The organism is Streptomyces sp. SID486, assembly GCF_009865385.1.
Taxonomy (GTDB): Bacteria; Actinomycetota; Actinomycetes; order Streptomycetales; family Streptomycetaceae; genus Streptomyces.
Genome location: NZ_WWJT01000748.1, coordinates 1 through 57,671 on the forward strand (window position 1 = coordinate 1; position 57,671 = coordinate 57,671).

Below are 57,671 nucleotides of genomic sequence, written 5' to 3' on the forward strand. Positions count from 1 at the left end.
GCCTCCGAGGGAACTCCCGCGCGTTGCGCGGGCGGACTCCTCGCGTTGCGAGGAGTTGGGCTCTGCGCTGCGCTCCGAGCCATGTTTCCTTCCGTCAGGAGTTTTGCTTGATCCGGAGATTGGGCTGGTGCCTTCCGGCTCGCCGCTTGCGCTCTGAGCCGGTGGCTCCCTCGTCGCTACGCTCCTTGAGGGAGCTTTGGGGTCCGTCCGCTGCGCTCCCGGACCCGGCCCGCGTTCGCGGGCGGCTGGCTACGGGGTAGAGAGTTGAGCTGGTTCGCCGCCTGTTTCCTTTGTATCGGAACTTTTGGTGAATCCGGGTTAGGGGTGGGTGCCCGGTTGCGTTGGAGGTTGCGGTGGGCGGGCCGTGGTGTGTCCGGTTGGGATGAGGTGATGTCAGTCAGAGGCGGCTACAAAGGTGTTGGGGTTCTCTTCGTGTGGGCGCCGAGGTGTGTCAGTCGTGCTGCCACCAGGTCACCGCCAGGCCGGCCAGAAGGGCGCCGATGTGACGGGCTGCTCCGGTGACGAGTGCCACGGAGACGAGGCGCCACCACGGGGCCGGGGTGAGTGTCACGTCAGCCTGGTGCGGGGTGGCCGAGGAGGTGCGGTTCTTCTTCAACACGGTAGAGGTCCTTCTCTCAGTCAGTCGTGGCGGCGCCCTGTGCGCGGGGTGGGTTGATGCAGCGCGGCGGCTCGCCGGGTGGTGTGTGCTGCTGTGTTGATCGTGGCAGTCGGGTGGTAGGCGCTGCATCCTCAACTGGGGCCCGGTTGGCGGGAGAACGATGTAATTTCCACCCCGTGTACACCTGGGAGAGCATCAGCGGGCCCGGCTCCATCGACGACCTCGTCGCGGATGCCCATGCGGCCGGCTATCCGGACGTGACCGTACGGCGGATCCACGACTGGATCGCCAAGGGGCTGCTGGACCAGCCGCGGCTGCGTACCCGGCGGCAGGGTTCGGACAAGGCCGAGCACAGCGCCACCCAGCGTCGGCTGCTGCTGCTCCTGCTGGACAAGCGGCAGCAGGTACAGCATCTGAGTGCGCTGGCGCAGGTTCCGTTGGCGATGTGGCTGTGGTGGAACGGCTACGTGCCCACCCGGCAGGCGCAGCGGGCGTGGGCGACGTGGGTGGGGCGCGGCCGGCGCAACCAGGAGGTGGCCCGCGAGGGCGCTCTCGGCCTGCTGGAGCAGGTCGGGCATCAGCTGGCCACGCCGACCGCGCGGGCCCGGTTCGTGCGGATCATCACCGAGCTGGGCAACGGCAAGGCCCTGACGGTGCGCGGGCGGGCAGAATTGCTGGACGCCGTGCGGGACGTCATGGAACCGGACACCGTGTTCGCCGCCAGCAGCCTCGTCCGCGCGCTCGGGCCCGCGCAGACACCGATGACCGTCGAGACGGTCGTGGACCACGTCGAGGCCCTCAGCATCGCGCTGAGCCGCACCCTGGACGGGAAGGTCGACACCACGCTGCTGGCCAACCTCTTCCGCGAGCCCACCATCCAGGAGCAGTTCGACCAGGCCGGACGGCAGCTACTGCTCGTCCTCGGCATGCACCTGATCCGGCCCCGCAACCGGCCGGGCTCACGGCAGTAGCCATCCATGACCTTGCGTCGGTGACGAGCCAGATCACCGACGAGGCGCGGCCCTCGACGAGGCGGGCATGGCATCTGCGGGAGCCGGACGACTACGAGCTCCTCGGCCTCGGCTGCCTCAGCACCCCCGCGGCCGCAGTGGCTGGAGCTGTATGACGGAGAGGAAACTTGCCGCTCGGGAGGCAGACGCACCGGCAAGTCTTCCCACGCAGGAACACGGCAGCCTCTCAGAGGAGCTGCGCCATGATCGGCCGCCTGAACGGGCCCGAATCACAGGACGGCGCGCCGCAGTCTCCCCGCCCGCGGAGCAGAGTAGGACCCGACCAATAGGCCCCTTTTCCAGCGTGAATAGGAGATAGAGGCGGTCGGCTGTAATATCTCTACGAAGCGCATTCCGCGAAAACTGAACAGGAGAAGGAGAGTCACATGGCCGACCTCGATGAAGAATCCAACGAGGCGGCCGAGACCCAGGTCCCCGATCCCGTCAAGGAACCGGACGTTGAGCCGGACCAGATGGCGGCCCACGCCCACGGCAAGACTTCGTGGCGTGAGGAGGCGTACATGACGCTGGGGATCGTCTACTACGGCGGTCACATCGCCCTCTGGGCGTGGCTGCAGGTGCAGGAGCAGCTCTTTCCGCTGGTCCACCCCTACATGTAGACCGCGGAGCCCGACCTCACGGTCAGTGGAGTCGGGCTCCGCGACGGTCGCGGCATGCTCCAGGAGGCTTGGAAAAGTCCACATCCACAAGGCTCCCGGGTGAAGATTCAACCGGACCGTGTCCGAAGACTTTGGTTGCAGCCAGATTCTTCGGACACGGTCATTCTAGCGCGCTACGGAAGTGAACTAATCACGCCGTAGCGCGTTTTTTCAATCTGACGGTTCTGTCGAAAATCTAAAAAGTGGATTCGCCACACCGTACCAAAGTTGCCGGGATGGCGTTTTCACCATCCAGCACATTTGTCGTTTCGGCCCATCCGGTCAGATTGCCCGTCCTACGAATCTGCGATCCCGGCAGAACGCGAGGACTGTGAATCGGTGAACGAGATTCGCCGGACGTCCCCGCGGGACCGGCCCGGGCCCGCGAAGGCGAAAGTCCTGCTCGAGCATCTGGGCGGCGCCGCGCCCAACCCGCAGGCAACCGCGCAGTGGCGGCGATCGCGGTCGCCCTCGACCACACCGACCGCCACAGCGCTGTACGACCCGAAGGACCCGTTCGACGAAGCGGTCGCCGCGGTCTACGTCCAGGCCTCCGGCGGACTCGGCGACCTGTCCGCGCCGGTGCTGTCCCTGACGGCCGGCGACACCGAACGGCCCGGCCTGCTCAGCTACATCAAGGCCTGCGGTTCATCCGGATCGAGGCGTTCGACACCGACGCCGCGGTCACCGCCACCGCACTCCTGAGGTTCGGGCACTCCTGGGCCGCCGTCCACGCCATCCACGCCGCCCGCCCCTCCCCCACCCACCCCAGCGGACGATTCCTGCTCACCCTCACCCCCAAGGCCTACGCGGGCACCGGCGTCCAAGCCGTCCACCCCGACCAGTAGCCGACAGCCACCCCGCCGGCAGACCGGCACGATCGTCGCGTCGGCCCGGGTCTGGTCGGGCCGCGCCCTGACAACCACGAAGACCCGGTGCTGCTCTCGCCGGGAGCAGCACCGCTCGCACAGGGCGGCTGCGTCGTCCGGACGGCCATCCCTCCGTCGGCCGGGGGCGGTTACAGCACGTGGGCGTCGATGTCCCCTGCGGTGATCAGGGCGTTGCGCAGTTCTTTTGTGGGCTGGGCGAGTTGTGGGTCCGGTGGTCTCTGGCCCATCGCGGCCAGGAGAGTGCGGGCGTGCTGGCGGACGGTGGCGTCCCGCCATGGGTCGGTGCTGGGGTGGGCGACGAGCAGGGCGGTGAGTTGCGCGGCTGCGGGCTTGTCCGGGTGATGGGCGGATCGCTCGGCGATGTGGTCCATATCGCGCAGGGCAGGCGTGTGGCGGGCGGAGGCAAGAGTGAGGTCGAGCCAGACCGTGTCGTTGATGCTGGCCTGGGCGAAGGTGCCCGCTCCCGCCAGGGCGCCTTCGGGAAGGTCCGCTGCCAGGGCGGCCCGCCACAGCTCCACGACGGCGGCGGCCGGGGCAGCGGCGGCGCGGGCAGCGCGGTGGGCGAGGAGTTCCAGCAGCCGGGACACCGCGGCCGCTCCGCCGTCCGCAGCGGCGAGCTCGGTGAGGAGCGCGGTCGGGTCGCCAAGGAAGTGCGGATCGTCCAGGAGGGCCAGTGCCACTTGGAAGGCGGCTTCTCGCGGGGTGCTGGTGCGCAGCCGGGTCAGGAGTTCGGCGCGGTCAAGTTCGACGAGCAGCGGAAAGTGGGAGAGGCCCCAGCGCAGCCAGGCGGAGGCGGCGGAGGGGGTGCCGTCGGCCGGCAGGTGCAGCAGGACGCTGCGACGGTCCAGGAGCCAATCTCGGGCCCGCTGGTGTAGCAGCGGCAGGTAGGGGCCGAGGGCGGCGGCGGTCCGGAGTTGGGTGCCGGTGGCTTCGGTGATGGTTGCCAGCTGCTTGAGGAGTCTGGTGGGCAGGCCGTCACCGGGAGCGCCGTGCTGGTGTTGTGCGTGTTCGAGGAGGCAGTGCAGTGCGCGGGCGGCGGGGTCGGTGCCGACGAAATCGGCGGGGATCGTGCCGGGTGGGGTGTCGTCGGGCGGACTGGCGGGTGGGCTGGTCAGAGGTGCGGTCAGGGCGTAGAGGTGGTCCAGGACGGCCGGGAGGCTGTCGCCGAGGTCGGTGCCGGTTCCCAACGCGAAGAGCACCAACAGGAGCATCGCCTGTTCGGCCAGATGCGCCGTGGACGGCTGGTCGTCGTCCGGGTCGGTCGCGGGAGGCTCGTTCGCGGTTGGGTCGGTGTCGCGGTGTACGGCGAAGGCCGTCGTTGCGGCCTCGGCCAGTGCGTTGCCGGGGAACGTGTCGCGCTTGGCGACCTGTTCAGAGGCGAGGTACAGGTAGAAGGCGCGCAGGCGGGGCTGGGTGAGGCGGGCGGTGATCTCGGCCGGTGCCGTGGTCCAGGCAACCGGATCATTCTGGATCAGGGCGCGCAGCACCTTTAGGTAGCGCCAGTCGCCAGCGTCGGGTGCGGCGGCCAGCGCGTCGGCGGCCGCGGCGGGGCCGTGTTCGGCGGCAATGGCCGCCGCCTGGGTCTCGTCGACCGCTGGCGGCAGACTGCTCATGATCTGGACGAACGGTTCGGCGGTGCGCGGGTCTGCCGGACCGGACGGCTTGGCGCGGCGCAGCAAGGACAGCACCGGCTCCCAGGCGGTGAGGACCGGTGCGGGCAGCACGGGCGACCAGTCCCACACCCGCACCCAGGCCCGCGGTGGCGGGCCGGACGAGGAAGGGTCGTAGTCGGCGAGTTCCTTCGGGCCGGGCACGGGGCCGCAGGCGTCGGCCAGCTGCGCGTGCAGGTGCGCGGCCGCCTCGGGCGGGCAGTGGCGGTGCAGGTAGTCGACGAGCCGGGCGCCTTCCGGCGTCGGGCGGTGGGCCAGCAGCGCGGGAAGCAGCTCGGTGGCCTTCTCCCACCAGGTGTCGGCCTCCTGGGAACCTGCGGTGGCGTCGGGCGGAAGCTGCTGGAGGTGGGCGGCCAGCAGCCGGTCGCGCAGCTGTGGGTCTGCCTTCCCCACCTGCCGCACCAGTGCCGCGGTGCGCTCCACCAGGGGCACCCCGGCGCGGGCGTCGGCCGCTGCCACGTCGAGGACCGCCCGCGCCAGCACCGGGCCGAAGAAGGCCTCCGGGTGGTCCAGCGCGACCTCGTCCAGATCCCGGCGGAAGACGGCGGTGTGCCGGACGGCCGGGTGCGTGCGCTGCACATCGGCCTGCAACAAAACGGCGAGCACGGTCCGGATCAACGGCAGGCACGGATGCGCCGGGCCTTCCTCAAGGCGGCGGGACGAGGGGTAGGCGGTGCGCCGCAGAGCCAGGAGCAGCTCGGCGGCCTCATAGGTGGGCAGCTGGGCGGCGGTAAGCCGGGGGGTGCGCTCTCGGGTCTCGTCGCCGGGCAGGTCCCCGTCCTCGGTGGCTGTCCGGAACTCCTGGTCGTGCTCGACGCGTACAAAGGCGGCCAGCAGCATCTCCACCGTGCGGATCCAGTCCTCATCGCGCTCCGCCAGCGGGATGTCGCCTGCCCAGTCGGCGGCCAGCCGTAGCAACCAGCCGTCCGCCGCCTTAGGCTCGCGCCCCTCGCGGGTCAGGGCGGACACCACGGTGCGCACCTTCGGGTGCAGGCCGATGCCGGGGCGGGCGGCCAGGCGCAGCAGCGCGCCCGTGGCTTCCGGGCCGGCCGCCGCTATTTGTGCGGCGTGCTCGGCCAGCCACGTCCGTGCCTGCTCGGGGGCGACTTCGGTGAGATGGTCGAGGTAGGGGGTGGCGGGCCAATTACCTTCCGGGCTGGTGGTGTCGGGCAGCAGCCAGACCTCATCCAGCAGGTCCAGCCAGGCCGCGGCCGGGCGGGAGAGGAAGAAGTACCGCATCGCGCGCGGATCCGCCCACGCCTTCAGCCTCTCAGCGTCCTCGACCGTGGGACTTCGCAGGCCGGTCAGTTCCAGAACCTCCGCGGCACGCCCGGGAAGCGGCACGAACACCTCGCGCGCCAGGCGCAGAACCTGCCGGTAGCGGGCGCGGGCCTGGCTGGAAGGGCCGCCGTGCAAGACGTCCGACGTGCCGCCGTAAAGCTCGCCCCAGGCATCCAGAGCACTCTCCTGCGCCGCGCCCAGGCGCTCGCCCATCAGCCGCTCGGCCACGCCCATCGCCCGACGCCGGTGATGCCCGCCCGGCCGCTCGAGTTCGGGGCGCAGTCCCTCTGCTGCCTCACGGATACGGCGCAGGGCCGCTTGCGGGTCACGGGAGCCGCGCTTCTTCCTTCTGCCCTCCCCCGCTGCCGGTTCCTCGTCAGGAGGCTGGTAGGCATCCACAGCCTTCAGCAAGGCGCGGGCCGCGCTCTGCAGGCCGACCGGCTCGCGCCCGTCTTTCCGGGACCCGGGGAGCTTCAGCAGCGCTTCCGCCGCGCCCCTTATGCACGTTTCGGCGATCTCCGCCTGCCGCTCGTAGCGCTCGTCCCCCAGCATCCGGTGCGCGTCCCGCAGCAGCCCCAGCGCCCGGGCCCCGGCCTCGCCCTGCTCCAGCAGTGCTGCGGCCAACGCCTCGTCCACCGGCTTGAGTTCAGCTTCGCGGCTGGGTGGGGCGGCAGTCGCCGGGGTCGCGTCGTCCATGCAGGCCACCGTAGACGACACGGTCTCGCGAACCGGCGGGTAGCACTCGATCACGGGCGTCCAAGGGAGCCCACAGGCGCGCGCCGATCGGCAGGCGCACGCCGCAGGTGCGCTTCGTGGACGCTGCCGGGGCGGAACGTGAGCCAACAGTCCGCACCAGCCTGAGTCTTTACCGACTGCCTGCTGGACCGGCCAGATACTGCTGGACACGACGGCGGGCCGCCGGCAGCGGATTTCCGCCTCCTTGGCCTTGCAAGATCCACGTCCGGGACACGAAGTAGTCGGGCTGGCGGAAGGTGGTAAGCAATCTGCCGTTGGGCTGCAGGCGGTGCTCGGTGAAGCCGTCCAGAGCGCCAGTAGCGACCGGTGTGCGGGCCCACGGATTGTGCAGTACGTGGAAGCCCTCGCTGAAGGTCTCGTGCTCCTCGGGCCCGTAGTCACCGACGACGTAGCCGAAGGGCACGGCCAGGGACGCGTTCGGGTCAGGGTCGTACATGAGGCCGACGCGGGCTATGGCCACGTCTTGCGGGCCGTAGCCCCGTTCGGTTCCCATACGGGCGAACTTCGACACGGTGGCACTGTTGGTGAAGATCACGGCGGCTAGGTGCTCGGCTTCGGGTTGGGCGAACAGGCCGCTTGGGATGGTCTTTTCCTTGTGCCGGTGTTCTGTGACGACCTGGGAGTTCAGCACGAGCGAGCCGTGGCTGTCGCGAGTGGCGACGTCCCGGATCCCGTAGAGGTAGGTCGCCAGGGAGCTGACGGTGTGGATCAGGGAGCTGGGGCTGTGAAAGGACTGCACGGCGAGTACGAAAGGGATGCCGTCGACGTGCGGCTTCTCCCAGTAGGCATGGCCCTTGGCATCGCGGTGTTCGAGTTTGCGGCGCAGGGCTTTGCCGATCTGCATGGTGAACTCCGCTTCCGCCGCCTCCATGTCGTCGGGGATGCGTCGGCGCACTGCTGTGGCGATGTCCACGTCTTCGGCCGTCTCGCCCTGGGGCGGGTTGGTCGTCGTTGCTTCGATGGCGACGGGAGTGTCGCCGCCCACCAGGAAGTCCGGTGCGGGGTGGGTGCGGTCCAGTTCCTTGCCATGTTCGCGCAGGGCAGCATAGAGGGCCAGTTCGAAGACGCGAGCGGAGAAGCCTGCGGTCTGGAACTCACGGACGAAGCTGTGGTCGACGTCGGGATAGCCGGCGAAGGTCTCGTCCATGAGGCGGCGGGCGGCGGCGTAGGCATGGGCTCCGCTGAAGTCGCGGAACTCGCGGCTGGCCTTCTCCGGCGTCATCTTCCGGGCGAGGTCAAACAGGCTTCGCGTCATCATCGGCCTCCAGCGTGCCGGTCAGGTCAGGGTAGGGATGGCAGGTGGCCGTGGGCATCGACCTGTTGGCGGCCCCATCGGGCCAGGACGTTGGCCGGGAAGTACGGAGTTTGGCCAACGTCCGTACGACGTGGGTCACTGCGGCAGGTCTTCCAGCCGGGCGAGCAGGCCGGCGGCGGTGGCGACGGCCGCGATGGCGTCGGCGCGGGTCCAGGTGAAGTGCTCGGTCGTACCGGTGTCGTCGTGCGGGGCTCCGCTGAAGAGGGCGTAGGCGCTCTGGGTGAGCACCGCCCAGCGTTCGTCCTGGTCCCGGTCGCCGGCCCTCTTCTTCATCGCCTGGTCGTGGAGCTTCCTGCTGTTGCAGGTCTCGCGTACGGGATCGAGGGCTGCTCGTGCGAGGGCTACGGCGTGCTCGTAGCGCTGGTCGCGGATCGCGGCCTTGGCCTCGCGGATGCGGCGAGCTGCGGTGGCCCGGGTCTCCACGGTGGTGAGGGGGATGAGGACGTCGACGAAAGCGCCGGCGTCGAGCTGGATGAGGGCGTTGCTCCACGTCGCGTGCGGGATGCGGATGATCTCATCGCTTCGGGCGACGGGCCAGTGCTTCGCTTCGGCCAGGGCGGTCAGGGTGAGGGCGGCGCGCAGGGACAGGTCGGCGCCCGCGCGCGTCTTCTCCAGGCCGCGCAGCTGCCGGTCCGTCACGGTCGTCTCCAGCGTGATCTGATTCTTGTACGGCTTCAGCGCGACGGGTCCCGTGGGGGCGTGGAGGGGGCCGATGTAGCTGGCGGGGTTGGGCATGTCGTGCACCCAGAGGCTGCCGGAGACGAGGAAGGGAGCGTCCACGGTGTAGTTGCCGCGGGCGGTCACCTCGAAGGTCAGGGCGAGACGGTGGACGTCCCAGCCGGGGGTGAAGGTCACGTTGTGCTGCGCCTGGACGTCGACGCTGTAGTCGTTCATGCCGAAGGGAAAGTCGGTCATCATTCCTCGCCTGGTTGAGCCCTTGCCCGATGTTCGCAGGCCAGTCGGCGCAAGGGCAGCGGTTTTCGCGGGCCATGGCGGCGTGAGCCGGCGTTGACGCCGGGACGGGTCCCCGGTCGACGGTCAGCCCGCCAGCAAGGCAGGTGGTGGCTGAACGGCCGGCTGAGTCCCGCCTGCTGAGAGCCGACCCGCACGCGGACCGCGGCCAGGCCCAGCCGGCGTCGCCTGGATGCGGCGGGAGAAGGCTCCCTCGCGCGCTCTGAGCCTCACGTCGTCCCCGCTCGGCGTCGCACGATGACTTAGGCCCAAACGCCCTCATACGCGGGTGAAAGGCGGAAGGCCTACGCGGGCACCGGAGTCCAAGCCGTCCACCCCGACCAGTAGCGCGGCAGCCACCCCGGCGACAGACCGGCACGATCATCGCGTCGGCCGGGCTTGGTCAGCCGTGACCTGACAGCCGCGAAGACCACGCACAGGGCGGCTGCGTCGTCCGGACGGCCATCCTGGTCGAGGTACGTGGTCACGCGCTCGTCGATGCCTCGGCTTACTTGCGGGAGTAGGCAGAGGGCGTGGTGCGGTTACCGGCGACGATGCCGACGACGACCGCACGGTCTGTTGTGGCCCCGTGAGGCCGGTGGGTGGTGGTCCAGGCGACCTCATCGACGCGCAGGTTGCCTTGCGTGTCGTCTTTCGGGGTGAGGTCCAGGACGAGGAGTTGTCCGAACGGGGCGTTGGTGTTGCTGTATTCGGCGGCTTGGGTGAGGTAGCGGCCCTCGAGGTACCGGGGATTGTTGTCGGTGGCGTCCTGTTTGACCTCGGTGAGGTAGCGCAGGGCGCCGAAGTGCGCCATGACGTCGGCCCGGCCCATGCCCACGTCGACGGGTTCGACGAGGACGACGTTGTGCAGGGGCCCTTTCTGGAGCCACTGCTGGAAGTCGCGTTGCAGGTCGGCTTCGACGGGCTTGCGGTCTCCCTCAGGTTTGCGCCGGTAGTCGAAGGGGGCCGGCTCGCCCTTCTTGGTGGAGCCGACCAGGTTGGTGCGGGTCAGGTCAGAGCGGCTTTTGAGGAAGAGGAGAGTCTGCTCGACCAGCACGGAGAAGGTCTGACGGACTTCCCCGGTGAACGCGGGATGGGCGGACAGCTCGGTCACGAGCCGGTCGAGTGTGGGCACGATGAGCGGGTCGGTGGCCTTGAGCCGGGCGACGTCACTGTCGTGAGCGAGGCCCTCCAGTAGGAGGAGCTGCTGGTCATCGACTGTGCTGGCGATGCTCAGGGCTTGGTCTTTGAGCTGGAGGAGCAGGGTGGGGGCGAGGCGTTGCAGGCGGCCAAGGGCTGCTCCGCCGGGGTCGTCGTCATCGCTGCTGTCGTCGGTGGCGTTGGAGGAGGCGGCAGGGCTCGTCTCGCGCTGGGCTGCGGTTTCGATCGCGGTGAGCAGGGCGCTGGCGGTAGCGGTATCGAAGCCGCGGGCGGCGTGCTGGTCTGTTTCCTGGGCGGCGCGGCGCAGTTGTGCCAGGAAGGCCTGCTGGCGCAGGAAGCCGTCTTCGATCGCGGGCTGGACCAGCAGGGCCAGGCCCTGGTCGGTGTCGTCTCCCAGGGGGCAGACGGTGCGGGCAGCGCTGTAGGCGGCGAGGACGGTGTTCAGGGCTTGCCAGGCGTCCATCCAGGCGTCGTCTTGGAGGGCGGTGGCCGCGGCGCGTAGCTGGAGGACGAGGTGGTGCCAGGCGATTTCTGCTGAGCGCCGCGGCTGGAGCCATTCGGGCTGGTGGGAGCGGTGGAGCCAGGCTTGGCGCTGATCCAGGGTCTCGGTGATCTGGTCGGCGGCGTGGTTGATGGCTGCGGCGTCTGCCCGGCCGAAGGCGAGGATGGCGTCGCAGACTGCTGCGTAGGTGAGGGCGTCGTGGCGGGCTTCCTCGGCCTGGGCGGCGGTCTCGAACTGCCGGCGGGCCTGGACGAGGTGGGTGGTGACGGTGCCGATGTCCGGGGAGGACAGGGCGCGGCGCAGCAGGTCGCAGCCGAGTTCGAACATCGCGTCCACGTCGGTGGCTTCGTCGTGGGTGAGCTGCTGCAGCAGGGTGCGTACCGTGTCGGCGATGGTGTCTTCGTCGGCCCAGCGGTCGAGGGTGAGGCCGAGGAGGCGGGGCAGGCGTTCGAGGAAGTCTTCGGGGCCGTCGGTCGGCACGTCCTCGAGCGTCTGCCACAGCTTGAAGGGGGTGACCGCCTCGGCGACGGCGAGGCGTACGGCGCCTTCGAGGCGCGCGGCGGCCAGGAGCGGTGCGGCCTCGATGCGGTCGGGCAGTCCGTCCAGCAGTGCTGCGGTCAGGGGCTTTCCCAGGGCCTTGGCGGCCGCGGGGCTGTGGAGCAGGGCGTCCATGGATGCGGTGAGGTGCAGGACGCTGTGCTGTGCGGCGAGTCCGGTGGGGAAGGCGGTGGCTGCGGGCTGCCATTGGGTGTCGCTGCGGTTGTAGGCGTCGGCGACGGCTTCGGCGAGGTAGGGGGCGAAGGGACCGGCGGCCACGTCGCCGGCCTGGCTGGCGACGGTGTCGGGGGCGAGGCCAAGGGCAGGGAAGGTGATGGGTTGGCCGTCTGCGGCCAGTTCGGTCAGCCGGTCGGCGAGTTGCGGCACGGCAGCCGTCCTTTCCTGCGTGCTCTCAGGTGCGGTATCACCATAGGGAAGCGCCGGGCTCGGCCTGCCGGAGGCTGTCGGCGGGCAGGGCTGCGCGGGCCAGGTCGAAGTCCGCGGTGGTGATGACTACCTGCAGGTCGCTCTCGGCTGCGACGGTGGCCAGCTCCTTGAAGAGCTTATGGGCGTCGGCGGACTGCATCTCCTCGGACTTGGGGCTGTCGATCAGCAGCAGGCCGGGGTGGGTGGATACGCCGTTTGCCCGGCCGACCCGGAGCAGGGCGATGGCCACGGCGATGCGCAGCCGCAGGCGTGCGCCGGCGCTCTGGTCGCTGAACCATTCCTGCTTGCTGCCGAGAGGGAAGATCTTCAGGCGGGCGCTGCGGTCGATGGACACCGACTTGAGGGAGGGGACCCCGAACAGGGTCGCCAGCTCGGCGGTCTCTTCGTTGACCTCTTTGAACAGCGCCTCGGCGGCCGTCTTGCTGTCCTTCTCCAGCAGAGCAGCGGCAGCTCCCAGGACCTTAATGGCCTTGGCCTCGGTTTCGTCCAGGGCCGGTTCCTCGGGCTCGCGGAACACGCTGAGCGCGCCTTCCAGCCGCAGCACGTTCTCCTGGGCGGCGAGGCGAGCGGGCAGGTCGGCGGCGGACTGGGCACGCCGCAGCTGCTGCTGCGCGCCTTCCAGCCGGCGTGTCAGGCCGTCGACGGTGGTCTCGGCCCGTTCCAGGGCCTGCTTGGCTGCCGCTTCGGCGGCCGTGCTCGTTTCCAGCCGCTGGTGTGCCTCGGCGGTGATCTCCTGCGGGTCTTCGTCGTCTCCGGTCACCTCGCGCGCGCACACCGCGCAGGTGTGGGCGTGCCGCTCCTGCTGGCGGCGCGCGTCGTCGATCTGCTGGTCGCAGCGGGGGCAGCTGGTCGGGTTCAGGCCGTGGAAGAGCAGGCGGGCGGTGGCGCTTTCGGTGACGTCGTTGAGGAGCTTGGTGGCCTGCTGGCGTTCGGTGCGCGCCTGGCGGAAGACACGTACGGCCTCGTCCCAGGCGTCCTGCGCGTCGGCGAGTGCCCGGGCGAGCTGGACCGCGTCGTGGGCGAGGTCGGTCAGGGAAGCGTCCGCGCCGTCCCTGGGCAGCAGGCGTGCCAGTGCGTCGCGGGCCTGGGTAAGTTCGGCTTCCAGGCGTGCGCGTTCGGATGCGCGTTCCGCTGCTTCGGCGGCCGCCACCGCGCGGCGTGCCTTGTCCTCGGCGAGGCGCACGTCGTGCACGGTCTTGACGCGGGTGAGGGCGGCGGCCGCGGGCAGGTCCAGGAAGACCTGCAGTAGACGGCCCGGCAGTCCGTTGGAGGTGACCTCGCCCAGCAGTGCCTTGTCGCCGCCGGCCGGGAGGTAGACCGCCCCGAAGTAGGCGGGCCATCCGTGGGTCTGGGTGCTGGTCTCCTTGAAGCTGTTGACCAGGGGCTGCAGATCCATCCGCCTCAGCATCAGGCCGGCGATCTGCTCCGCGTAGCTGTCGGTGCTGGAGGCCCGCAGCAGGGCGGTGATGCCCCGGTCCGGGGCGGGTCCGCGTACGCCGGCCAGTGCGTCCGGGTCGGGGCCGGTCAGGACGACGGCCGCAGTGATCTCCCCGTCGGTGAGGTCCAGGCGGAACGCCATGGGTTCGCCCGCGACGGTCGCGTCCAGGTCGACGTGGTGCATCCAGCTGCGGACACGGCTTTGCATCTCACTGCGCGGCGTGCCGCGCAGGCACCAGGTCAGCAGTTCCAGCACCGACGTCTTGCCGCGGAAGTTCGAGGCGACCAGCGCGGTCAGGCCTTCGGAGAAGGACAGTGTCTTGTCGAAGGGGCCCGGCTCGACGTCGCCGGTGCGCTCGCCGGCCACCCGCAGCCGGTGCACCCTGAGCGACCTCGGGCGTGCCGGGGAGATGACCAGCGGCAGCCCGTATGCGGCGAACACGTCTCGGACGTCGTCGACCTTCACGCCCGTCTTGTCCGCGATGCGCGTCTCCAGCAGCGCCTCTTCCTGCACCGTGGTCATGCTCCCCCCGCTCCCTGTGCCTGCATCTGCTGCCGGAAGGCCGCCAGCCGGCGGCGCGCCTGCCCGCTGATCGATCCGATCCGGCGCCCCCTTGGGGTGTCGGCGTACTCGCGCGTCAGGTACTGCTGCTTCTTCAGCTCGCTGCCGCTCCTCTCCCCCGCGAGCCGCAGAACGTCCTCGACGCGCTGCACGTAGTAGCCGAAATCCGGTTCCTGGCGGATGATCTCCCGGGCGACGTGGCGGCCGTGCTCCAGCAGGAAGTAGTCGTGCTGGCGCACCCGGTTGACCGTTCCCCGCCGCTTGCGGACCAGCAGCCCGGCGCTGCGCAGCACCGCCAGGGCGTCGTCCAGCCACTCGTAGGCGCCGAAGTGGTGGCGGAGCATCGGATAGCGCCGCACCTCCGGCTCCTCGGAGTCCAGAATGCGGCCGGCGAGGTCCAGCAGTGCTTCCTCGGGCTCGTCCTCGTAGGCCGTCAGCAACTCGTTGGCCAGGTAGTCCGGATTACGCAGCCAGAAGTCCAGCTTCTGCAGCTTGACCTGCGTCCGCATCACACCCACCGCCCGCTCCAGGCCGGACACGGCCTTCTCCACCTCGGTGAGCGGCTCGCACACCCCGTCGATCAACAGCAGCAAGCGCACCGCGTCCTGCTCCCGGCTGGTCACCGCGACCCCCGGCCCCTGCCCCGCCCCCTCGTGATCCATCACGTCAGAGTAACCACCCGCACACGAGCCTGACCATGGAGTGACGAGACGAATAGGAGTGCACGCATACAGAAGCCCTGGCCCCGTCAGGCAGGTCGGCGCCACGACCGTCCACGCCCGGAGCACTGCGCGCCCGCCACTGTCCGGCGGGGCCACCACCTCCCCGTGGTGGCGGCCGGGATGCGGGTCTGCGTGGAGACGGAGCAGGCGCTGCGGTCCGTGGCACCAGGCCACACTCGCGGTCATACATGCGCTGACATCCGTGGCGGCCGCCCGCCGGGTACACGGTGCGGGACCGGGACGGCGGATCCCGGCCCCGCACCGTGAGATTCGCGGCCAGCCCTACCCAGACGCCCGGTGGCGAGCAGGCGGGAGCAGACGGCACCACGCCGGGGGCGCGCTACGGGCATGCGAGTTGACCGTCGAGAGAGTGTGGCGGGACCGGCCCGTGGTCGGACCGGTCCCGTCGGTGCAGGCCCGGCGTCAACCGGTCTGCGGTGTCCCTGGGTTGCTTCGGTTTGCGGCCAGTAGCGTGTCAGGGAGGCCCGAGGTCGGGGCGGTGTGGGGGGTGCGGCCCCAGCAGGCCTGCTGGGGCCGCACCCCCCACACCGCCCCGACGCTCGAACGTGGTTGGTATCCAGGTTCCCGTCATAGCCCCGTCGCGGCAAGGCAACGTGGAACGCCGGTGAGCCCGCAGCCGGGGCGGCCTGCCCGTCGAGCTCGGCAAAGGCACTGGTCGGCTACGGGCGGGTGGGCCGGACGCTCTCGTTCCGGCCGTTGAGCAATTGATAGGACGCCTGGAACGCGCGTGAGCCGAGGAACCACGCGGATGTGACGGGGCGTGGCATCCTGCACTGCACCGGGGCGCGGCAGCGTCAACTGCCGTAGGCGCACCGGTTTTTGCGGCCAGTAGCACATCACCCGTGCGGGTCGCCGGCGTCGGAAGCCGTCGGCGGCCCGCCCGTCTGCCAGGGAGGCAGTCCAGCATGTCCACCACCCTCAAGGGCGCCCCCGCGCCCACCCGCGGCCGGCGCCCGTCCCGGGCGCCGGTCACCGCAGCGCAGGCCTTCGGCATCAGCGTCTTCCCCCTCCTTGGCGCAGGTCTGGCCGCTACCGGCATGCCGGTGCGTGACGTGCTCGTCCTCCTCGCCGGGTGCGGGGCGATCGGCGCCGCCGTCTACGCCGTCGGCGGGAGCGGCCGTCTGCTGCTGCAGGCCTTCGCGGCGGCGCTGAACGCCGCCGCTCGCCGGTAGGGGGAGGTTAACGACCATGCGTGCGGTGCGAAGCGCCCCCGCTGGCTCGCCCGGTGCCGCTCTGGGCTCGATGCTGGAGAACCTGCGGCAGCGGGCCCAGCTCACCTTCGCCGAGCTCGCCGAGCGCACCGCCGCGCTCGGCGATCCGGCCCTGGCCGTCTCGGCCGCCACCCTCAAGCGCGCGGCTGGCGGTCACGCCCTGCCGAAGGAAAGCACCGTCGTGGCGTATGTGCGCGGCTGCGGCGCTACCCCGCAGCAGGAGCACAAGGCGCTTCAGTTGTGGAGACGGGCCCGGGCTAAGGACCGCGGCATCTTGCGCCACCTCCACGCTCCCGGGGTGGACAACATCCGCACCCGCCAGGACTTCACCGCCGCACTCGCGGCCGTCTACGAGGGCGCCGGGGCGCCACCGCTGCGCACCGTCCAGGAGCGTGCCGGCACGGTCCCGCAGCCGAATGGGGTCCCCAGCGAGCGTGAGGTGTTCCTGCTCCCCCTCGGGACCCTCTTCCGGATCGTCCACCGGAAAGTCAAGCTCCCCGCCTGGAACCACTGCGAGGCCTTCCTGCGGGGCTGCGGTGTCACCGGCCAGCGCACGCTCGCCCAGTGGCAGAAGGCGTGGCGTCGGGCGTCCACGGGTCCTGTCACTGCGCCTCACGGCGCGCGGCAGCCGGTGCGGGCCAGGGTCGGAAATCTGGAGCAGCTCCGCCGTGTCACTCAGGCGACCCCGACGGGTGGCTCCGCCCTTGACCGCCTGACGCACTACACGTTGACGTTGCCTATGCGCGATTCCCAGCTGGACACCGCCTTCGCGGACCTGTACCGGGAGTTGATGGGTCCCGCGCGGCGTAACGGCCTCGCATCCGACACCGGGGTCGACGCCATCCTCGTGTCCGGCGACGGCTCCGTACAGCTCGTGCAGATCGAGTCCAATGCTGCACCGCCGTCCGGGTCGAACCGGCGTGGGGAGCGGCCCAAGGGGAGGGTCCCCCTTCGCGGGGCGCAGGTGTGGCGGGAACCGCGCAGGATCCACCGGCCTGGTGTGGGCCAAGACGCGTGACTGCAGGACCGGTCACCATCAAGGGGGCCATTGCGCGGCTGGAGTGTCGGGCGGTCGGCCCCAGCCGCGCCGTGCTGTCACGGCGGAGCGTGATCAGCGAGATCCGTGCGCCTGCGGGTGTGGCCCGCAGGCAGTTCGTCCGGCATCGAACCGGAGCCACACTCGGTCGTGTGAGTGGGCCGGGTAGCGCCTACACCAGAACGGCCGGCACGGCGTCCTCGGCCGTCCAGTCCCCCTCGAACAGGGCGGCGATCAGGCGTACGTGGTGGTCGGGGAGCTGGCTGGAGCGGTGCTTGGTGCGGGCCTTGGCCAGCCAGGCGCCGATCCGGACGCTCTCGCCGTCGACGCGGATGCTCTCGCGGGCGGCGGGGACGCGGCCCTCGCGGTGCAGGAAGAGCTCCAGCAGTTGCACGATCTGCTCGAAGGTACGGCGGGTACGGCGGACGGAGGCGAGCGGATTCGCCTCGGGGGTGAGGCCCAGGGCGGTCATCAGCTGCTGCTGGCCATCGGCGAGGGCTTGCCAGGCGGTGAGCTGGCGGGCCAGCCAGGAACCGATCTTCACGCCGCCGAGCTGGGTGTCGCGGGTGAGGGTGGCGGGGTCGGCGCCGTCTGCGAGGTGGGCGCGCAGCAGGTGGTATTTGCGGTGCCAGTCCGCACCGTGCGGCAGGCGCCAGTCGGGGGCGAGGGCGGTGAGGGCCTCCACACGGGCGGGGTCGAGTTCGTGTCTGGTGGCGAGGTGGCGTTGTTCGGCCAGCCAGGCGCCGACCGGGGTGGTCGCGGGAGCGGCGAGGTGACCGTGCACCCGGTGGTAGTCGGCGGCTGCGGCGAGACGGGAGCGCCAGGCGGCGTCGTGCTTGTCCCAGATCATGCCCAGCGCGTCGAGCTCGGCAATCCAGTCGGCGTCGGCATCGGCGTCGAGGCGGCCGGCTTTCGCCGCGTCGCGCATGCTGGTGATGAAGGTGCCGAGCCGGTATCCGGTGGGGTCGGTGTAGTCGGCGGGCACGTCGAGGTGGCCGTACTGGTCGCGGTAGGAACGGGCGGCGGCGAGGCCGAGGCGGCGGGAGCGGGAGACGGCCGGGTCGCGGGGGTCGAAGGAGACGAGGTCCATCGCCTGGGCGATGCGTTCGGGGTGGACGGTGAAGTCGAAGTGCCAGCGCCGGGCGATGACGTCGCTGGTCTCGCGTGGGAGGCGGTTGGCCTTGTCGGGGAGGCGTTCGAGGATGCGGTGGTCGTGGCTGGCCAGCGCGCAGGCGATCGCCCACACCGGCTCATACGCGCTGCCCAGGATGTTCTCGCTGTCGGCGCCCGGCGGGATGTAGACGGGGACGACGAGGCTGGCGGTCTTGCCGGAGATGTCCAGGCGCAGGGCGCGGCCGAGGGCCTGGACGCAGCGGATGACGCTGCGGGTGGGGTCGGCGAAGACGATCGCGTCGACGGAGGGGATGTCGACTCCTTCGGCGATCAGCTTCGAGTTGGCGAGGACCGCGGTGTCGGCGGCAGCGAAGCCGGTGAAGATGCCGGCGCGCTGGGCGGGGGTGTGCTCGCCGTGGGCGAAGAACAGCTCCGGGTCGATCCCGGGTGCAAGGTCGGGGTCCGTCCGGCGCAGCAGGCGCAGGGTGTGCGGGAGTTCGCGGGCGAAGCGGCGGGCGTCGGACACCAGATGGAAGTAGACCAGCACCTTCTTCAGGTTGTGCTCGGTCATGGCGCGCAGGACCGCCAGGTGCAGGGCGGTGGTACGCAGCGCACCGTCGTCATTCGCCTCCCGGGCGGCGGCACCCGTGGGCGTGGTGCCGGGGGCGGGCAAGTTCAGGCGGCGGCGCAGGTCGGTATCGGTCAGGGTGGGCACCACGATGCGGTAGTCCGCAGCCCGGCCGTCCGCCACTGCCCTCGCGAGGGGGTAGTCGACGACCTTCTTGCCGTACACCTGCTCGTTGTCCATCGAATTGGCGAACGCGTCCACGTCCGGCCCGGCCGGGCGCCTTCGGCGCGGGCGGGTGAGGTCGGCGGACTCCGCCAGCTCCGGGGCGGCGAAGATGCGGGGCGTGGCGGTCATGTAGAGGCGGCGGTCCGCGTGGATGCGCTTCGCGTCGTTGACGATCGCCCACTTCTTGTCGGCCCGGCCCGCGATCCGGTGAGCCTCGTCCATGACCGCCAGGTCGAACGGCGGCACCGCGAACCCGGTGTTCTGGGTCTCCTCGATCTTGGTCAGGGAGTCGTAGGTGCAGATCACCGTCAACGCCCGGAGCTGGTCGGGCCCCTCCCCCACCACCGACATCGCCGCCGCCAGCGCGAGCGGGTCACTGGTCGAGCCCACGCGCGCGGCTACCAGGTCATCACGGCCGGCAGCATCCAGGGAGGAGACGATCACCATGTGCTCGCCGTGGCCGTCGCCCCGCCACGCCAGCGCGGTCTGCGCGGCCAGGTCAAGGGTGGGGACGACGAACAGCACCAGCCGGGCGCCGAGTCCGTCCGCGACGCGGATGGACACCAGCGTCTTCCCGGTGCCTGTCGCCGACACGAACAGCGCTCTCGTCCCCGGCCGCCGCAAATGCCGCGCCAGCCGCTGAACCGCGTGCACCTGATCGGGCAACAACGTCTTCCGCCCCGACGAAGGGGACGCAGTACCGGCGACGACACTCATCAGACGGAGGCTTCCTCAACACGTAGCGAGCAGCAGGCAGCCCCACACCCGCACACCGGCGTACCGCACACACGGCAGGCGCGTCGATCGCAGCGGCCGGGCAGGGCATAGACATAGGCGGCAGCCTAGAGCCCGGCACCGACACAAGCGGCCTCACCGCATATCCCGGCCAGGTCCCAACTGACCGGCGAGCCCCTTTATCTGCCGCAAGCGGAGTCTCGGCACGGCGCTGACACGGGAGGCATGCCAGGCGCAGTGGCGGCAGCGACCGCGTCGTTCTGGTTGGGGCGGAGCGTCAGCTCAGAAAGGGCCATGGGCGTGGGCGGCTTCCAGGGACTCGGCGGTCAGGGGGCGGGGACGCGGTGGTAGGCGAGGTGGTCGAGGATGTGCTGGTGGGCTTCCCAGCCGTCTGGGAATTTGGCGGGGACACCGAGGTGGACGGGGTCGTTGGAGGGGTGGCGGTCCAGGAGGTCGGTGATGCCGGCGCGGGCGACCATGATGCAGGCGTGCCGGTGACGTGAGGCGAGCACGCACAGGCGGCCGGCTTCGAGGTGGAAGGCGGAGGCGTCACGGCGGCCGGACAGCGGGTGTAGAACGATCGTGACGGCGAATTCACGGCCCTGCAGGCGGTTGGCGGTGTCGGCGCGTACGCCCCGGGTGTGGGGGTTGTGGTTCAGAAGGTGCTGGATGTGGCGGGCCTGTTCGCGGTGGGCGGTACCAATGGCGATGTCGGCAGGCTGCAGGCGGCGGCCGTCGGGATGGTTCTCGCAAACGGCTTCGGCGCCGCGGGTCAGCAGGCGGGCGGCCAGGGCGACCGTGGCGTGGGCGGCTTCGGCGTCGATGCGTGCGGTGTGCCGGGGCGGGAGTTCGTGCAGGGCCCAGCCGGTGCGGGCGGCTTCCTCGACGGTGGCGTCGCAGCGGTCGTGCAGGCCTTGGGTGGTGAAGGTGAGGGTACGGGTGGCGGGGGCCGTTCCCGGCTGGAACGGCGTGAAGGGGTAGAACGCCCGGGAGACGATGTCGGCCGCTGAGGGCGGAAGGCGCCAGGAGACGGGCAGGGTGCGGACGACTGCGTCGTTGTAGTTCGTCAGAACGGTGACGGCATTGTTGAGTGGGTCGTGGGGCAGGCCGATCCACCGGGGGGTGCTGATGATGGAGAACGGGTCGAGCTGCCCGGGGTCGCCCACGAGAAGGGCGCGGTCGAAGAGCTTGGCGATCAGCAGGAGGGCGTCGGAGCGCATCTGGTAGGCCTCGTCGATGATGGCCCACTGCCAGTAGGCGCTGTCGACGTACGCCCATTTCATGGCGGTGGCGATGATCACGTCGCAGGTGAGGACGTCTTTGATGTCCGTGCTGATGATGGTGTTGGGCAGGGCCAGAACGTGTTCAGGGACCTCGTAGGTGCCTCCGGTGAGGCGTCCCAGGCGCAGTCGGGAGGCTGTGGGGTCGGCGAGGCGGATGAGAAGGTCGTCGACCTGGTGGTTGGTCTGGGCAACGATGATGCATCGTTCGCCGGCGGCGGCGAGGGTGCGGGCGGCCCGGACAACGAGGGTCGATTTCCCAGCGCCCGGGGGCGAGTCGACGACGAGGGGCTGGGTGGTCCCGCCGGTGAGGGCGGTGAGGATGTCGGCGACGGCCGCATTGGCCAGGTCGGCGGGCGGGGTCGTGGTCAAGGCTTCTCGGTCTCTTCCAATGCGGCGGCGGGGTGGTTGTGCTGGGGGCCGCCGTGGGTCCAGGGGGTGTTCTCGCGGCTTGGGAAGGCGGGTCGGCTAAAGAACTCGGGGGCGAAGGTGAGTTCAAGCTGGTCCCCGACAGCGGGGACAGAGTCGCTTCGGGGCTTGTTCACCGTGCCGGTCAGCGTGGTCACCTCCAGCAGGAGGTCAGTGCCCTGCCCGCGTGGGGTGATGGCGCGAACGGCCAGGTGGACGCGGGGGTTGTGAGGGCCGGCGAGCAAGTGGCCGAGGTCCAGGCGCACCGGGTCGGTGGTGTGCAGGGTCAGGCGGGGGCGCAGCCGGGGGCCCCTGGCTCCGGGGATGGTGTGGCGAGCGTCGACGTCGGTGACGGTGCCGGCGAGGGCTTCTCCGGTGGTGCGTCGCTCGGCCATGAAGAAGGGGTCTTCCAGGGCGCAGTGAGCGTCGAAGGCGGCCTGGGCCAGCTCCAGGCGGGCGAGACGGCGGGCGGCGGAGACGGCGTCGTCCTTGATGGGCTGGGGACGACCGTCGGTGGTGAGGTAGGTGCGGTAGGCGGTGAAGCGGTCGCGGTCGGCGGCCCAGCGGCGTTGGGCGTCGGGTATCTCGGGCAGGGTGCGCAGCAGGCCGAGGGCGCGCCAGGCGTCGTCCCAGGTGGGGCGGAGGTAGGTGTGGAGGAGGTCGTTCAGGCGGTCGGTGTGGCGGGCTATGGCGGCGGTGTTGCCCTCTGCGGCGGCGATGTCGTAGGCCGTGAGCAGGGGGTCGAGTTCGAGGCTGTCGAAGGAGGGGTCGGTGGCGGGGCCGGCGGGCCGGTGCAGCCGGCCGTCGGGGCCGGGGAGCTGGGGGTTTTCGGTCTCGAGGGCGGCGTGCAGGCCCGTGGTGCCGGGCGGGGGGTCGATCCAGGCGAGGAGGGCAGCAAGGTGTTCGTCCTCCAGGCGGCTCTGGCCGGTGATCCAGCGGGTGGTCAGCAGGTCGGTCAGGGCGAGCAGGAAGGCGCTTCCGGGGTGCTCGGCGTGGTCGGCGAAGAAGGTGAGCCACTGTCCGAGGCGGCCGACGCTGTAGGCTGGGTCGCTCTCCTCAGGCGGCTCGGTGAAGCGCAGGGCGCGGCCCAGCCGCTCGACGTAAGTGATCGACTTGCGGTTGGCGACCAAGAGCTGAGGGGCGTGGGTGTGCCGTTCGCGGGCGGGCTTTCTGCCTTTCGCGGGCAGGCGTTCGGTGTTGCGGAAGCTGTCGATGTAGGTGAGGACATGGTCGGCCAGCTCTTGCAGGAGTGTGGTGGGCCGGCCGTGGGGCGGGGTGACGAGGAGGTGCGGGCGGGCCGGTTCGGTGCCGAGCATGACAGCCAGCGGGGTCGCTTCGGTGCCGGAGTGGTTGAGTGGGAGGAAGACTAGGGGCCGCTCGGTGAGGTGGAAGTGGCTGACGAGGCTGGCGTCCTGGGCTGTTTGGGTCTCGGCTGCCTCCAGGCGCAGCAGGGTGGACAGGCGGCTCATGCGGACTCCCGCAGGTGGGTGCGTACGGCGTGGGCGTGCCGGAGGGCGGCGGCCAGGTCGGCTTGGTCTGGGGCGGGGCGGCGGGTGTCGTCGGCCAGGCGCAGGGCGGTGCTGATGTGATCGACGCCGCCGAGGTCGTCGCGGATGTCGCTGCCCAGGACGTCGATCAGTCCTTCGTCGCGGGCTTCGCTGCGGCAGACGTAGGCCAGGTCGCAGAAATGGCGGCAGGTGGGGGTGTAGCGGGCGGGGGCGGTCTGCAGGGCCGCGGTGAGGTCCTTGGCGTCGCGGGTGGGCCGTTCGTCCCGGTCGAGGGCAAGGTCGAAGGTCGTGTGGGGCGGCAGCGCGTCGAGCAGGGGTCCGATGCGGGTGAGCCGGTTGAGCTGGCGGGTGAGGGCGGCGATCTTCTTGCGTGCGTCGACGATGCTGGCGGTGGGGTTGCGGCTGAAGTTGCGTGGGGTGATGAGGATGATGTCGTGGGAGACGTTGTCCCCGTCGAGGCCCTCCGATTCGAGGAGTTCGCGCAGCGCGATGACGTAGACGGCGGCCTGGGTGACGGCGGCGGCCACCTTCGCCGGGTCGGCGCGGCCGTCGAGGACGGCAAAGGACTTGATCTCGATGATGTGGAAGACACCGTCGACCTGGAAGGCGACCACGTCGGGTTCCAGGTAGACGGGATGGCCGGCGACCGTGAGCTGCAGGATGGGGTGGTCCAGCAGCGTGCGCACGGAGCGGGGGGAGCGCGCCGCTTCCAGGACGGCGGTGCGGGTGTAGGCATGGCGGACTGGCAGAGAGGCGTCCTGGCTGCCGACGGCGGCGAGGTCGGTGTGGGCCGCCTCGTGCAGGGGCAGGCCGAGGACATCGCGCAGCAGGCGCAGGAGTTCGGCGCCGCCATCGGCTTTCACTTTTTGCTCGAAGACGGCCCCGTTGCGCAGGGCGATGGAGGACTTGGCGAGCGGGCGAGGCTTGCCCAGGTGGACGGCGATCGCGTCCTTGTCGACGCCGGCGGCGTCCATCAGGGCCCGGCGGGCGCAGCCGGGGTTGGTGGTGAGGGCCGCGAGGGTGCGGGCGTCGTGCCCCTTGGCGGGGGCGGGGCCGCGCAGTGCGTCGAGCCGGTCGTTGAGCAGACTCACGGATCTTCCTTGCGGGATGGGTGAGGTGGCGATCAGGGGACGGAGCGCAGTCGGCGGGCGGACTGGAAGGAGCCGCCGAATAGCAGGCCGGCATCGTCGAGCTGGCGGCGGGCGCGGGCGGCGGCCTGGGTGCGGGTAGTGCTATCGCTGGTGGCGTGCAGGGCGAGTTCATCCTGGGCGGCACGGCGCAGCAGCGTGAGGTCGATGGGGAGGCCGGCTTCGGTCGGGTGTGGTGCAGGGGGCTGGGCGCCGGGGATGTTGCGTGCGTAGTGCAGCAGGAGGTGGCGGGCGGGCAACGGCAGGGTGCCGCCGCTGACGCGATCTGCGGCGTCGGCGATGTTCAGCGCGCCTGTGAGGAAGTGGACGCGGGCGCTGAGCGGTCCCACAATGCGCTGTTCCAGGGGCCAGGTGCTGACTGTGAGCAGGCCGCGGGCGGGTGAGAGCAGATCGGAAGTGAGGGCCGGGCACAGGTAGTAGGGGCGGGCGCCGGGTGCGGAGCGGTAGGAGCGTTCCTCGTCGCGGCGCAGGCTGGTCAGCCGGGAGGGCGCCAGGGCACCGGCGAAGAAGGCTTCGTGAACGGTGCTGATGAGCTTGGGAGCGGCGGGCACGGCGAGCAGCGTCAGGACCTGGTGGACCTGCTCGCGCGCGGGCAACACGACCGGTGGCTGCCCCGCCGGTTTGTTCTCGGACAGGATGCGGCGCGTCCCGTCGTCAGCGGATGTCTCCTCGGTGTCCTCGGCCTGCTCGAACAGGGCGTCCCAGGCGCGCTGGGTGCGGCGCAGTTCGGCGCGGAGTTGTCTGACCTGCTCGCTGTCACGAGCCAGTTGGGCGCTCCGCATGGCCTGCTGCAGCTGTTGCATGCGTTCTTCGAGTGCGTCCAGATGCTCCTGCATGGCGGCCACCTTACCGCATTCCAGTGTTTTCCAGATTTCTCCTGTGATTGCTGTTGTAGAGTTTCTGTCACTTCGTCAACTCCCGCTGGTGCGGGAGCGTCGGACAGTCCTGCCTGCACCGAGGAGAGCCGTCCATGAAAGCCCTGCACACATCCGACTGGCACCTGGGCCGCACGCTGCAGCGCCGCTCCCGGGACGCCGAGTTCGACGCTGTCCTGGCCGAGATCACGGCCATAGCGGAGGACGTGCAGCCGGACCTGATCGTGCACAGCGGTGACCTGTTCGACTCCTACCGGCCCGCGCACAAGGACGTCCTGCGCGCGATGCGCTGCCTCAATGGCCTCGCCAGCATCGCCCCCACCGTGGTCCTGGGCGGCAACCACGACTCCCCCGAGTTGTTCGACCTGCTGAGCTACGTCTGCACCCTGCGGCCGTACGCCGGCCAGGATCGTCTGTGCTTCGTGCACAGCCGTGGCGACAGCGACCCTGGGACGGTGCTCGACTTCGCCAGCCGCGACGGACGCGAGCGGATCCGCCTTGCTGCCCTCCCCTACGTGCACCCCAACCGCTACCTGCATCTCTTCCCCAACTTCGGGACCACCGAGGGGGCCTACGCGGCTGGCCTGCGCACCCTGCAGGACGGCCTGCTCGCCCGGCTGCGCGACGGCTACGCCCCGGACCGGGACGTGCTGCTGTTCACCGCCCACCAGTACGTGGCCAGCGCCGTCCCCGCGCAGAGCGAACGCATGTGGGAGGCGCGCGAGCCCTACGCCACCGACCCCGCCGCCCTGCCGGCTGTTGCCTACTGCGCGCTGGGCCACATCCACAAGCCGCAGCCGGTCGGGACCGGCCGGCTGCCGGCTCGCTACGCCGGCAGCCCCCTGCAGATGGACTTCGGCGAGAGCGAGGAGACCAAGAGCGTCACCGTCGTCGAAGCGGGGCCCGGCCGGCGCACCCTCATCACCCCGCACACCCTGCACGCCGGACGGCGCCTGGCCCATTTCCACGGCACCCTCGAGGAACTGCGGGCCGACGCGGACCAGTACAGCGGCGTCTACCTCAAGGCCGTCATTTGCAGCGACGAGCCCGTCCTCCGGCTGGGGGACAAGGTCGCCGAGCTGGTGCCCCAGGCAATCGTGGTGAGCATCGAGGAGGACTGCGCAGCCACCCGCACCAGCGCCCTCACCAGTGCTGACGCGTCCGAGGACGGCACCGTGGACCTCACCGCGACGTTCGGCAGCTACCTCGCCGACCGCGGCACCCCTGGGCAGAGCGCCGACGAGGTGGTGGCTGCCTTCGCCGACCTCCTCGCCGCGCCGGAGTCCACGCTGCCCGCCTCCCCCGCCGAGCAACTCCTCACCGAGGCCCTCGCCACCCCCTGGACCGGCACCGCCGGCAGCCGAACGGAGACGGCATGAAGATCGTCAGCCTGACCTTCTCGGGCCTGCGCAGCTATCCCGGCACCTGCGGCCCGCTCGACTTCACCGGCAAGAGCCTCGTCGGCATTCTCGGCGACACCGGCGCCGGCAAGACAAGCCTCCTGGAGGCCATCACCGCCGGCCTGTACGGCAGATGCTCCTGGACCGACCGCGCGGCTCAGCTGCGGGCCGACGACTCCCCAACGATGATGATCGACCTGACGTTCGCCGTGGACGGCCGTCAATGGAGGGTGCATCGCGTCTTCCACGAGACCCGCCCCACCCAGGCACGGCTGACCGGCCCGGACAACAAGAACATCGACGGCGTGCGCGCCGTCGACGACGCCATCCGTAGCCTCATCGGCATCGACTACGCCACCTTCCACTCGTCCGTTCTTATCCCGCAGGGCCGCTTCGGCGAACTGCTCAACGCCAACGACGCCGAGCGCACCCGAATCCTGAAGTCCATTTTCGGCGTCGAAGAGCTCCACCGAGTCCGCCAGCTCGCGCTCGATGCGGCCTCGCACCTCAACGAGCTGCTGCACCAGGCGGAGCGGGAGAACGACCGGCTGCACGAAGATCCGCGGGCCCAAGCGGTAAACGCACGCGAACGCCACGACCAGGCCCTTGGTGTCGCTGCCGACCTCGACAACCGCCGGTCCCAGCTGCGTCGGCTGCGCACCGAGGCTGCCCGGGCCAAGCAGCACGCCCGCCTCAGCGCGGGCGCCGCCGCCGCGCTCCAGGAGCGCCGTATCAGCGACTATCACCGCACCACGGAAGCCGTGCAACAGGCTCAAGCTGAACTGCAGCGTCTAGAGGACAAAAACGCCGCAGCCGAAAGCACCGCCCAGGCCGACCTCGAAACGGTCACCTCCCAGCAGAACGAGGCGGACTCCGCGGGGCTGGCCGCCGCGGTTCTGGCAGCGGCGGCCCAGGTGCTCAGCGACGTGCCCCGTCGGCTGACCACTCTCGAACAAGAGGAGAGCGCGCACACCCGGCTCCTGACCGAACTCGAGACCGAAGAGGAGGCACTGTCCCGGCGCGCCGCCGACCTGGACGACGAGGACCGGCGGGCCGACGCCCTGCGCAGCCGCGTACGGGATGGTGAGGACGAGGCAGCCGACGCCGGCGAGACTCTGCAGATGCTGACGGACGCCGTCCGCGCCGGCGTCGAGGCAGCCGGCGCACTGGCCCAGCAGCGGGCCGCCCAGGCCACCACCGACCACAAGCTCACCGCGCTGCTGCAGGCACCCCCGGCCGACACGCTGGACGCGGCGCGGACCGAACTACGTCGTGCCCAGGGCATGCTGGAGGACACTCGGCGCAGGGAGGCCGCGCACGCGGCGGGCAGCGGCCTGGTCGCCGGAGACGGCTGCCCTGTCTGTGTGCAGCCGCTTCCCGGCAATTACCGGCCACCGCAGCCACAGGACGCCGATACCCTCGCGCGAGCCGAGACGGCGGTAGAGGCAGCCATGGCCGCGCTGACGGCCGCCGAGCGGGAGCACACCCGTCACACCCACGAAGTCGAACTGCTCCGAGCGGCCCTGAGCGAGCAGCGGCGCAAGGTGCAGCAGGCCACCGACCGGCTGCAGGCAGCCCTGCCCCCGCTTCACGCACACGCCCTGCGGCTGGCGGCCCAGACGGCTCATCCCCAGTCGGCGACGTATGCCAAGGAGGTGGAGGACACCGCCGCGGCCGCGTTCTTCGCCCTCGCCGACCCCGCCACACCGGCGGACCACCGGGAGGCGGCGCTGCACGCTCTGCTCGGCGAGCCCCGCGACCGGGTCACGCAACTGCAGGAGACAGTCGTCGCCGGCCGAGCCGAGCTAACGCAGGCAGAGACCGCCCTGGCCGCCAAGCGGGCCTCGCTGACGGCGGACACCCGCGCGGCGGACCGGAGCCGCACGCAAGCACAGCAGGCCCAGCACCATCTGGCAGAAAGGCGGCTCAGTGTCCTGGCGAGCCTGTCCTCTCTGCCCGGGCCGATCCGCGCGCATCTGCCCCAGCAACCCGACCTCCCGACAGCGCATGATCTGGAGGCCGCCACCCAGGCCGTCCGGCAGGAGCAGGACCGTCACGAGGAACTGGCCGAACGGCACGCGGAACTGCGCACGCTGCTGCAATCACTGCTGGCCGAGCGGGAGAAGCTGGCCGAGCGTAGACGCTGTGAGGTCACCGAACCCCTGCACCGTCTGGAGGCCGGACTACACCGGTGGGCAGACAGCGCGCGCAGCGCAGCCGAGCTGATCGAGGAAGGACAGCGCCCGGCACTCACCCGCCCTCACGGAACCGGTGATGCAACAACCACCCAGGAGTACGCCGCCGCCCTTGAAACGTTCACCACGCGGCTGCTGGCATCCCTCGACGAGCACGAAACCGTCGCGCGGGCGGCCATGGCAGACCTGGCCGCCCAGCTTGCCGTGCACGCCGACGCACTGGCCGCCACCTACCCCTGCATCGCCGCCGCGCTGGTCGCCCCCGGCACGGACCCCCTGGGCCCCGAGTTGCTGGACAGCCTGACCAGCCAGGCCGGAACCCTCCGCAGCGAGGCCGCCCGCGCGCTGCGGGAAGAGCAGGACGCCCTGTCCCAGATCCCGCATAAGGACCGCCTCATGACGGCGATCGACGCCGGACAGCGCCAGAAGGCCGCATGGCAGACCGTGGCCGCGCACCTAACGGACGGAAAGTTCCCCGGTCACCTCACCGACCTGCGGACCCGCGCGCTGCTCGCACACGGCAGTGAGCTGCTGCAGCAGTTGTCCGGAGGACGGCTGGGCTTCGCCGACAACTTCGACATCGTCAACCTCGGAAGCCACAACCGCCGCAGCTCGCGCACCCTCTCCGGCGGCGAGACCTTCCAGGCTTCCCTCGCCCTATCCCTCGCCCTGATGGAAATGCACAGCCGCAGCGGCACCCGTCTGGAGAGCCTCTTCCTCGACGAAGGCTTCGGCACCCTGGACACCGCCGCCCTCGACAGCGCCCTGCAGGTCCTGCGCACCCAGGTCGGCCCCGACAAGCTGCTCGCCGTCATCAGCCACCTGCGCCCCGTCGCCGAGACTGTCAACGACGTCCTATGGGTGGAGAAGGATCACCGCGGCTCCCGGGCCCGCTGGCTTACCGCGGCCGAGCGCGACTCCCTCGTCCGCGACGACCTGTACAACCTGACGGACCCGGCATGACCCTCGTCATATTTCATGCACCGAATTAATGGTACTTGAGGCGCCATTTGAGATCGACACCTGAGCCTACCTGGCGTAATCCCTTCAATACATGTTACTGAATCCCATGTAGAGCTCTGGTGACAAAGATGATTCTGGAGGTTGTGGCCACAATCCCGGGGTCATCAACCTAACGTGATTAGAGGGATTCATATGAGCGAGCCTGCCTGCTTGCACCACGAGTGTCCACGAACCGTCTACTACCGGGGTCTGTGTTACCGCCACTATCGAGAAATCCTGGCCGCGCGCCCTGCAGAACCCAAGCGCCGAGCACCACGCCGCCCCCGTCAACCACTCACCTGCCCTGCATGCGGCTCAGATTTCAAAGGCACCTACGCGCAGTACACAGCCGTCGAATCCGGTCGACTCGCCTACTGCTCACGAACATGCCAGAAGTCGGCCACACGAATGGCCGACGTAGTTTGCTCGCGGTGCGGAACGACATTCCAGCGAAACCCGACGAGAATCCCTGCCTCAGGGGTCGTCTACTGCGGCATTGTGTGTCGAAATAAGTCCGGCAGCACCCGCCAAGGCGCAGTGGTTCCCTGCGAGGAGTGCGGTAAGGAACGTTACCTGAGTCCGTCGCTGGTAGGTGTGCGGCGTTTTTGCTCAACCAAGTGCAAAAGTGCGAGCCGCCAAGTTGAATGTGTCTGCAAACGGTGCGGCAAGGTGACAAAGCGGAAGAGTTCGCTCGCCACCATCTACTGCTCCCGCGAATGCGCGCTGGCGGCTAAGCGGGAGGAAGCACGTGGTTCTCTCAACCCCGACGGCTACCGGATGATCTCACAGGGTCTCGGAAATTCCCCTAAAGGAGAGCACCGCATTGAAATCGAAAAAATCCTCGGCCGCCCCCTACTCCCGACCGAGCAGGTGCACCATGTCAACGGGGTCAGGCACGACAACCGCACCGACGGACCGCTAGTGATGGACGAACGAGGGCGACTCCGGTCCGGGAATCTCGAACTGTGGTCACATGCTCACCCACGGGGCCAAGAGATAGGCCCGAAGCTGGAGTACGCGCGTGGCTTGCTAGCCTTGTACGGAACACAGGAAGAGCGCGAAACTTATATGGCATTCCTGGAGTACGTAGTGAACGCTGAAGGTGCGGAACTGGCTGAGGACACCCGATCTGTCTGACCGGCGTCGGCTGCCTCATGCAGGGTGGCGCCCAGGCGGATCAAGAACCGCATCAGGTTCGCCGCGTGATGGGAGTAGAAGTTGAGGATCTCCAGTTGCCGGGTGTCGGGGATGTGCTCGTAGTCGGTCAGGAGATCGGGGTCGGCGGCGACGGGACCCGACCTGCTTGACCTCCGAGACATGGATGAGCGTGGTGGGGTCGCGGGAGAGGACCGCGTCGACGCAGGTCTTGAAGATGTGGATGCAGTCCTCAATGCCGGCCTCGTACCCGGCAGTTCAGCCCCGATTGTCAGACCCTCCCCGTAGCGTTGTGAGTCCTACTCGCGGCGGCTGCGGGGAGCCCCCATGGACGACGAGCTTCAGATCGACAGCGATCAAGAACTCTTCCGCAACCCCGTCTACTACGAACCTGCCGGCCGCGCCCTCGACCTGGACCGCCCCGACCTCGGCGTCCCGCAAGGCCAAGACCTCCTGAACGTGCTCCTGCGCATGCGAAAACGTGTCCCCGTCGAAAAGCGAGGGCTCATCTGCCCCGAGTGCCGGGACCTCCGCGGCCGACGCGTCCCCATGTACCTCGTCCAGCGTGACGGCGTATGGCTTGCCTCCCACTACCGCAAACCGGGGGAGAAGCCCATCAGCCACGAGTCCGACGAGCACCTCGCCCGCAAGGAACGCGTCGCGAAGGACTCCGAAGATCACGGCTTCCACGCCGACATCGAGTCGCAGACCGCCGACGGGCACGCGCGCCTCGATGTGCGCATCAACGGCGCCAACGGCATCGTCCTCGGCTACGAGCCTCAGCTGAGCGCCCAGACAGCCCGCGGAATGCGTGCACGGGAGGCGTTCCGGCGCCGCGGCGGTATTCAGCCGGTCTGGGACTTCGCCGACCCCGACCACGCAGGCATCGGCACCGTCCCTTACGTCCGCACGCCCAACCTGCCGGCCTCCGTCATCCGCGTGCAGAAGAACCCCATCGCGGTCCAGGACGGCAACTTCGTCCTGGAGGAGGGCCAGTGCAGCCAGAACGGTTCGCTCACCCGGTGCCCGGAGAAGCCCTACGACCCGGAGAACCCCACCGACGCCGGGTACTGCGGGGGCTGGCACCGCGTCCTCATGCCCGCCCATCAGTCGAGCACCTTCACAGGGGAAGGCGACCTGACCCTCACCCGGTTCATCGTGGAAGCTGCAGCCGGTGAGCGGATCCCGTTCCAGCGGGGCGGCCACCACGGTTGGCTCCCCGCACAGCAGTGGCAGCAGTACCTCGAGGCGAACGGACCCGCCCTGGACGACAAGGAGTGCCAGCCATCCGTACGACAGGGGGACCGGCACGACAGGTGTACCGAGGACCGTCCGGCTTCGGAGGTGCGGGCTGAACCGAAGCAGAGACGTGGCAGCCGCGCAATCGTTCTTGAGTCCCGCCCTCGGGAAACCGAGGCCGCCAGGGTTCCGCTCGACGCGTCGGGTCAAGCGATCCCGCTTCGGCTGCGGTCAGCCCGCAAGCCTTCCAGGACCCGAAGGGCTCCCCGAGCACTTATCGTGCCGCAGGAAGCATGAGGCGTGATCTCTCGGCCACCGTTGACCGCTCTCGCAGCGTCACCTGATGCCAGAGGCCCCTGCCCGGTTCGGACGGGGGATGTCGTGTTTCCGCCTGACATATCAGTCCCTGGTGCCACAGTGGGCGCAGCACACCTATCACCCCTTTTCCGAGGAGCCGACCGTGGCCCAGAGCACCACCTATCGCACCAGCACTAAGCAGGACACCCTCGCCGACCACGTTGCAGAGTTCCTCAGCCGGGTCTCACGCGTACTCCGGAACTTGGCCGACTCGGCTGACTACGCGGCGAAGATGGTGCGGAAAGCGGACGCGGCACGGCGAAGCTGAACCGGCATCACCCAGGTAGGCCAGCAGACGTGCTCCGCGCGCGAGACGATCAACCGCGCCCTCACCGCCCTCGTGTGCGCCGGTCTCGCCATCGTCCGTTTCCACGTTCCCGGCCTGCGCTGGCACCGCGGACTCAAAGCCCGCGCCACGATGGAGGCCTTCTTCCGCCACCACATCCCCGCCAAGCGGCCCACCGGGGGCGACGGCCTGTTCGCCGCGCTGTGCGGCACGCTCCGAGACGAGTTTTCGGAGCTAACGGACGTCATAGAACACAAGAGCCCGGTGCACCGGCCGTGATGTCGGCCAGCAGTGCGGGAAGCAGATCCTCCTCGTAGACCGGCACGGAGTGTTTGCGCATCACGGGTACCAGGTGGTCGTCCCAGGGGGCATCCGAGCCCTGCAAATGCAGGACGTCAGTGCCCTCGGGGACGGCCGCGAGGTAGTCGGCTGCGCCCATCCGCCACGCAACCGCGGAAGGTGCTGCAGCCAGGAGGGCACGCATGTGTGCCAGGCCGGCCTGGTCGAAGTCAGCGCGGACGGCGATGTTCCATCCGGTGTCCGCCAGAGCACCAATGGCTTCGCATTCCCGTTGGGATGGTGTGCCGGCGGTGCAGATCACCCGTGGTCTCACGAGGTTGTCCCGGGCCAAGGCCTCCGTGCTGGCTGCGGCCAGCACGGAGGGGTTCTCGGTAACGAAGACCCACGTGCCGGTGGTCTCGGGAGGCTCCCAGTCGATATGGGCCAGCTCGCGGGGCGGCAGGGTGAATGTCGCACCGGGCGGGATCCGCCACCCCCGGGGCGTGACGCCGGTGATGATGAGCCCACCGAGCAGATCGTCGCAGTCCACCCCCAGACGTGCCCAGCCCGAACGCACGGGGGTACCAGAGGATCCGGTCAGGGCCAGCACGAGTGCGGGCAGCGCGCCCGTATCAAGGGCGTGGGGATTGCCGGATACCAGGAGGCGGCGGTCGATACGCCGCCCCGGCGGAGGCAGTCGCGCGGCAACCTGCAGCGCCTGGCTTAGCAGTTCGGCGGGATCCGGCGCATTGAGCAGGCGGGTAACCCATCCCAAGGTGCGCAGGCGGGTGAAGACGGTCTCTGGGGCGACGAGATCGCGGACATGAGCAGGTAAATCAGCGGCCTTGCTTTCGAGTTGAGCGCGGATACGGTCGGCCGCGACGGCCTGTTGGGTACGGCGGCGGGCGTTTGCCGCCAACCGTCGGTTGCAGGCGTGGGCTGCGACGGCCCCGGGGGTAAGGCGGGGGCCGCGGGTGGCCAGGGCAGCGGTCAATCGTTCCAGGCTGACGCGGCGGCTTTGGCCCGGTTCCAGGGGCCGTCCGTCGATGAGACCGGCCGCTGCGGCGCGCTGTACTGGTTCTGCGGGCACCGCCACTGTCACGGCGGGACCGCTGGTGAGGGACTCGTCTCCGCGCCGGTCGGCCACGGCCGCCAGGGCCTTCCACAGCCAGGCGAGTTCGGGGCTGAGCAGCGGGGCCAGATCGGCACCGTCGCATGCTCCCTCGCACAGGACGCAGCTCATGCCACTCCCCCGGCCTGGGGTGCGGAACCCGTGTCTCCGGGCAGGGCCTGGCCTGCGCGGATGAGCATGGGGAAGGCGACGACGGTGCCGTCGGCGCCTGCTTCGAGGTCGTGGGCGTCGATGCCGTCCCAGGCTCCGGGTGCGCCGTCCCACAGGTAGGACGTGCACAGGATGTCCAGGTCGAGTTCGGCGAGGTAGCGGGCCAGTCCTTCGCGGCCGCGCTCGTCGACTTCCGCGGGAACTTCGTCGAGCGGGACCAGGCGCAGGCCGGTGCTGGTGAAGCGGTCGTAGCTGGCGGCAATGGCGGCGAGCATAGGTGCCAGGACGACCAGGCGCCGTTCGCCGCCGGACAGGCCGGTGCGCGAGCCCCACTGACCAGTGACGGGCTTCCCGTCGGGGCCGGGGCGTTCCACGAGGTAGCGAACCTCGACCCAGCTGCGGATGTCGACGGCGGCGGCGAGGCGTTCTTGCATGGTGGAGCCGTCCGCGGCGGCCAGCAGGGACTGCAGTGCCTGGCCGACTTCTTCCTTCTGCGCGTCGGTGCGTAGGGCGTCACCGACGGTGCAGGACAGCTCATACACGGTGCGGGTGGCGGCGTCGAGGTCGCTGCGCAGGTCGATCTGGACTTGTACGCCGACGCCGGAGGATGCCTGGGCCGCCCGCATTTTGCGGTTGACGGTCTTCTTCCAGCCGGTCAGGGCGGCCCATGCGGTGCCGATGGCGGAGGGCAGGCGGCCGATGACGAAGTCGCGCAGCGCAGCCGCTTCCGCGGCGTCGAGTGCGGCTTTGGCCCGGCCGGCGAGGGCCTTGGCGCGTTGGGCAGCGGTGAGGGGGTCGTAGTGGGTTTCTGCGTGGGTGAGGACGAAGGTGTCGAGCTCTTCGATGCCGGCGGGTGAGTCGTCGTGGGCGATGGTCCAGGTCTGGGCGAGTTCGGCACGGACGGCGTCGTAGTGCTCGCCGAGGGTCTTCTTGGAGGCGGTGGGGCGGCGGGCGAGCAGGTCGTCGACGGCGGTGAGGAGGTCGGCGGTGTCGGTGTCCTTAGCTGTGAGGCGGGCATCGGCGCCGAGGGCCTGGGTAAGGGGAGGGCAGGCGAGTAGTGCGGTCAGGTGCGCCCGGGTGGTTTTCTGCAGGGGCAGGGATTCGTTGAGGCGTTCTTGGGCGGCGGTGAGGTCACTTTCGCAGGTGCTGAGGCGTTTTTCGGCGATGAGGACCTGCGCTGCGGCTTGCTTGAGCTGCTGGTGGAGGTCCTTGGCCTGTGCGGTGGCCTGCTCGTAGCGGCGTGCCGCGTCATCGGCGTCGCCGTGGGACTGGGCTTCGGTGAGTTCTGCCTGGGTCTCGAGCACGGTGGTGTGCATGTCCTGGGCGGTGTGCTGGAGTTCGGCGAGGCGCTCGGCGAGGGCGGCTTCGTCAGGCAGAGCGTCCACGATGCGCTGGATCCGGGGCAGCAGCCGGGTGGTCAGCTGGGTTGCGTAGCCGTTCAGCTGCTGGGCGGATGCCTGGCTTGTGTCGATCAGCTGGGCCAGGCCGCCGGGGTCGGCGGGCAGGCCTAGGCTCCGGGCGCGGGTCTCCCAGGCGGTGCGCAGGCGGGTGTGTTGGGCCGCGGCGTCATCGGCCCGCCCGCGCAGGGTCCGTGCGGTGCCGTGGCGTTCATGCGCCGTCTTCGCGGTGCGGGAGCGCTCGGCCTCGGCGGTGGTCAGCTCGTCCCGTGGGGGGAAGCCTCGTCCTTCGACGCGGAGGGCGTCGCGTTGCTGGCGGCGCTCGCCAGCAAGCCGGCGCTCGTTGGCGGCGCTGGTCTCGAGTTCCTGCGCGGTGGCGTCGAGTTCGTCGGCTTTGGCTCGTGCCCGTGCGAGGCGGGTGCGGGCGCCGATGTGTGAGGCGGCCGGGATTTGGTTGCTGGCGGCGTGCAGGGCGGTGGCGGGGTCTGCGGCGAGGGGGCCGGCGGTGAAGGTGCCGTCGCGTCCGATGACGAGCGCCGGCGTGTCCGGGCGGTCGGAGGGGGTGGCGGTGTCGGCCAGGGCGATGCGCTGCAGGAGGGCGCGGGCGAGGTCGGTGTGAGGGTGGCTGGGGGCGATGTCGAGGACTGCGGTCAGGTTGTGCTCTTGGACGGCCCCTGCGGGGCTGATGTGCCAGGCGTGGGTAGTGGCGCCGCCTTCGTACAGGTGGGCGCCGAGGATTCCGGAACTGGCAAGGGCCAGCTCCAGCAGGGCCTTGTGGTCGTCCGCATCGTCGAGGGTGGGGTGCCATTCAAGCAGGCTGCCGAGTGCAGTGTCGTCCTCGCCCGGCCCGGCCCAGGCGGGGCGCGGCAGTGGTAGGAGCCGTCCCGAGCGCAGGTGGTGGGCCTCGGTGCGGTGCTGGGCGGCGGTGGCGTCGAGGCTTGCTGCGGTGGCGAGGTGCTGCTGGGCTGCGCTCTCGTGACTGGCGGCGAGGGTTTCGCCGATGCGCAGGGCTTGGTCGGCCCAGGTGTTGAGCTGGTCGCGGACCGCGGCGGGTTCTGCGTGGATGAGGGCCTCGACGTCGTCCGTGTCCCATACCGTCAGTTCGTCCCCGGCCAGTGGTGCTTCGTCGTGCAGGCCCCGCAGAGCGGGGTGTTCGGGTGCCCACCGGGTCAACTCGGCGAGTGCCTGGCGGGCGGCCGAGCGAGCCGCCGCGGTGGCGCGGTCATGGGCCTGGCTGGCTTCGTCGTAGGCGCTCTCGGCGCCGGCTGCTGTGCGGTGTGCGGTCTCGGCTGTCTTTTCGGCCGCCGCGACGGGGCCGTGGTCGCGTAGGACCAGTGTGGCCCGGTCGGCCGTGGATCGGTGTTCCTGGGCTCGGGTCCTCAACGTGGTGGCAAGCTGGTCGAGGCCTTCGCGGTCGTAGGTGAGGGTGATGCCCGGACCTGGATCGGCGATGCGGTCGGCGACCGGACGGGTGACGCGGGCCCGGGGGTGGTGGGCGAGCAGGGTCTCAAGGGCCACCGGCGGGGAACCGGCCGCCTCCGCGTCGGCCAGGGTGTCCTCGATGTCACCGATGGCGTCGTCGAGGGCGTCTCGGCCGGTCTTGGTCTGGGTGCGGGCCTGCTGGGCGGCGGTGTGCAGGCTGTCGTAGCTGCTGGATGCGGCGCGCTGTTCGGCGCGGAGCCGTTTACGCAGGTCCATGACGTGCCCGTGGGAGCGGTAGGCATCGCTGGTCTCGATGGCGCGGACGGCGGCCTGAGCCTTCTGGTGGGCGTTGTCGAGCCGTTGGACGTCGCCTGCGGCCTGATCGGCTTCGGCCTTCGCGCTCTCCAGCAGGCCGGTGCACTGCTGGACGCGGCGCTTGCGGGTGCTGGCGTCGTCGTGGGCGTGGCGTGCGGCGGTGTGGGCGGTGCGGGTGACGTCGACGGCGTGCCCGGTCCATACGCGGGCGAACTCCTCGAGGAGGGTGGCGGCGCGCTCGTCGCGTTCGAACGCCTCGCGGGTCGTGTCGGATTCGGCGAGGGCCTCGGCGGTGGCGGTGAGAACGTCCTCAGCCACGCCGGGCAGGGACTGGCGCAGTGCGTCGGCGGCTGCGGCCGGGGAGACGTCGCCCAGCAGGGTGGGATTGCGCACTTCCCGCAGCCGTGAAGCGAGAAGCCTCAGTTCGCCGGAGGTGGTGGACCAGATGCGGGCGGCCAGCTCTTCGATGTAGTCCTCGGGCTCGGCAAAGACCCGTCCGCCGACGGCCTCGACGCCGTCGGAGAACTCCTCATGCTCCAAGGCGCTGTTGTGGGGGCCGCGCAGCGCCAGGTCCTTCAGCGGCCGGCCCGGCACGGTGAAGGGGACGACCCTGACGGCGGGGGTGGAGCTGGGCGAGTACTGCAGCCGGACACCGAAGCTGACGACGCCGTCTGCCGCCCCGTCCGGCGCGTTCGGTGCCGGTTCGCCGGCCGGGGCTGCGAACGTCAGCCAAAGATAGCCGTAACGGCGGCCCTTGGCAGGGGCGCCTTCGCTCATCAGGAGTTTCAGGGTGGTGGGGCGTGCCTTGCCGGCGGCCAGTTTGGCTCCGTTCAGATCAAGCAGATAGGGCCACAAAGCTTCCAGAGCGGTGGTCTTGCCGGTCCCGTTGGGTCCGCGCAGCAGCAGCCGGCCCGATGCGGCAGGCAATTCCAGGTCGCCGTAGCGCCACACGTTCGACAGCCCGGCGCCGACCAGCCGCCAGCGGCCGCCGAAGCGGCCGGTGTTGCCTGACGGTGCGGTCGCCGGCGGCAGGGTGAAGTCGAGGTCGAAGATGCCACTCATGCAGGGTGTCCCTCCGGGTTCTTGTCGGTCTCGGTCGCGCTGAACAGGCCCTGCTGTACGGGGATATGGGGGCGCTGCGGTGTGGGTGTGCCGCGGCGTGAGCGAGTGCGGGCGGTTTTGGGCTGGGCGGTGCCTTCCTCCGCCCAACGGCCGGTGGTGGGGGCGAACCACCACATGAGCGTCGTCTCGCCATCAACCTGCGGGGTGGTGGGGGTCAACCGGGCCAGGTGGGTGCCCGTCAGCAGGTCGCGGACTTTAGCGACCAGTAGAAAGGGGTCTCGGACGTACTCGGTGCTCCAGCCGCCGCGGCCGGAGGTGTTGTCGGCGCCGAATGCCGTCAGTGCTGCCACCACCGCCTCCTCACTCAGGCTGCGCCAGCCCGGTCCGGGGGCGTTCTCAACGGCGCCGTGCAGGGCGGCATGGTCGAGGAGCAGCAGCGCGGCGTGGGCAATGGTTCCGGGTGCCGGAAAGGGCATCGGGCCGAGTTCGCTGAGGTGGCGAAGGGCGTCGTCAGGCACCACGAATGCGGCTCCCTCCGCGCGGCGTTCCAGTACGAGCCCGAACGCGTCGGCCAGCGGGCCGCCGTCGTCGCCGCGCACACGCTGGCTCAGCCACTGGGCCTCGGCATCGTCCAGTAGCGCGGTGTGTACACAGGTGTCGTCCACGAGCGCGCGGCGCATCCGGCGGGCGGCGTCCGGTTCGCGCTGTGCCTGTTCCAGCCATGCGTGGGGGTCGGCGGCCGGATCGAGGGTGCCGGGGTTGGCGATGACGTAGGCCAGCCGGGTGTGGTGGACGGCCAGCAGCACTGGTGCTTGTTCGTCGTGCAGGTAGCGGTCGAGGTCACCGTCGAGGCGTTCGATCACGCCGCGGTCGTCGAGCATGTGCAGGGCGGCCAGGATCGCCCGACGTTCCGTGATGTCGTGGTGGACGGGCAGTCCGGCCTCGGCAGCGGCAGCGTGGGCCTGGGTGACCAGGTGTCCCACGGCGGTACGCGGCGGCATCGACTCGGCGGCAGCCAGCAGCAGGAAGAACCAGGAGCAGGCGGCGGCATTCGGTCCCTGGTCGGCCCACGCCTGGGGGCGTGGTGGCGGGCTCTTGCGCAGGCGGACCAGGTCGCGTTCGACGATCAGGCCCCATCCCAGCCGGGCGACGGCGGAGCGCAGCGCGTGCTCGTTGCGGCGTACCGCGGCAATAAGTTCGTCGTCGCGGCCGCCGATGAGCCAGCAGGTGGCCGCCAGGCGGCGCAGGAGTGCGGCTGCCTCGGCGTCGGCCTCGGGGCGCCATGCCCTGCGCCGCTGCTGAGAAGACGGGGATGCCGGATCCGGTGCGGACTCCTGCTCGTATACGGGAACGTCCGTGTCCTCGCTCATGCTGCGCCCTCCTGCCGGGAGATGATGCGGGAGGTTTCGTTGTCGGACGTGCTCGGGCCGGTGTGCGGGGTGATGCGCAGTGTTGCGTGCGCCGAGATGTCGTCCGTCATCGTCGTTCCCGCGAGGGCGGCGAGGGCCGCGGCCGAAGGACGCTGGCCGGGCCGATGGAAGAGCGGGATGCGTCCGGGCAGGAGCACCCTCCAGGTGGGGGCGTGCAGGATGCCGGTACCAGAGCCGGTGTGCACGAGCGTGCAGGCAAGACCCCCGCTCGTGCCGGTGCGGCGGGGCCCGGTTGCGGCGGCGCGCGCGGCGGCCATCAGGGCGGCAAGCGCGACCCGGGCGGCTGCCTCGTCCAACTGCTCGCCGGGAAGCGCGGCCAGAACCTCGGCGAGCGCCCTTTGGTGTCCGGCCTGGCGGCGTGCCCGGGCCTCGGCGACCTGGGCCTTGGCCACGGTGTCGTCGCGTGGTGCGGCGCCTCTGCCACGCGGCCCCGACCGGCCGGCGGTGCGCAGCAGTGTCGGCACCGGCACCTGCGGTCCGCCACGCCAGGACGGGTTGCGGCCCATGTCGTCCTCGTCGGCCTGGCCGTAGAGCTTGCGCCAGGAATGGTCGCCGACCGCGGCCTGGAAGATCTGCACCCCGATCTCCGGAGTCAGCACCGCCCGGGCCAGGGCCAAGGCGCGGCTACGGGTGGAGGCGGTGCCTGCCGAGGAGTGCAGCCGACGCAGGTTGGCGTGCATGCCTGGCAGCGCCCTCACCAGGCGCAGCGAAAAACGTGCGGCCCGTCCGGTTCGGGCATCGAACCACGCGCACAGTCCGTCCCAGTCCTCCGCGCGGCCGCCGCGGGAGGCGCTGAGGGCACCCGCGGCGATGAGGTCACGGGCCTGGGAGGCATCGACGACCGCCTGGGCCAGCAGGCCGAACCACGGCCGCAGCACCGCGAGTGCTGCGGCGGCCCGTGCGGAGCCGGAGTCGAGTTCGACTGCCACGCGGGTGGCGTAGTCGACCAGAAGACCCTTGAGGTCGTTGGTGTGTTCCTCGTCCAGGTCGAACCGGTCGGCGAGACCGATCAGGGCATCCTCGGCACCCACCAGGGCAGCGTCGAGGTCGTCGTGGCTGGTGAACACAGAACTCACGGCATCCAGCACGGTAGCGTCGAGAAGGCTGGCATCGGGCTCGCCCACGCCCAGGGCTGCAGCGAGCTGTTCAAGGTGGGACACGATGCGGCTGAGCGACACGATCGGGATTTCCCGCACGGTGACCGTTCCCGCCAGGACCTGGCGGTAGAAACGCTGGACGTGCCTGCCCGCCGGGCTGGCGGTGTAGCGCCAGTTCCGGGGCAGAATCTCGGCGTACCGGCGCGCGTGACTGGTGTCCGACCGGAACGAAACCGCACCCATGTCTTTCAGCGCGTCCAGGCGCTTCTCCACCAAGCGTGCGTCCAAGCGCACTCCGGCAGCCACCAGTGCTGCCACGACCTCGGCAACCGTCAGGTCGGTCACCGACCCCTCCAGCACATCCATGATCGCGATGTAGTCGTTGGCTTCCGGCCGCACCAGGTATCCCACCACCTGACGCGCATCAGTCACGTCGTCAGCCAGGCCCAACTTCGGCTCTTCTGGCGTCACCACTCCCCCATCCACGGTGCCAAGGGCCGCATATCCGGACCTCGTTTTGGAAAGTAGCCGTCACCACTGACAGAGCCCCGGGAAATCCGCGAATTTAAGCGGTGCCCCCTGCCAAATATGGCTCGAACACGCCGCCCGCCTCTCAGGCGAAATGGATCAAGCGCCGTTGACAGTCTCAGCTCGCTTCCCCCTCGTCAATTTCCGCACCTGACCTGCTTCGATGGTCGACTCGACTGGAAGAATGATCACGCAGAGCCCGGCTGCCAGGCGGGTGGCGTCACAGTCATCGCCACCTTCGGGACGCCGGATGAATTCGGCCATATCGGCCTGTGAAGCGCTGCTGACGCTAAACAACAGGACCGAGAGGCCACACCCCCGAGAATTCGACAGCGCGTTCGAGAATTCAAGGAGTTGACTCTTACGCGTGACTGCCGGGGAGGTCGCGCCCGGCATGCACGTCGAATCCTCCAGGCAACTGCCCTTGCTGGTCTCTCAGGGGTACTGACAACCTCCCATCGCCGGGCCGCGGCAAGAACACCTTCGTGCGGGACATGGCAACCCTTCGAAGCTTTCCACGGCGGCTGGCGGTCCCGGTGCTGCGAGTTGCCGACGCAGTGGCGGTGCCGCGCCGTAATACCTCCCTCCCGCTGCACTGCTACGGTCGCGTGTATGACGCTCTCGGTCTCCACGGGTCGGGCTGTTGATCTACGGGTGCAGCCGGTTGATGAGGTTCTTGATCACGTCGAGCGGTCTCTCCAGGTGCGCTTGCTATCAGATGCGTTGATTCGCAAGCGCCGTTCTGTGGGAGCCCGGACAGACCGCGATACCTGGGTTCGGATCGAGCGACGCTTGCTCGACAAGATCACCGATCAGGGGTGGAACGGCACCGAATGTGCCGCGCGTCTGGAAGGCGTCGTCCAGCCCGCATGGCTGGGATGCGTGGTCTGGCGCGACACGAGTGAGCCAGTGATGTGGCGGGCCGATGAGACGGAGCTGCTGCCGGGCGCTCCTGTCGGTACCGCCGTGTTGAGCGAGGCCCCGGAACTGCCGGGCGAGTGGTGGGAAGCGCTGAACGCCTCGTTGAACGCGCTGGCGGCTCAGAGCACGACGCGGGTGGCCACACCGGACACCGTCCCCGTCACCCAGGCCCTCGTCACCGAGTCCATCCGCAGTGTCTTCCCCGACGACTTCGACACAACTGTGAAGCGGTGGGTGCCGGCCCATGCGGATCTGAACTGGGCCAACATGACCTCTCCGGCGTTCAGCCTCTTCGACTGGGAGGACTGGGGTAACGCACCGCTGGGGCTGGACTCGGCCTCTCTGTGGGCCAGTTCCCTTGCCGTCCCGGCTCTGGCAGAACGCGTACGGCACGAGCGCCGTTCCGATTTCGAGAGCCGGGACGGCAAGTTGATGACGTTATTCGTCTGCTCGAAGATCCTCGGACCGTACGTGCACCCGGAGGACCCTCGGCTGGAACCCGCCCGGCGTATGGCAAAGCAGGTCATCGAGGAGCTTCAGGCAGGCTGACCGCGCGAGCGGTCTGGTCTCGAAGGAGACTCCGGTACTCCTGGACGGTCCGCTCATCGACCTCGCCGACCAGGGCGCCGACGAGCTCGCCCAGATGGGCGCGTTCATCGGTGCCCACGGCAACGGAGTCGACCTGCGGGAGGTGATAGGCGGTTCTGAACGCCGCTTGCACGCGGGAGAGCTGGCTGTTGTCCCGGAGGAAGACGCGTGGGTCGATCCTGTCCCACACTGGGGCGCTGGTGCTGCCTCCGAATGGGCTCATCCCCCACACCGTGCCGCCGCACGGACACCACCCCTTGATAAGCGCATCTGCGGCATCCAGCGTTCTGGCTCCGACAAACAAGCCGGCGCGGACCATGAGGACCGCTGGCGTCGGTGCGGTCGTGTCGATCAGGTTCAGCAGCGATGCCGGGTCCCAGGATGCGACGCCCCAGGCAGCGCACAGTCCCTTCGCTGCGGCGGCGTCGAGGGCGGTGCACGCCTGCGCCAGCAGGTCGTGGTGGTGAGGGATGGCTTCGCGGAGTGAATGTTCCGGGTTGTGCAGGAACACCAGGTCCGGCTCACGTCCGAGGTCCTTGGCCGCCTGTTCCACCGCCGAGTGCAGCCGTGTGGGATCCAGGGAGTGCTCCACCCCGTCCGGCCCCGGGAAATAGCCGACCTTGGTGGAGAGCGTGAACTTCGGCAGCAGGTCGCCGGCTGTCCGCGCCAGCCTCTGGTGCGAGCGGAAGTCGAGGTAGTTGGTGCTGGTGTCGAGTGCGGTGACACCGAGGTCCAGTGCCCCGATCAGGAGACGGCGTTCGTGACGAGACCGGTGTAGCCCGAGGACAACTCGGGGGTCAGTACCGCGCACAGTTCCTCCTTCACCAGGATCTCGGCGAGCTCCGTCACTTCAGTCCCGACGACGGCTGCGGCTCGCTCCAGCGGGACGGGCCTGCCGCTCAGCAGCAGACGCAGTGCGGGCAGGGCCTTGGCCGCGAAGGTGAGCTTTTTCCCCGAGGTCACGATGTCGACGCTCTCGCCGTGCTCTTGGAACCGGGGAGGGAAGTGGGTGGTGCACGCCACGGCGTCGAGCGGTCCGAGTATGTCGAGGAACGGCACCTGCCGAGGCAGCATCGTCTCCTGCTCGTAGGCGTCCAGGAAGTCGTCCGGGGAGCGTTCGCCGACCAGCTGGGCGGCAGCTGTGGTTAGGGCTTCGCCGCCGGTTTCGTGCCAGCGGTCGAGGTCGTGGCGGAAGATCTCGCGCTCGCGGCACCAGTCGGCAAGCCAGGCGAGCCAGCTCGCTCCCGTGCGCTTGGTGATGCCGAAGGTGACATGAAGGCTCTTGCCGGAACCGCTGCCGGTCCGTGTCGCCTGGTGCCAGTGGCCTCGGGGGATGTGCATGACGTCACCCGTCCGCATGACGCCCGACCAGATGATCTTGTCGCTCGGGGTGTTGTTGGGGTCGGAGTCCCGGTACATCGGGACCTTCCGCGAGGCAGCGTGTACCTCCCACTCCTTCTCACCGGCGAGTTGGACGATCACGACGTCGTGGTCATCCCAGTGCAGGGGGAAGCCGGCGGCATCGTTGGTCGTCAGGTACGCGTTGACCTGGACTCGCTCGCGGGACCACCACTGCAGGGCCCGGCAGGCGACCTCCATCGTCGGATCGAAGACGTTGGCCTGGTCCATGATCACCGTTGCGCCTTCCTGCAGGAGCTTGCCCAGGCTGCGCATGTTGACCATGGGGATGCTCTGGCCTCGGGGGCTGACGCTGTCGGTGTAGTAGATGGCCGGGTGGACCTCCTCACCTTTCTGGAAGCACCGGAATTGCGGGCGGTTCAGGCTCCTGCGCATCGCGATGTCGAGCAGGCGGTTCGCAGTCATGATGCGGGAGACGAGTGTGGGGTCCTCCATGCTCCCGCGTACAAAGCTATTGCCCAGCTCTTCGGCTCCACTCCAGCCGAGGGCTACCTCGATGGCGCTGATCAACCGATGTTCCATCGTTGCCTCCTTCATGGGTTCGACCGCGTGATTCGGACGCGGTGGGGGCCGGCACGACCGACCACACCCGCCCCCACCGCTTGGTGCCTACTCGCTGTCGTGCAGGTTGCCGTCGCCACCCGGCCACGGCGCATCGCCGGAACTCCCGGCGTTGTCCGACCGGAGGCTGTCGTACCGGTCGTGGACGGCGGTCAGCTCTTCCACCGCCACCAAGAGACCGCTCTGGGCCGGAGGCGGTGCCGTGTGCTCTGCCACCTCGTACTCCTTCCTCTTCGGTTCTCCCGCCAGAGCTCCGGCGGGAGGTCAGTGACTGCCCCACGGCGGCGGGAGAAGTGGTGCCGTGGGACAGCGGGCATTGGGGGCGGGTGGGCCGCGGTCCTACACTCGCGACTGGACAGGGCCGCGATTCATCGGCAAGGTGCCTGTGTCCTGGCGGATATTGGTCTCCAAAACGCGCTGGTCCAGTTCGTACAGACATGCACGGCAGGCGTAGAGGGACGCGTGCATGCCACTTGACCGGACGGGCCCGATCCATGTCACCTCGACGTCGTCGCGTCCGCACCACAGCCAGCACTCGCCGCGCGCCTGCCATTCGTGGCGGTCCCACACCGCGTACTCAGTGGGCTCCCTTGTGACAGGGTCGGTATCGCGGCGGGTAGGACGGAAGACCACATCGGGATCAGGAAGCGGATTCGCTCGTAAGGCGTGCCGTCCCATCACCCCACCGCCAGAGTGAGCGACTCGAACTCGGCAACGACCCCGCGCATCGGCCGGAGCGCGAATAACCTGCGCAGAACGGCGGCTCGGATAGCGGGCGCCGCCGTGGGAAGCGCGATCTCTGCCCATACGCGCTTCCCTCGGCCGGAGGGCTCCCAGGCACACCGCGAAGCGAGAAGTCCGACCAGCGCCAGACCGCGCCCATTCTCGTCGTCGTTCTGGGCACAACTCGTTCGCGGAGCCGCGGGATTGCCATCGTGGACATCGATCACCAGGCGACCGGGCCGGTGGTACAGCGCGACGGTGACGGGCCCCTTCCCATGCACCACGGCGTTGGTGATGAGCTCAGAAGCAACAAGACGGATGGCGTCAGCCGTCTCGTCGTCCATCGGCACGCCCCACGTGCGCACCTTGTCGACGGCCTTGCACCGGGCGAGGGACACGTCCCTATCCGCACCCGCGAGGATGAATCGATGGACGAGCGTGGGCATGGCGGATGCCTCCGAAGAGCTGGAGAGCGGCTCCGTCCCCGACGGGGGAACAGGGGCGGAGCCGCCGATATGGAGGCCGTTCCAGAGCGGACGCCCTGGGCGTGCTCCGTAGACGGCTGATACTCAGTCAACGGCTTCCAGTCCTCAGGGCGGAACGTTTCTAGGGGGTTCCTCATGGGGACGCCCTCCCCCGTACGCGGCCACGCGAAGTAGCCCCCGCGCTACGCCGTGAAGGGATGACGGGAGTGATGACGTGCCTGCTGAGCCGTTGGCAATCCACCCGCTGAGCTTCCTCCGCCAGAAGCATGGCTGGGGGAAGGCCGAGTTCGCCCGACTCATGCAGGCGCACGGGCGGTTGCTCGGAATCCCGCTCGCGACCAACCGGACGACTGTATGGAAGTGGGAGCAGGGCCAGGCGCCGGACACGGACGCCCAGCGCGTACTCGCCGACTTACTACGCGTCCCGTACGAACTGGTGCGGGAGGAAGGATGGCCCCGGTGGCTCCCGGTCTGGGAGGTGACGGGGCTCGCCGCGCCGTGGACCGAGGCCGGTACCGTTGAGGCGTTGTCCGAACTCGTGGGGAGTGGCCGCATGGACCGCCGGGGCTTTCTCACCATCACCGGCGCCGCCCTGACGGGCCTCGCAGCGAGCTGGGTGGACGCGCCCTCCGCCTTCGCCTCGGCCCTCAACGGGGATCAGGTCACGGACACAATGGTCTCGACGATCGAGCAGCGCATCGGCACGCTCCGCACCCTCGACGACCAGCTCGGAGGCGCCAGGCTCCTGGAGCAGGCACGCGGCGATCTCGCTTTGGTCACCGGTCTCCTGAGCGCCGGCCGGTATACCGACAGCGTCCGACTCCGTCTCTACGCCCTTGCGGCCCGGGTGTCGCACCTGACCGGGTGGATGGCCTACGACGCAGGACTGCGCTCTGCCGGCCAGCGGTACTACGTCGGGGCCCTGCGCAGTGCCCGTACCGCTGGAGACGACGCCTTCGGCGCCTTCATCCTCGCGGAGATGGGCGTTCACGTCTCCGAAGCCGGACGGACCGCCGAGCGGGTCGACCTCATCTCGACCGCCATCGACAACGCCCCTCGAACGCTGTCGCCGGACACCCAATCCTTCCTCTACCTGCACAAGGCCGAGGCACTGTCGCGCGACGGCGACCACCGGAGGGCGGGGACGGCGCTCAACCGTGCCGTCTCACTCTGGGAGCACCACACAGCGGAGGAGAACCCCGACTGGCTCGACTGGTTCGGCGAGGCCCAGCTGAAGTCGACCGAGGGCAAGGTCCTGCTGCGGTCCGGGCAGGTGGAGCGCGCGACACGTTCTTTGGAGACCTCCGTGAAGAGCGCGGCGCCTCGGGACAAGGCCGTACGGTCCAGCCGCCTGGCTGAGGCCCGGCTCGTCGGCGGCGACCTGGAGGGAGCGCTGGACGCCGCGAGCTACGGCGCCAGTCTCCTGGAGAGCCGTGTCAGCTCCGTGCGGGCTCTGGACCGCTTGAAGGAGTTCTCCGCACGGCTCGAACCGCGTAAGTCCGTCCCCGCTGTCCGTGAGTTCCGCGAGCGCCTTCAGGCGCTGCCTGTTGCATCCTGACACCAGCCGTCTCGGATTTTGAGGTTGAGCCCGTCCCCTCGGAGCAGGTGATCGAAATGCCAGGATGGGCGGCATGACGACGATCGACGGTGAGGTCGCGGCGGGGTTCGAACCGGTGCGTGAGGCGTTCGCGGCGAACTTCGCCCAGCATGGGGACATCGGCGCGGCGGTGTGCGTGTACCAGTACGGCCGGCCGGTGGTGGATCTGTGGGGTGGCATCGCCGACCCTGAGACCGGTCGTTCGTGGACGCGGGACACACTGCAACTCGTCTACTCGGCTACCAAGGGGGCGACCGCGACCGCGGCGCACATGCTGGCCGAGCGCGGTGCGCTGGACCTGGACGCGCCGGTGGCGAAGTACTGGCCGGAATTCGCCACAAATGGCAAGGCGGACATCCCGGTGCGCTGGCTGCTGTCCCACCAAGCGGGCTTGGTGGCTCTGGACCAACCGGTGCCGCTGCATGAGGCGTTGGTCTGGCATCCGATGGCGGCGGCGCTGGCCGGTCAGCGTCCCCTGTGGACTCCGGGCACTGCGCACGGCTACCACGGCCGGACCTGGGGCTGGCTCGTCGGCGAGGTGATCCGCCGAGCGTCCGGCCGGACACCGGGCCGCTTCTTCGCCGAAGAGATCGCCGCCCCCCTTGGGCTGGACTTCTTCATCGGATTGCCGGCGGGTGAGCGCGACCGGGCCAGTCGCATGGTGTACCGGCGACCAGAGGTCGACCTCACCACCGTGCCTGCCGAGTCGATCCCCGATGAGCTCCGCGAACTAGTCGCGGCGTGGCGCGACCCAAACTCATTCAGCAACAGGGCGTACGCGGTGACCGCACCAGCCGAGATCAACTTCGACTCGCCCGAGGTGCAAGCCGCGGAACTCCCGGCGTCCAACGGCATCAGCACTGCTCGCGCACTGGCGCGCATGTACGCCGCGCTAATCGGCAAGGTGAACGGCGTCCGCTTGCTCACCCCCCAAACCCTGGAGGCGGCGACCAAGGAACAGGCCAACGGGAAAGACCAAGTGATGCTCATCCCTAGCCGGTTCAGCGCCGGATACATGCTGCCCACCGAAAGCATCCCCATGACCGGCCCGAACGCCTTCGGCCACACCGGCCGAGGCGGATCACTCGGCTTCGCCGATCCCGAGCACACGATCGCCTTCGGTTACGTGACGAACCACATCATCGGAGGAACCGACGATGTGCGTGCGGCTTCACTGGTCGATGCAGTACGAAAGTCCCTGACGTAGCGACGTCGCACCTGCCGACGACACGCCCTCATACGGAGAAGATCTCGCCGTCGGCCTGCTGCTGGCGAAGCTGCGGGATGAGGATCTGGTCGATCGCATACCCTGCCCCGGGCCGGATGGCTACGGGCATGGTCCCCACCTCGTGCCGCGTGCGAGGGTCCACTGCAGATCTCCCAAGTCCGGGCAAGCCCGCCATGACCCCAGCAGTCCTGTTGCCGCCAGTCGGTCAAGTGTGGCTGGCAGTTCCGCAGGCTGGGTACCGCAGGCGCGCGCTATCTGGTCGAGCTCGCCAAGGCCACTGCTGGATTCCGGGTCAGTGTGCGCTGCAAGATACACGCTGGCCAGTCGAGGCAGCGCTCCGACCGCCCCTGCTGCATAGGAGGAGCCGGCGCGCAGTGCCCAGTCCGCGGCATGCCTTCGGTCGGGGCGGGCTGGGGCTTGGCCCAGCAGAGTGACATCGAGCAGTTCAGCGGCGATCTCGTTGGCCGCGTTCCCGGGGGCTCTACGCAGCCATCGCGCCTGCTCCAACTCGCGCCAAGGATCTGGGGCGGCGTTGAGGCGGAGGCTGCGCAGCACGCCCCTGGGCAGCCGGACTTGCATCCTGGTGTTCATGCGGAGCGCGCACTGCAGCGCGAGCAGGCGCGCGGCGGCCGAGGTGCCTGCCGGGAGCGCAGCGGCGAGGTAGCTGAGCATTTCGCAGACTCGGATCTTCTCACCCGGCCCTTTGGGGTGCCTGTGCCGCCGTGTGGTTGCCGGCTGCGGTGGTGCGTGGGCGAGGGCGGTGTCGGGTACGACGGCGGCCTGTGCTGTTGCTGCGGCGCAGGCGCTGCAGGCGTCGACGAGCCGCCACAGCCGTCCGCCGCGTTCACATGCGAGGAGGAGACGGATGGGGCCGACGCATCCGCGGTGGCGGGAGTGCCAGCGGCAGCCGCGTTCGTGACACTGGCAGATCCGCAGGTGCGGGGGACGCAGGTCACCTCGCGCATGCCGTGCGAGGTGGGCCAGGGCAGCCGAACGAGCAGAGACTGCGGTGACCGGGGTAGTGCCGTGTGGGCAGTGCTGGCAAACGAGAACGAGCCCGCCGGCATGCGGGCGCAGTTCCACGGTCCAGGCGCGCGGCGTCGCCGGACATGCTGTGCGCAGCCTCATGGACGCGTGTTCCTCCAGTTGCTTCCGCGCTGGTCGTGCCCTTGGTCGTGGGGGCGGCCGCCCACCGTAGTGCAGACGTCTGCCCTCTGCGACTGACGTCACCTGGGGAAATAGGGCAGAGGTCTGCACTGACAGGGCAGGGGTCTGCACCGTCGGATGGACGGGTGACGATCTTGCCGCCCGATCCGGACCTCGACGCGCTGCGGTTGGAACTCGCGCGTCTTCGGGCCGCGCGCGGGTGGAGCTACGACGAGCTCGCAGCCCGCAGGGGCCTGGCCAGACGCACCCTCATCGAGATCGAGCAGGGCCGCACCATCGGCACGCTGAAAACCTGGCACGCCCTCGCCCACGCCCTGGACACCCCGCTCGACGAGTTCTTCAGCACCCTGTGCCGCGGGCACGACCTGCCCGGGCCGACCCGGGACTGACTCCCCGTCCGGGCACCCTGTCGCAGATCACCCGAACCGGCGAGACGTTCCCGAACACGCGATCACGCTTTCGCACTCCAGTAGCACTGTGCAGGGCTGACCGGGCGATCCGACAGAGCTGCTGCCACGAATCCGGCGTGTTGGCTGGCAGGTTCGCCCGCATGCGCTCCACACCTCCTCCCCCGGCCCGGCGATGGGACGGCAGCCTGGTCAGCCACCGCGTGCGCCGTTCCCTGCACGTCTCCCCCGACGGCGTCAGCCGACTCCTGCGCTGCGGCCAAAGCGACCGGTGCCGCGAGTGCGGCAACCGGATCGAGTGGTACCACCGGGGCACTCACCGACAGCCTGTCCGCCTTCATCCGCACGAACTGCCAGCCGCCCGGGTACCCGCCTCGTGCCGCTGGCACGTCAGTTCCGGTGTCGCCTACCCGGCTGAAGACGGCAGTAGCTGGTGCCGTCTGCCGCACGCCGTCGTCTGCCCCGCCCGAGACGTTCCCCCGGCCCCTCCCGAACTGACCGGGCTGCGCCGGTCGCTGGCCCTGAACACCCGCCGCCTGCTCGACGCCGGAGCCTTCACCCCTCCCCCAGCCTCGCCGGACGGCCCGGCACCTCAGCCGGCCGTCTGCCGCCCGGCCCGGCCCGTCGTGCAGCTGCTGTACATCCGCTACCTCGCTGCCCGGCCGGTGGACGAGATCCAATGCGTCGCCCAGACCCGGCGCCGCCGCCGCTGCACCAACCCGCTACTCACCACCGACACCCCGCGCGGCACCTGGGTACTGGTACCGGCCACCCAGACAAACGGTCAACTGGCCCTGCCCGCTGAGACTATGGCGGTCTACGACCTCAGCAGAGTCCCCTACACCGAGCAGCTGCGCTGGCGCGCCCAGCGCTGCTCGCAGCATGCTGCCGTTCCCACGGCCGCCGACCTGGCTGTGGCCGAGTGGGAGCCTTTTGATCCGCTCCGCCACCACGAGCACATCAACGCCCGCCTGCCCGTCCCCGCCCGGCGTCCGGGGCCTGCGGGCCACGCCCGACGGGCGGCCCGGTCGTGACGCCGCGACCACGCAATGCGTGCCGCGGCGTGCCCCGGGCCGCGAACGCGGGGCTGCATCCGGCTTCTGGTGGTGCAGAGCCCTGGCGCGAATGCAGGCCCTCTCCGCTCCCCTCGGTTCTTCATCCTTTTCGCGGAGCCTTTCTTGCACACCCCCACCGATGAACAGGCCCACGCCGTGGATGCTTTCCGGGCCGGCCACCATCTCGTCCTGCAGGCCGGCGCCGGGACGGGAAAGACCAGCACGCTCGGCCTGCTCGCCGCCAGCACCCGCCGCCACGGCCGCTACCTCGCCTTCAACAAGGACATCGCCCAGGACGCTGCCGCCCGTTTTCCCAGTACGGTGTTGTGCAAGACCGCCCACGCCACGGCCTACGCCGCACTGGGCCACCGCTACACGAGCCGGCTCAACAGCCCCCGCCAGCCGGCCTGGAAGACCGGCCAGGCACTGGGGATCACCCGCCCCGTCTGCATCGGCGATCACAAGATCAGCCCCAGGGCACTCTCGCATGCCGTGCTGCGCACCATCACTCGCTACTGCTACTCCGCCGACCGCGCCCTGGCCCGCCACCACGTGCCGCGCATGCGCGGCCTGGACACGCCTTGCGGTCACGCCCAACTCGCTCACGAGGTCCTGCCGTTCGCCGTCAAGGCCTGGGCCGACTTGCAGAACCCCGAGACGGGCGTGGTCCGTTTCGAACACGACCACTACCTGAAGATGTGGGCCCTGACCGAGCCGACGATCGAAGCCGACTTCCTCTTCCTCGACGAGGCCCAGGACACCAACCCCGTCCTGGAAAAAGTCTTCGCCGCCCAGCGCGACCATACGCAGCTCGTCATGGTCGGGGACTCCGCACAGGCCATCTACGGCTGGCGCGGCGCCCGGGACGTAATGACCGGCTTCGACGCCACCCCACTCACCCTGACCCGCTCCTTCCGCTTCGGCCCCCTGATCGCCGAAGAGGCCAACCGCTGGCTCACCCTCGCCGACGCCCCCATCCGGCTGACCGGCAGCGAGACCATCCCGACCGAAGTCGGCAGCCTCAAGCGGCCGGACGCGGTGCTGTGCCGCACCAACATCGGCGCCATGGCCGAAGTCATGCGCCTGCTCGCCGCCGGCCACCGCGTCGCCCTCACCCGCGGAGGACAGCAACTCGCTGCACTCGCCCTCGCGGCCCGCGACCTCAAGGACGGCCGCCGCACCTCCCACCCCGAGCTCGTGCTCTTCGCCGCCTGGGGCGAACTGCAGGACTACGCCGCCCACGACCCCGCAGGACGTGACCTTCAGCCCTTCGTCGACCTCGTCGACACCCACGGACCCGAGGCCATCCTCGCCGCCGTCGACCAGCTCACCGACGAACAGCACGCCGACGTCACCGTCTCCACCGCCCACACTGCAAAAGGCCGCGAATGGCCCACCGTCCAAATCGGCAACGACTTCCCCCCGCCCAAGGACACCGACCAGCACGACAGCCAGGGCCGCCCCGTCCCGGAACCCGTCAACGACACCGACGCCCGCCTCGCCTACGTCGCTGTCACCCGCGCCCGCCACCACCTCGACCTCGGCGGCCTCTCCTGGATCAACACCTACCCCACCGCACCGAGCTCGCCTTTGCCGCCCGGACACGCTTGACGTCGGAGAGCAGCCCGACCGGGGCGGCGGCCCGGAACCGCCCGCCCGGCCGTCGGCGGCGGATGGGCCGAATCGCCGCGGAAGACCGCAGCGCCATCAGTTGGGACCGCCGCCTGACGCCACAGGATGGCCCACGGACCGCGCGTGTCGCTGCATGCACCCCGGCCACCGCCCTCATTGATGGCAGGGTTCCGTTCACCGAGAGCCGGCGGGATCGTGTGCCCAGAGGGCTGCTGCAATGCGGCGCAGGACGGCATGGGATGCGACAGGTGGTGCGTCGTCGTCGGGGTCATAGGGTTCAGGGACGATAATCGCTGTCTGCGCGGCACGTTCGGGGTGCTGGCGCATCAGGGGCGAGAGGGCGTCGACCAGTTCCAGCGCGGTGTAGGCGCTGGAGGGGAGCACGAGGGCGTCGAGGTCGGGGGGCGTGGGGTCGGTCGCGCGCTGGCAGCGGATCACCGGCTGGTTGTGCGGGTAGCGCACGGCTCCTTGCAGGGGAATGAGGATCTCCGCGTCGAGCATTTGGACGGCGAGTTGGCAGGCGAAGGCTTCGGCCTGCTTCCGGTCTGGGAGTACGGCCACCACACGGCGCAGGCGGTGCTGTTCGATGAGGTGGGCTGCTCCGATGGCCTGGGCCCGCCAGATGGGGGATCTGGGCAGTTCGGGCACTTGGATCCGCATCATCTGGTATGGGCTGAGCAGTCTTTTGTCCACGAGTTCTGCGCGGTCCACGCTGGGATGGTGGGTGCCGAAGATCGGCTGGGAGGGCATCTCCACGGCCCAGGCGATCTCGGTTCGGCTGTCGCTGGGGTCGAGCAGTTCGCTGGGGATGCGGGGTGTGGCCGTCACGTAGACACGCTTGTAGGCGAGGATGCCGTCGTCGTAGTGGATCAGGGCGTGCGGATGGTCCGGGCTGATGATGCCCTCGGCGGTGCGGTGGGCTTCCTCGACGATGAGGTGTTCCCAGGGCGGCAGGTGGTGGTCGCGGTGGCTTTCGGCGATGAGTCCAGCGTCGCGGTAACGGGCCACGACGAGGGCCCCCGGGGGCCGTTGTGCCACCCAGTCGGCCAGTTGCCTTGCGGTGGTCAGTTTGTCGCCCGGATTGCCACTGCGGGTGGGCTGGATGTTGATGCCCGCGAGCGGTCCCCGGCTGACCATGCGCCAGGTCTTTACCACGTGATGGAGGTAGGTCTGGTCAGGCCCGAGCACCAGGCATGCCGGACTCGCGGCTTCATGAACCGCTGTCGCTACCGTCATGGTCTTGCCTCCCCCGGCCGGCATGCTGAGCAGCATGCGCTGGCCGCCGTTGAGGATGATGTCGGGCAGCATGGGAGGTGACGGTTCGCGGCCCGCGACCCAGAAATCCTGACCGTGTTCATGCGAGTCGAGGACACCGGGTGTCGGCTGCGGCCGCTGAGCAGGCGGGCGCTCGTCGGTAGTGTCCGTGGATGTCCCAGAGAGCGTCGCCGGGACGCTCTCATAGTGGGGTTCGGGGACCCATTCCATGGCCAGGGCTTCGACGGAGTCGATCTCTTCGCGGCTGAGGAGGCCCGCGATGGCGAGGACGCGCAGGTCGGCGATCCACTCGCCCAGTGGGAAGCGCGGGTTGGTGTGGTCGTCGAGGTAGGCGGCGGGAACGCGCAGGTGTTGGTGGGTGCGGTAGAAGCGCCGGGCGGCGCGCAGGCCGCGGGCGTGGGTGGCGGCCTGGATACCGAGGGGGCGGCGCAGTGCGAGGGCGAGCGGGTCGTGCTGCAGGGGCAGCGCGGCCAGTTGTGCCTGCTGGTCCTTGGCGAGGGCGGGAAAAGAGTCGAACTGTTCGTCCAACCAACGGGTGAGGGCATCGGCGTCGGCCGACAGCGGGCCCGCCGGGATGGCCAGAACCTTGCCGTGGGCGCGGGCACGGGCGCACATGCGCTGCCACTCTTCGGGCCAGGCGGGGTTCCACCAGGGGTCGATGTCCTTCAGGGCGCGCCGGTAGGGGGCGGGCAGGGTGCCGTCGGCTGCCTGGCGGCGCTGCTCGGCGAGCCACTGGCCCAGGGGACGACCCTGGTAAGTGTGTGCCGGTGCCGGGAGCAGGTGGCCGTGCTCGCGGGCGTAGGCCTGGGCGATGTCCAGGAAGGTCTCCGCACTGTTCTTGGGGTGCGCCCAGGGCATGTTGCAGGTGGCCAGCGCGGCGGCGCGTGCCGCGGAGAGGTTTCCGGCGGCTTTGAGGGCGCGCTGGTAGCCAAGCCAGCAGCCGAGGTGGAAGCCGTCGGGGGTGATGTGGTTGCTGGGAACGCTCAGGTGGCCGTGGGTGTCGAAGAAGGCTTGCGCGCAGGCCATCCCGGTCTCCCAGACATCGGGCTCCGGTTCCATGATCCGCAGCATCAGGTGCGGGGCGATCTCCGGGGCGCGTGCGGGCCGGATGGCGGAAGCCGGTGTGGACAGCAGCAGTCGGGCGCCGTTGACCGGGAGGCGGTAGAAGTAGTGCTCGTCGTACGCCTTGAGCGCGATCATGACCTGGTGCAGCAGGTGGTACGGGGTGCCGAACGCCGCTTCTTCGGCGCGTTGCCCGGGCCCGAAGAATACGGGGATGACCAGGGTGGAGATCTTGTTCATGCTGGGGCCGATGCGCAGCGCGCGGCCGATCGCCTGGACGATGTCGATGGTGCTCTGCTTGGGGTCGGCGAAGAGCACGGAGTCGGCCAGTGGGAAGTCGACGCCTTCGACGCACAGGCGGACATTGCACAGCACGCTCAGCTCCGCCAACCGGCCGGTGCGCGTGTCTGGTGGGGGCTGGGCAAATCGTGCCAGGCGCTCTTGCCGCTCGCGGCGGCCGTTACGGGAGTGGACGCTGGCGACCCACAAACCCTCGGCGTGGCCGCCGGGTATGGCGGCGGCGGTTTCGGGCAGGGTTTCGGCGAAGGCCTCGCTCTGGACGATGCTGCGGCTGAAGACGACCGCGCGGCGAATCGCGTGATCTTCGCGTGCTTTGAGCAGGGCCAGCTGGGCCGCCGCCACGCGCATGGCGTCGGCCTGGGGGGTGCGCCTGGCCCCCTTGCGTGTGCGCCCGGCCAGGAAGGCGTGCAGCTGCGCGTTGTGGATTTCGGGGGCGGCGATGCGGTAGTCGGCGAGCCGTCCTTCGTGAATGGCTTCGGCCAGTGAGTAGCGGTAGGCGATGCGGCCGAAGAGGTCGACGTCGTCCATGGAGGCGATCGGCTCCGTGGTGATGCCGCGGTTGACGTCCCAGATACGCGGTGTGGCGGTGAGGTAGAGCCGGTGGCGCGCGGGAATGGCGTCGTCGTCGTGGATGACGGCCCACGGCTTGGCGCGGGCGCCGGCGGTGCGGTGCGCTTCGTCGACGACCGCGATGTCCCAGCGCGGCAGCAGATGGCGCTGGTGGGCCTCGACGAGTTTGGGCAGCGAGGCGTAGGTGGCGAAGACGCTGACGGGCCCGTCGGCGCCGCGCACGGCGGCGGCCAGCCAGGCCGGGTCATTGGTCATGGTGAGCACGCCGCTGAGAACGGGCTCGCTGGTCTGCTTGTCGGAGCACAGGCCGAAGAAGTGGCCCGGTCGGCCGGAGGTGTGCCAGACGCGGGCTGTCTGGTTGAGCAGGTCCAGGGTAGGCATCACCGTCAGGGTGCGACTGTCGGAGGTGATTTCGTGGGCGATGTGGACGGCGAGGTGGGTCTTTCCCGTACCGCACGGCATGATGACCTGCTGACGTTCGGAACCCATGGCGAACGCGTTGAGCACGCAGTCCGCCGCCGAACGCTGGCGCGTCCACAGTTCGCTGGGCAGGCGTTCGACAGGCAGGTCGTGCAACACAGGATGGCTTCCCCGCTCGAGCTGATGACGCTTCAAGGGGCAGGGTGCGGAGGGGGATACGGTGCGGGGTGCTCAATGCGGGTCTCCTCACCCCTGGGGGTGAACCCTCAGGTCGAGGAGCGGTGCGTCGTGGTAGAGAGGGCGCAGGGCCGCACGGGCTTCGAGGGCATCACGGGCCGGGACAGCCATTCAGCGGGGCGCAGCCCGGGGCCCATCAGCCGGACGGACGGCAAGGATGACAAGGGCTGTGCGGGGGTGCCGTGGCCGGGCAGCCGCAGGGCCCGGGCGAGGGCAGCATGTTGGGGGATGCGGTGTGGGGCGGGAGCCTGTCGCGGCAACCGGTTCGTTTTGTGGCGCACGAGTCGAACTGTTCGTTCTTGTGGCGGGTGGCCGGTGTGCAGGGGGTGGAGGTCGACTTCCTGCTCGCCGAGTTGGGTGACGGGCCGCCAGGGCAGCAGGCCCTGCGACCGCATCTGGCGGAAGTGCTGCTGAGCGGCGCGGCGGCGGACCGGCTCGCACAGATGCTCGGCGTGCCGTCCGCGCGACTGCGGTGGGCTCTGCCGCATCTGCGCGCACCGCACCTCATGCCGGGCGAGCGGGCGCGGTGGGAGTGGCCGTGGGAGCCGTTGGCGCACTGTCTGGTGCCGGCCTGCGGGTTGTGTGCGGCAGTCCGGGGCGGGGGCTGGGGTGAGGTGTGGCTGGTCTGGCCAGAGAGGTGGAAGATCTGCGAGCGGCACGGCCGGTTCACTCACCTGCGTCAGGTCGGGCCGGGAGGGGTCGATATGGCCCAACTGCCGGAGTCCGTCGACGCGCACCGCAGGCGGGGCAGGCTCGAGCGGCGCCTCGGACCCACCGGAGCCGTGCTGGTCGCGGACGCGTTCGCTCTGACCGGATGGTGGTGGCGCCGTGCCCCGCTCACCCGCCGGTGGGCCGAGCGTGCCGGGCGGGCAGGCCTGCAGCCCGGAGACGTCGAGACGGCGTGGCTGCTGGTGTATCCGGAGGCGCTGCA

Annotated in this window: 38 protein-coding genes (1 of these 38 running past the window's edge); 17 read left to right on the forward strand and 21 right to left on the reverse strand. The window is 69.9% G+C overall.

Going from position 1 to position 57,671, the window contains the following annotated elements:
• Window positions 1–451: 451 nt before the first annotated feature.
• A complete protein-coding gene (locus GT045_RS34660; protein ID WP_161336626.1) occupies window positions 452–619 on the reverse strand; it encodes a hypothetical protein in 168 nt (55 codons plus the stop codon).
• Between the two features lie 176 nt (window positions 620–795).
• Between GT045_RS34660 and GT045_RS34665 the strand changes: the two genes are divergently transcribed.
• The 4 genes from GT045_RS34665 to GT045_RS40245 all read left to right on the forward strand — a co-directional run bounded on the left by GT045_RS34665 (window position 796) and on the right by GT045_RS40245 (window position 2,993).
• On the forward strand, window positions 796–1,590 hold the full coding sequence (locus GT045_RS34665) for a hypothetical protein (protein WP_161336627.1): 795 nt from the start codon (window positions 796–798) through the stop codon (window positions 1,588–1,590).
• Window positions 1,591–1,610: 20 nt separating this feature from the next.
• A complete protein-coding gene (locus GT045_RS40575; protein ID WP_272926935.1) occupies window positions 1,611–1,745 on the forward strand; it encodes a hypothetical protein in 135 nt (44 codons plus the stop codon).
• A 270-nt stretch (window positions 1,746–2,015) separates the two neighbouring features.
• Window positions 2,016–2,249 (forward strand): hypothetical protein, encoded by a 234-nt coding sequence (locus GT045_RS34670; RefSeq protein ID WP_161336628.1) that lies wholly within the window; start codon window positions 2,016–2,018, stop codon window positions 2,247–2,249.
• Window positions 2,250–2,627: 378 nt separating this feature from the next.
• On the forward strand, window positions 2,628–2,993 hold the full coding sequence (locus GT045_RS40245; RefSeq protein ID WP_237539108.1) for a hypothetical protein: 366 nt from the start codon (window positions 2,628–2,630) through the stop codon (window positions 2,991–2,993).
• A 313-nt stretch (window positions 2,994–3,306) separates the two neighbouring features.
• Here GT045_RS40245 and GT045_RS34680 read toward each other — a convergent pair whose 3' ends face one another.
• From GT045_RS34680 to GT045_RS34705, 6 genes are all read right to left on the reverse strand, one after another.
• The gene (locus tag GT045_RS34680) at window positions 3,307–6,825 is read right to left on the reverse strand and encodes a hypothetical protein (protein ID WP_161336629.1); all 3,519 of its coding nucleotides are present in this window, start codon (window positions 6,823–6,825) and stop codon (window positions 3,307–3,309) included.
• 169 nt (window positions 6,826–6,994) lie between these two features.
• Entirely contained in the window at window positions 6,995–8,143 is a 1,149-nt protein-coding gene (locus tag GT045_RS34685; RefSeq protein WP_161336630.1) for a hypothetical protein, read from the reverse strand.
• A gap of 132 nt (window positions 8,144–8,275) precedes the next feature.
• Window positions 8,276–9,115 (reverse strand): hypothetical protein, encoded by an 840-nt coding sequence (locus tag GT045_RS34690; RefSeq protein WP_030940604.1) that lies wholly within the window; start codon window positions 9,113–9,115, stop codon window positions 8,276–8,278.
• Between the two features lie 544 nt (window positions 9,116–9,659).
• The gene (locus tag GT045_RS34695; protein WP_161336631.1) at window positions 9,660–11,738 is read right to left on the reverse strand and encodes a hypothetical protein; all 2,079 of its coding nucleotides are present in this window, start codon (window positions 11,736–11,738) and stop codon (window positions 9,660–9,662) included.
• Between the two features lie 37 nt (window positions 11,739–11,775).
• Window positions 11,776–13,758, reverse strand: coding sequence for an ATP-binding protein (locus tag GT045_RS34700; RefSeq protein WP_161336632.1), 1,983 nt, complete (start codon window positions 13,756–13,758; stop codon window positions 11,776–11,778).
• Window positions 13,755–14,459, reverse strand: coding sequence for a hypothetical protein (locus GT045_RS34705; RefSeq protein WP_161336633.1), 705 nt, complete (start codon window positions 14,457–14,459; stop codon window positions 13,755–13,757). Before GT045_RS34705 ends, GT045_RS34700 begins: the two co-directional genes overlap by 4 nt.
• Window positions 14,460–15,445: 986 nt before the next feature.
• Here GT045_RS34705 and GT045_RS34710 point away from each other — a divergent pair.
• Both GT045_RS34710 and GT045_RS34715 read left to right on the forward strand, forming a co-directional pair.
• A complete protein-coding gene (locus tag GT045_RS34710) occupies window positions 15,446–15,712 on the forward strand; it encodes a hypothetical protein (protein WP_161336634.1) in 267 nt (88 codons plus the stop codon).
• A 16-nt stretch (window positions 15,713–15,728) separates the two neighbouring features.
• Window positions 15,729–16,769 carry a helix-turn-helix transcriptional regulator gene (locus GT045_RS34715; RefSeq protein WP_161336635.1) on the forward strand — a complete coding sequence of 347 codons (1,041 nt, stop codon included), beginning with the start codon at window positions 15,729–15,731 and terminating at the stop codon, window positions 16,767–16,769.
• Between the two features lie 190 nt (window positions 16,770–16,959).
• On the opposite strand, the gene GT045_RS34720 is transcribed toward GT045_RS34715, so the two are convergent.
• The 5 genes from GT045_RS34720 to GT045_RS34740 all read right to left on the reverse strand — a co-directional run bounded on the left by GT045_RS34720 (window position 16,960) and on the right by GT045_RS34740 (window position 24,608).
• Window positions 16,960–19,410: a DEAD/DEAH box helicase gene (locus GT045_RS34720; protein ID WP_161336636.1), complete on the reverse strand. Its 2,451-nt coding sequence runs from the start codon at window positions 19,408–19,410 to the stop codon at window positions 16,960–16,962.
• Between the two features lie 344 nt (window positions 19,411–19,754).
• Window positions 19,755–21,080, reverse strand: coding sequence for an AAA domain-containing protein (locus tag GT045_RS34725; protein WP_058846746.1), 1,326 nt, complete (start codon window positions 21,078–21,080; stop codon window positions 19,755–19,757).
• Window positions 21,077–22,585 (reverse strand): hypothetical protein, encoded by a 1,509-nt coding sequence (locus tag GT045_RS40580; protein ID WP_161336637.1) that lies wholly within the window; start codon window positions 22,583–22,585, stop codon window positions 21,077–21,079. The genes GT045_RS34725 and GT045_RS40580 overlap by 4 nt, the downstream gene beginning before the upstream one ends.
• The gene (locus tag GT045_RS34735) at window positions 22,582–23,715 is read right to left on the reverse strand and encodes a hypothetical protein (RefSeq protein WP_161336638.1); all 1,134 of its coding nucleotides are present in this window, start codon (window positions 23,713–23,715) and stop codon (window positions 22,582–22,584) included. The genes GT045_RS40580 and GT045_RS34735 overlap by 4 nt, the downstream gene beginning before the upstream one ends.
• A gap of 32 nt (window positions 23,716–23,747) precedes the next feature.
• The gene (locus tag GT045_RS34740) at window positions 23,748–24,608 is read right to left on the reverse strand and encodes a hypothetical protein (protein ID WP_161336639.1); all 861 of its coding nucleotides are present in this window, start codon (window positions 24,606–24,608) and stop codon (window positions 23,748–23,750) included.
• Window positions 24,609–24,742: 134 nt separating this feature from the next.
• On the opposite strand from GT045_RS34740, the gene GT045_RS34745 reads away from it, so the two are divergent.
• From GT045_RS34745 to GT045_RS34765, 4 genes are all read left to right on the forward strand, one after another.
• Entirely contained in the window at window positions 24,743–26,026 is a 1,284-nt protein-coding gene (locus tag GT045_RS34745; protein WP_161336640.1) for an exonuclease SbcCD subunit D, read from the forward strand.
• Window positions 26,023–29,205, forward strand: a complete 3,183-nt coding sequence (locus tag GT045_RS34750) for an SMC family ATPase (protein WP_161336641.1) — start codon at window positions 26,023–26,025, stop codon at window positions 29,203–29,205. The genes GT045_RS34745 and GT045_RS34750 overlap by 4 nt, the downstream gene beginning before the upstream one ends.
• Window positions 29,206–29,913: 708 nt before the next feature.
• Entirely contained in the window at window positions 29,914–30,381 is a 468-nt protein-coding gene (locus tag GT045_RS34755) for a hypothetical protein (RefSeq protein ID WP_161336642.1), read from the forward strand.
• A gap of 345 nt (window positions 30,382–30,726) precedes the next feature.
• A complete protein-coding gene (locus tag GT045_RS34765) occupies window positions 30,727–31,935 on the forward strand; it encodes a hypothetical protein (protein WP_161336643.1) in 1,209 nt (402 codons plus the stop codon).
• A gap of 590 nt (window positions 31,936–32,525) precedes the next feature.
• Here the strand turns inward: GT045_RS34765 and GT045_RS34770 are convergent.
• The 4 genes from GT045_RS34770 to GT045_RS34785 are packed head-to-tail and all read right to left on the reverse strand — an operon-like array spanning window position 32,526 to window position 41,036.
• A complete protein-coding gene (locus GT045_RS34770) occupies window positions 32,526–33,803 on the reverse strand; it encodes a DUF2399 domain-containing protein (protein WP_161336644.1) in 1,278 nt (425 codons plus the stop codon).
• Window positions 33,800–38,038: an SbcC/MukB-like Walker B domain-containing protein gene (locus GT045_RS40585; RefSeq protein WP_161336645.1), complete on the reverse strand. Its 4,239-nt coding sequence runs from the start codon at window positions 38,036–38,038 to the stop codon at window positions 33,800–33,802. The genes GT045_RS34770 and GT045_RS40585 overlap by 4 nt, the downstream gene beginning before the upstream one ends.
• On the reverse strand, window positions 38,035–39,408 hold the full coding sequence (locus tag GT045_RS34780; RefSeq protein ID WP_237539109.1) for a DUF2398 family protein: 1,374 nt from the start codon (window positions 39,406–39,408) through the stop codon (window positions 38,035–38,037). Before GT045_RS34780 ends, GT045_RS40585 begins: the two co-directional genes overlap by 4 nt.
• Complete coding sequence (locus GT045_RS34785) at window positions 39,405–41,036, reverse strand: DUF2397 family protein (RefSeq protein ID WP_345942849.1); 1,632 nt, start codon at window positions 41,034–41,036, stop codon at window positions 39,405–39,407. The genes GT045_RS34780 and GT045_RS34785 overlap by 4 nt, the downstream gene beginning before the upstream one ends.
• Before the next feature lie 669 nt (window positions 41,037–41,705).
• Here GT045_RS34785 and GT045_RS34790 point away from each other — a divergent pair.
• A complete protein-coding gene (locus GT045_RS34790; protein WP_161336646.1) occupies window positions 41,706–42,563 on the forward strand; it encodes a hypothetical protein in 858 nt (285 codons plus the stop codon).
• Here the strand turns inward: GT045_RS34790 and GT045_RS34795 are convergent.
• The 4 genes from GT045_RS34795 to GT045_RS40260 all read right to left on the reverse strand — a co-directional run bounded on the left by GT045_RS34795 (window position 42,538) and on the right by GT045_RS40260 (window position 45,751).
• Window positions 42,538–43,413, reverse strand: a complete 876-nt coding sequence (locus tag GT045_RS34795; RefSeq protein ID WP_161336647.1) for an aldo/keto reductase — start codon at window positions 43,411–43,413, stop codon at window positions 42,538–42,540. The two genes, GT045_RS34790 and GT045_RS34795, sit on opposite strands and share 26 nt — an antisense overlap.
• Window positions 43,347–44,543, reverse strand: coding sequence for a cupin domain-containing protein (locus GT045_RS34800; protein WP_161336648.1), 1,197 nt, complete (start codon window positions 44,541–44,543; stop codon window positions 43,347–43,349). The genes GT045_RS34795 and GT045_RS34800 overlap by 67 nt, the downstream gene beginning before the upstream one ends.
• Before the next feature lie 87 nt (window positions 44,544–44,630).
• Entirely contained in the window at window positions 44,631–44,798 is a 168-nt protein-coding gene (locus GT045_RS39235; protein WP_181924954.1) for a hypothetical protein, read from the reverse strand.
• A gap of 461 nt (window positions 44,799–45,259) precedes the next feature.
• Window positions 45,260–45,751 carry an ATP-binding protein gene (locus tag GT045_RS40260; protein WP_161336649.1) on the reverse strand — a complete coding sequence of 164 codons (492 nt, stop codon included), beginning with the start codon at window positions 45,749–45,751 and terminating at the stop codon, window positions 45,260–45,262.
• Window positions 45,752–46,004: 253 nt separating this feature from the next.
• On the opposite strand from GT045_RS40260, the gene GT045_RS34810 reads away from it, so the two are divergent.
• From GT045_RS34810 to GT045_RS34830, 5 genes are all read left to right on the forward strand, one after another.
• A complete protein-coding gene (locus tag GT045_RS34810) occupies window positions 46,005–47,348 on the forward strand; it encodes a transcriptional regulator (RefSeq protein WP_161336650.1) in 1,344 nt (447 codons plus the stop codon).
• 73 nt (window positions 47,349–47,421) lie between these two features.
• On the forward strand, window positions 47,422–48,594 hold the full coding sequence (locus GT045_RS34815) for a serine hydrolase domain-containing protein (protein WP_161336651.1): 1,173 nt from the start codon (window positions 47,422–47,424) through the stop codon (window positions 48,592–48,594).
• Between the two features lie 1,313 nt (window positions 48,595–49,907).
• Entirely contained in the window at window positions 49,908–50,171 is a 264-nt protein-coding gene (locus tag GT045_RS34820; protein WP_161336652.1) for a helix-turn-helix transcriptional regulator, read from the forward strand.
• Between the two features lie 161 nt (window positions 50,172–50,332).
• Window positions 50,333–51,223, forward strand: coding sequence for a DUF6083 domain-containing protein (locus GT045_RS34825; protein ID WP_161336653.1), 891 nt, complete (start codon window positions 50,333–50,335; stop codon window positions 51,221–51,223).
• A gap of 144 nt (window positions 51,224–51,367) precedes the next feature.
• A complete protein-coding gene (locus GT045_RS34830) occupies window positions 51,368–52,855 on the forward strand; it encodes a UvrD-helicase domain-containing protein (RefSeq protein WP_161336654.1) in 1,488 nt (495 codons plus the stop codon).
• Between the two features lie 195 nt (window positions 52,856–53,050).
• Here GT045_RS34830 and GT045_RS34835 read toward each other — a convergent pair whose 3' ends face one another.
• Window positions 53,051–56,662 (reverse strand): DEAD/DEAH box helicase, encoded by a 3,612-nt coding sequence (locus GT045_RS34835; RefSeq protein WP_161336655.1) that lies wholly within the window; start codon window positions 56,660–56,662, stop codon window positions 53,051–53,053.
• A 260-nt stretch (window positions 56,663–56,922) separates the two neighbouring features.
• Here GT045_RS34835 and GT045_RS34840 point away from each other — a divergent pair, with 260 nt between their 5' ends.
• A protein-coding gene (locus GT045_RS34840; RefSeq protein ID WP_161336656.1) for a hypothetical protein crosses the window boundary here: on the forward strand, window positions 56,923–57,671 show its 5' portion. The gene runs 328 nt beyond the window's last position; 749 of the gene's 1,077 nt are visible here — the first part of the coding sequence; it begins with the start codon at window positions 56,923–56,925; its stop codon lies beyond the right edge, outside the window.

Bases quoted from the DNA above. Each gene is read 5' to 3' on its own strand.
- GT045_RS34670 (WP_161336628.1), top strand. From the start codon at position 2,016: ATGGCCGACCTCGATGAAGAATCCAACGAGGCGGCCGAGACCCAGGTC.
- GT045_RS34680 (WP_161336629.1), bottom strand. From the start codon at position 6,825: ATGGACGACGCGACCCCGGCGACTGCCGCCCCACCCAGCCGCGAAGCT.
- GT045_RS34685 (WP_161336630.1), bottom strand. From the start codon at position 8,143: ATGATGACGCGAAGCCTGTTTGACCTCGCCCGGAAGATGACGCCGGAG.
- GT045_RS34690 (WP_030940604.1), bottom strand. From the start codon at position 9,115: ATGACCGACTTTCCCTTCGGCATGAACGACTACAGCGTCGACGTCCAG.
- GT045_RS34700 (WP_161336632.1), bottom strand. From the start codon at position 13,758: ATGACCACGGTGCAGGAAGAGGCGCTGCTGGAGACGCGCATCGCGGAC.
- GT045_RS34705 (WP_161336633.1), bottom strand. From the start codon at position 14,459: ATGGATCACGAGGGGGCGGGGCAGGGGCCGGGGGTCGCGGTGACCAGC.
- GT045_RS34710 (WP_161336634.1), top strand. From the start codon at position 15,446: ATGTCCACCACCCTCAAGGGCGCCCCCGCGCCCACCCGCGGCCGGCGC.
- GT045_RS34715 (WP_161336635.1), top strand. From the start codon at position 15,729: ATGCGTGCGGTGCGAAGCGCCCCCGCTGGCTCGCCCGGTGCCGCTCTG.
- GT045_RS34720 (WP_161336636.1), bottom strand. From the start codon at position 19,410: ATGAGTGTCGTCGCCGGTACTGCGTCCCCTTCGTCGGGGCGGAAGACG.
- GT045_RS40580 (WP_161336637.1), bottom strand. From the start codon at position 22,585: ATGAGCCGCCTGTCCACCCTGCTGCGCCTGGAGGCAGCCGAGACCCAA.
- GT045_RS34740 (WP_161336639.1), bottom strand. From the start codon at position 24,608: ATGCAGGAGCATCTGGACGCACTCGAAGAACGCATGCAACAGCTGCAG.
- GT045_RS34745 (WP_161336640.1), top strand. From the start codon at position 24,743: ATGAAAGCCCTGCACACATCCGACTGGCACCTGGGCCGCACGCTGCAG.
- GT045_RS34750 (WP_161336641.1), top strand. From the start codon at position 26,023: ATGAAGATCGTCAGCCTGACCTTCTCGGGCCTGCGCAGCTATCCCGGC.
- GT045_RS34765 (WP_161336643.1), top strand. From the start codon at position 30,727: ATGGACGACGAGCTTCAGATCGACAGCGATCAAGAACTCTTCCGCAAC.
- GT045_RS34770 (WP_161336644.1), bottom strand. From the start codon at position 33,803: ATGAGCTGCGTCCTGTGCGAGGGAGCATGCGACGGTGCCGATCTGGCC.
- GT045_RS40585 (WP_161336645.1), bottom strand. From the start codon at position 38,038: ATGAGTGGCATCTTCGACCTCGACTTCACCCTGCCGCCGGCGACCGCA.
- GT045_RS34780 (WP_237539109.1), bottom strand. From the start codon at position 39,408: ATGAGCGAGGACACGGACGTTCCCGTATACGAGCAGGAGTCCGCACCG.
- GT045_RS34790 (WP_161336646.1), top strand. From the start codon at position 41,706: ATGACGCTCTCGGTCTCCACGGGTCGGGCTGTTGATCTACGGGTGCAG.
- GT045_RS34800 (WP_161336648.1), bottom strand. From the start codon at position 44,543: ATGGAACATCGGTTGATCAGCGCCATCGAGGTAGCCCTCGGCTGGAGT.
- GT045_RS40260 (WP_161336649.1), bottom strand. From the start codon at position 45,751: ATGCCCACGCTCGTCCATCGATTCATCCTCGCGGGTGCGGATAGGGAC.
- GT045_RS34815 (WP_161336651.1), top strand. From the start codon at position 47,422: ATGACGACGATCGACGGTGAGGTCGCGGCGGGGTTCGAACCGGTGCGT.
- GT045_RS34825 (WP_161336653.1), top strand. From the start codon at position 50,333: ATGCGCTCCACACCTCCTCCCCCGGCCCGGCGATGGGACGGCAGCCTG.